At 42.6% G+C, this 57,671-nt stretch carries 45 protein-coding genes and 7 tRNA genes (1 of these 52 running past the window's edge); 18 read left to right on the top strand and 34 right to left on the bottom strand.

Features of this window, described 5'->3' with window-relative positions:
- The 5 genes from DFP77_RS12080 to yjjG all read left to right on the top strand — a co-directional run.
- Positions 1-247: the final stretch of a hypothetical protein gene (locus DFP77_RS12080; RefSeq protein WP_114412538.1), read on the top strand. Its footprint begins 518 nt before the window's first position; the window shows 247 of its 765 coding nt (coding positions 519-765); its start codon lies beyond the left edge, outside the window; its stop codon occupies positions 245-247.
- A 52-nt stretch (positions 248-299) separates the two neighbouring features.
- The gene (prmB, locus tag DFP77_RS12075) at positions 300-1,214 is read left to right on the top strand and encodes a 50S ribosomal protein L3 N(5)-glutamine methyltransferase (protein WP_114412537.1); all 915 of its coding nucleotides are present in this window, start codon (positions 300-302) and stop codon (positions 1,212-1,214) included.
- Positions 1,215-1,217: 3 nt separating this feature from the next.
- A complete protein-coding gene (aroC, locus tag DFP77_RS12070; protein ID WP_114412536.1) occupies positions 1,218-2,315 on the top strand; it encodes a chorismate synthase in 1,098 nt (365 codons plus the stop codon).
- 81 nt (positions 2,316-2,396) lie between these two features.
- Positions 2,397-2,963, top strand: a complete 567-nt coding sequence (yjjX, locus tag DFP77_RS12065; protein WP_114412535.1) for an inosine/xanthosine triphosphatase — start codon at positions 2,397-2,399, stop codon at positions 2,961-2,963.
- A 24-nt stretch (positions 2,964-2,987) separates the two neighbouring features.
- Positions 2,988-3,668, top strand: a complete 681-nt coding sequence (yjjG, locus tag DFP77_RS12060; protein ID WP_114412534.1) for a pyrimidine 5'-nucleotidase — start codon at positions 2,988-2,990, stop codon at positions 3,666-3,668.
- A gap of 86 nt (positions 3,669-3,754) precedes the next feature.
- On the opposite strand, the gene DFP77_RS12055 is transcribed toward yjjG, so the two are convergent.
- From DFP77_RS12055 to DFP77_RS11930, 25 genes are all read right to left on the bottom strand, one after another.
- On the bottom strand, positions 3,755-4,054 hold the full coding sequence (locus DFP77_RS12055) for a hypothetical protein (RefSeq protein ID WP_114412533.1): 300 nt from the start codon (positions 4,052-4,054) through the stop codon (positions 3,755-3,757).
- 247 nt (positions 4,055-4,301) lie between these two features.
- Positions 4,302-5,879, bottom strand: a complete 1,578-nt coding sequence (locus DFP77_RS12050; protein ID WP_114412532.1) for a sensor domain-containing diguanylate cyclase — start codon at positions 5,877-5,879, stop codon at positions 4,302-4,304.
- A 267-nt stretch (positions 5,880-6,146) separates the two neighbouring features.
- On the bottom strand, positions 6,147-7,331 hold the full coding sequence (locus DFP77_RS12045) for an MFS transporter (protein ID WP_114412550.1): 1,185 nt from the start codon (positions 7,329-7,331) through the stop codon (positions 6,147-6,149).
- A gap of 249 nt (positions 7,332-7,580) precedes the next feature.
- Complete coding sequence (locus tag DFP77_RS12040) at positions 7,581-10,184, bottom strand: heavy metal translocating P-type ATPase (protein WP_114412531.1); 2,604 nt, start codon at positions 10,182-10,184, stop codon at positions 7,581-7,583.
- Positions 10,185-10,218: 34 nt separating this feature from the next.
- Positions 10,219-10,629, bottom strand: coding sequence for a MerR family transcriptional regulator (locus DFP77_RS12035; RefSeq protein WP_114412530.1), 411 nt, complete (start codon positions 10,627-10,629; stop codon positions 10,219-10,221).
- A 163-nt stretch (positions 10,630-10,792) separates the two neighbouring features.
- Positions 10,793-12,082: an NAD(P)/FAD-dependent oxidoreductase gene (locus DFP77_RS12030; RefSeq protein WP_114412529.1), complete on the bottom strand. Its 1,290-nt coding sequence runs from the start codon at positions 12,080-12,082 to the stop codon at positions 10,793-10,795.
- A gap of 87 nt (positions 12,083-12,169) precedes the next feature.
- Entirely contained in the window at positions 12,170-12,619 is a 450-nt protein-coding gene (locus DFP77_RS12025; protein ID WP_114412528.1) for a YaiI/YqxD family protein, read from the bottom strand.
- Between the two features lie 116 nt (positions 12,620-12,735).
- Positions 12,736-14,385 carry an electron transfer flavoprotein-ubiquinone oxidoreductase gene (locus DFP77_RS12020; protein WP_114412527.1) on the bottom strand — a complete coding sequence of 550 codons (1,650 nt, stop codon included), beginning with the start codon at positions 14,383-14,385 and terminating at the stop codon, positions 12,736-12,738.
- A gap of 65 nt (positions 14,386-14,450) precedes the next feature.
- Positions 14,451-16,220, bottom strand: a complete 1,770-nt coding sequence (locus DFP77_RS12015) for an acyl-CoA dehydrogenase family protein (RefSeq protein ID WP_114412526.1) — start codon at positions 16,218-16,220, stop codon at positions 14,451-14,453.
- 140 nt (positions 16,221-16,360) lie between these two features.
- Positions 16,361-17,428: an AraC family transcriptional regulator gene (locus DFP77_RS12010; protein ID WP_181858547.1), complete on the bottom strand. Its 1,068-nt coding sequence runs from the start codon at positions 17,426-17,428 to the stop codon at positions 16,361-16,363.
- Positions 17,429-17,556: 128 nt separating this feature from the next.
- On the bottom strand, positions 17,557-17,910 hold the full coding sequence (locus DFP77_RS12005) for a hypothetical protein (RefSeq protein ID WP_114412524.1): 354 nt from the start codon (positions 17,908-17,910) through the stop codon (positions 17,557-17,559).
- Positions 17,911-17,971: 61 nt separating this feature from the next.
- Complete coding sequence (locus DFP77_RS12000) at positions 17,972-18,397, bottom strand: cytochrome b562 (RefSeq protein WP_114412523.1); 426 nt, start codon at positions 18,395-18,397, stop codon at positions 17,972-17,974.
- Between the two features lie 539 nt (positions 18,398-18,936).
- The gene (locus DFP77_RS11990; protein ID WP_114412521.1) at positions 18,937-21,405 is read right to left on the bottom strand and encodes a Lon protease family protein; all 2,469 of its coding nucleotides are present in this window, start codon (positions 21,403-21,405) and stop codon (positions 18,937-18,939) included.
- A 179-nt stretch (positions 21,406-21,584) separates the two neighbouring features.
- On the bottom strand, positions 21,585-22,394 hold the full coding sequence (locus DFP77_RS11985; RefSeq protein ID WP_114412520.1) for a TatD family hydrolase: 810 nt from the start codon (positions 22,392-22,394) through the stop codon (positions 21,585-21,587).
- A gap of 7 nt (positions 22,395-22,401) precedes the next feature.
- Complete coding sequence (holB, locus tag DFP77_RS11980; protein WP_114412519.1) at positions 22,402-23,340, bottom strand: DNA polymerase III subunit delta'; 939 nt, start codon at positions 23,338-23,340, stop codon at positions 22,402-22,404.
- Positions 23,341-23,979: a dTMP kinase gene (gene tmk, locus DFP77_RS11975; RefSeq protein ID WP_114412518.1), complete on the bottom strand. Its 639-nt coding sequence runs from the start codon at positions 23,977-23,979 to the stop codon at positions 23,341-23,343. It lies immediately after the preceding gene.
- A 12-nt stretch (positions 23,980-23,991) separates the two neighbouring features.
- On the bottom strand, positions 23,992-25,023 hold the full coding sequence (gene mltG, locus DFP77_RS11970; protein WP_114412517.1) for an endolytic transglycosylase MltG: 1,032 nt from the start codon (positions 25,021-25,023) through the stop codon (positions 23,992-23,994).
- Positions 25,010-25,837, bottom strand: a complete 828-nt coding sequence (gene pabC, locus DFP77_RS11965) for an aminodeoxychorismate lyase (protein ID WP_114412516.1) — start codon at positions 25,835-25,837, stop codon at positions 25,010-25,012. Before pabC ends, mltG begins: the two co-directional genes overlap by 14 nt.
- A 48-nt stretch (positions 25,838-25,885) precedes the next feature.
- Positions 25,886-25,961: transfer RNA gene (locus tag DFP77_RS11960), tRNA-Glu, on the bottom strand.
- Between the two features lie 29 nt (positions 25,962-25,990).
- A tRNA-Gly gene (locus tag DFP77_RS11955) sits at positions 25,991-26,065 on the bottom strand.
- A gap of 15 nt (positions 26,066-26,080) precedes the next feature.
- Positions 26,081-26,156, bottom strand: a tRNA-Glu gene (locus DFP77_RS11950).
- 47 nt (positions 26,157-26,203) lie between these two features.
- Positions 26,204-26,278: transfer RNA gene (locus DFP77_RS11945), tRNA-Gly, on the bottom strand.
- A gap of 99 nt (positions 26,279-26,377) precedes the next feature.
- Positions 26,378-26,453 (bottom strand) — tRNA-Glu (locus DFP77_RS11940).
- Between the two features lie 54 nt (positions 26,454-26,507).
- A tRNA-Gly gene (locus DFP77_RS11935) sits at positions 26,508-26,582 on the bottom strand.
- Positions 26,583-26,642: 60 nt separating this feature from the next.
- Positions 26,643-26,718, bottom strand: a tRNA-Glu gene (locus DFP77_RS11930).
- Between the two features lie 131 nt (positions 26,719-26,849).
- On the opposite strand from DFP77_RS11930, the gene DFP77_RS11925 reads away from it, so the two are divergent.
- The 3 genes from DFP77_RS11925 to htpX all read left to right on the top strand — a co-directional run bounded on the left by DFP77_RS11925 (position 26,850) and on the right by htpX (position 29,759).
- Entirely contained in the window at positions 26,850-27,419 is a 570-nt protein-coding gene (locus DFP77_RS11925; protein WP_114412515.1) for a YajG family lipoprotein, read from the top strand.
- 176 nt (positions 27,420-27,595) lie between these two features.
- Positions 27,596-28,813 carry a pyridoxal phosphate-dependent aminotransferase gene (locus DFP77_RS11920; RefSeq protein WP_114412514.1) on the top strand — a complete coding sequence of 406 codons (1,218 nt, stop codon included), beginning with the start codon at positions 27,596-27,598 and terminating at the stop codon, positions 28,811-28,813.
- A 67-nt stretch (positions 28,814-28,880) separates the two neighbouring features.
- On the top strand, positions 28,881-29,759 hold the full coding sequence (gene htpX, locus DFP77_RS11915) for a protease HtpX (protein WP_114412513.1): 879 nt from the start codon (positions 28,881-28,883) through the stop codon (positions 29,757-29,759).
- 54 nt (positions 29,760-29,813) lie between these two features.
- On the opposite strand, the gene DFP77_RS11910 is transcribed toward htpX, so the two are convergent.
- From DFP77_RS11910 to gcvT, 4 genes are all read right to left on the bottom strand, one after another.
- Positions 29,814-30,536, bottom strand: coding sequence for a flagellar brake protein (locus DFP77_RS11910; protein WP_114412512.1), 723 nt, complete (start codon positions 30,534-30,536; stop codon positions 29,814-29,816).
- Between the two features lie 22 nt (positions 30,537-30,558).
- Positions 30,559-31,695, bottom strand: coding sequence for a 4-phosphoerythronate dehydrogenase (locus tag DFP77_RS11905; RefSeq protein ID WP_114412511.1), 1,137 nt, complete (start codon positions 31,693-31,695; stop codon positions 30,559-30,561).
- Positions 31,676-32,215 carry an elongation factor P hydroxylase gene (locus tag DFP77_RS11900; protein ID WP_114412510.1) on the bottom strand — a complete coding sequence of 180 codons (540 nt, stop codon included), beginning with the start codon at positions 32,213-32,215 and terminating at the stop codon, positions 31,676-31,678. Before DFP77_RS11900 ends, DFP77_RS11905 begins: the two co-directional genes overlap by 20 nt.
- Before the next feature lie 132 nt (positions 32,216-32,347).
- Entirely contained in the window at positions 32,348-33,448 is a 1,101-nt protein-coding gene (gene gcvT / locus DFP77_RS11895; protein ID WP_114412509.1) for a glycine cleavage system aminomethyltransferase GcvT, read from the bottom strand.
- Positions 33,449-33,820: 372 nt separating this feature from the next.
- On the opposite strand from gcvT, the gene glyA reads away from it, so the two are divergent.
- From glyA to gcvP, 3 genes are all read left to right on the top strand, one after another.
- Positions 33,821-35,098 carry a serine hydroxymethyltransferase gene (gene glyA / locus DFP77_RS11890; RefSeq protein WP_114412508.1) on the top strand — a complete coding sequence of 426 codons (1,278 nt, stop codon included), beginning with the start codon at positions 33,821-33,823 and terminating at the stop codon, positions 35,096-35,098.
- A gap of 59 nt (positions 35,099-35,157) precedes the next feature.
- Positions 35,158-35,541 carry a glycine cleavage system protein GcvH gene (gene gcvH, locus DFP77_RS11885; protein ID WP_114412507.1) on the top strand — a complete coding sequence of 128 codons (384 nt, stop codon included), beginning with the start codon at positions 35,158-35,160 and terminating at the stop codon, positions 35,539-35,541.
- Positions 35,542-35,616: 75 nt separating this feature from the next.
- Entirely contained in the window at positions 35,617-38,481 is a 2,865-nt protein-coding gene (gene gcvP / locus DFP77_RS11880) for an aminomethyl-transferring glycine dehydrogenase (RefSeq protein ID WP_114412506.1), read from the top strand.
- A gap of 150 nt (positions 38,482-38,631) precedes the next feature.
- Here the strand turns inward: gcvP and DFP77_RS11875 are convergent, their stop codons facing one another.
- The 3 genes from DFP77_RS11875 to rluC all read right to left on the bottom strand — a co-directional run bounded on the left by DFP77_RS11875 (position 38,632) and on the right by rluC (position 41,203).
- The gene (locus DFP77_RS11875; protein WP_114412505.1) at positions 38,632-39,387 is read right to left on the bottom strand and encodes a CLCA_X family protein; all 756 of its coding nucleotides are present in this window, start codon (positions 39,385-39,387) and stop codon (positions 38,632-38,634) included.
- A gap of 46 nt (positions 39,388-39,433) precedes the next feature.
- Positions 39,434-39,892 (bottom strand): hypothetical protein, encoded by a 459-nt coding sequence (locus tag DFP77_RS11870; protein ID WP_114412504.1) that lies wholly within the window; start codon positions 39,890-39,892, stop codon positions 39,434-39,436.
- 339 nt (positions 39,893-40,231) lie between these two features.
- Positions 40,232-41,203: a 23S rRNA pseudouridine(955/2504/2580) synthase RluC gene (gene rluC, locus DFP77_RS11865; RefSeq protein ID WP_114412503.1), complete on the bottom strand. Its 972-nt coding sequence runs from the start codon at positions 41,201-41,203 to the stop codon at positions 40,232-40,234.
- Between the two features lie 470 nt (positions 41,204-41,673).
- Between rluC and rne the strand changes: the two genes are divergently transcribed.
- Positions 41,674-44,940, top strand: a complete 3,267-nt coding sequence (gene rne / locus DFP77_RS11860; protein ID WP_114412502.1) for a ribonuclease E — start codon at positions 41,674-41,676, stop codon at positions 44,938-44,940.
- A gap of 124 nt (positions 44,941-45,064) precedes the next feature.
- A complete protein-coding gene (locus tag DFP77_RS11855; RefSeq protein ID WP_114412501.1) occupies positions 45,065-46,717 on the top strand; it encodes a SulP family inorganic anion transporter in 1,653 nt (550 codons plus the stop codon).
- A gap of 85 nt (positions 46,718-46,802) precedes the next feature.
- Here the strand turns inward: DFP77_RS11855 and aceF are convergent, their stop codons facing one another.
- Both aceF and aceE read right to left on the bottom strand, forming a co-directional pair.
- Positions 46,803-48,725, bottom strand: a complete 1,923-nt coding sequence (gene aceF / locus DFP77_RS11850) for a dihydrolipoyllysine-residue acetyltransferase (RefSeq protein WP_114412500.1) — start codon at positions 48,723-48,725, stop codon at positions 46,803-46,805.
- Between the two features lie 96 nt (positions 48,726-48,821).
- A complete protein-coding gene (gene aceE / locus DFP77_RS11845; protein WP_114412499.1) occupies positions 48,822-51,488 on the bottom strand; it encodes a pyruvate dehydrogenase (acetyl-transferring), homodimeric type in 2,667 nt (888 codons plus the stop codon).
- 951 nt (positions 51,489-52,439) lie between these two features.
- Between aceE and nadC the strand changes: the two genes are divergently transcribed.
- From nadC to DFP77_RS11820, 5 genes are all read left to right on the top strand, one after another.
- Positions 52,440-53,288 (top strand): carboxylating nicotinate-nucleotide diphosphorylase, encoded by an 849-nt coding sequence (nadC, locus tag DFP77_RS11840; RefSeq protein ID WP_114412498.1) that lies wholly within the window; start codon positions 52,440-52,442, stop codon positions 53,286-53,288.
- A 2-nt stretch (positions 53,289-53,290) separates the two neighbouring features.
- Positions 53,291-54,481, top strand: a complete 1,191-nt coding sequence (locus DFP77_RS11835; protein WP_114412497.1) for an acetate/propionate family kinase — start codon at positions 53,291-53,293, stop codon at positions 54,479-54,481.
- A gap of 46 nt (positions 54,482-54,527) precedes the next feature.
- A complete protein-coding gene (gene pta, locus DFP77_RS11830; RefSeq protein ID WP_114412496.1) occupies positions 54,528-56,627 on the top strand; it encodes a phosphate acetyltransferase in 2,100 nt (699 codons plus the stop codon).
- A gap of 126 nt (positions 56,628-56,753) precedes the next feature.
- Positions 56,754-57,116, top strand: coding sequence for a hypothetical protein (locus tag DFP77_RS11825; protein WP_114412495.1), 363 nt, complete (start codon positions 56,754-56,756; stop codon positions 57,114-57,116).
- A gap of 69 nt (positions 57,117-57,185) precedes the next feature.
- Positions 57,186-57,590: a pilin gene (locus DFP77_RS11820; protein WP_114412494.1), complete on the top strand. Its 405-nt coding sequence runs from the start codon at positions 57,186-57,188 to the stop codon at positions 57,588-57,590.
- Positions 57,591-57,671: the final 81 nt, after the last annotated feature.

Raw genomic sequence — 57,671 nt, 5'->3', positions numbered from 1 at the left:
AGAGCAAAAAGAAAGTACAGAGTTCAGAATTAATCTTGCTCAAAAAGAAGTAGATCTCGCCAAGCAAGACAATCAGCTTATAAAGCTAACCGAAGAAAACGTAAAATTAACCGTATTGCTCGAAGAACATCAAAACGATAAGACAGCAGATGAAGCGAAAAAATGGCAAGAAATGACAAAAAAACTTGATGCATTAACCAGTTCAATGAAAACCACGCAACGCAAAGATAGAGGCCCAAAACAATAACCGCTATAATGCCTCATTCGCCGTATCCGTGCATTCAAATTAAGAAGAGAAGATGAGCTACAAACAAACAGCCGTTCGAGATTTAACCACCATCAAAGACTACATTCGTTGGACATTCAGCCGTTTTCAACAAACGAACTTGTTTTACGGTCATGGTACAGATAATCCATGGGACGAAGCGGTTCAACTCGTAATGGGCGCGTTAAAGCTTCCTCTCGATTTTGATCGTGATATGCTGGACTGCGCACTGACTTATGATGAAAAAAAGCACATTCTTAAACTTGTTCAGACACGTATCACCAAGCGCGAGCCATTACCGTACTTGTTAGGCGAAGCTTGGTTTATGGGGTTGCCATTTAAAGTCACCAAAGACACCTTAATTCCGCGCTCACCGATTATCTCGCTACTTGAAAGCGAATTTACCCCTTGGCTAAAAAACTACCCATTAAATATTTTAGATATGTGCACCGGCTCAGGCTGTTTAGGCATTGCCGCAGCCCTAGTGTTTGAAGATGCTGAAGTCGATATTTCAGACATCAGCGAAGCGGCACTTTTAGTGGCCAATGAGAATATTCAGCGCCATCAAGTGGAAGACAGAGTTCATGCCATTCACTCAGATATGTTTAAAGGCTTAGCAGGCAAACAATACGATCTTATTATTTGCAATCCACCTTATGTAGATGCCGAGGACTTTGAAAGCGCGCCAGCTGAGTTCCATAACGAGCCAGAATTGGCCTTAACATCCGGTGAAGATGGACTTAATTTTACCCACGAATTTTTAGCCCAAGTCGCGCATTATCTGCAAGATGACGGTATATTAGTATACGAAGTAGGAAACACCGAAGTAGCGTTACAAGCTGCTTACCCTCACATCCCCTTTATGTGGGTTGAATTAGAGCAGGGTGGTAATGGTGTTTTTATCCTAACGAAAGAACAACTTAGCGAACTATTACAAGAGCAGAAATAAACTATGTCTGGTAATACATTTGGAACACTTTTTAAAGTCACCACTTTTGGTGAAAGTCACGGTCTTGCGCTTGGCGCCATTGTAGATGGTTGCCCTCCAGGCATAGAGATTTGTGAAGCAGATTTGCAGCGCGACTTAGACCTGCGTAAACCTGGAACATCAAAACACACCACACAACGTCGCGAAGCGGACGAAGTTAAAATCATGTCAGGTGTGTTTGAAGGCAAAACCACGGGCACACCCATTGGCTTAATCATAGAAAACACCGATCAGCGCTCTAAAGACTACGGTAATATTGCAGATACTTTCCGTCCTGCTCACGCTGATTATACCTATGATCAAAAATACGGTTTTCGCGATTATCGTGGTGGCGGTCGTTCATCTGCTCGTGAAACTGCGATGCGTGTTGCCGCTGGCGCCATTGCCAAGAAATATTTGAAACAACAATTTGGTATCGAAATACAAGGCTTCCTATCGCAATTAGGCCCAATCAAGTTGGAGGTCAAAGATTTAAGCCAAGTTTATGAAAATAGCTTCTTCAGCCCAGATCCTGACGCTATTCCACAGCTTGAAGAATACATGACTGCACTACGTCGTGAAGGTGACTCTGTTGGTGCTAAGATTACAGTCATTGCAAAAAATCTTATGCCAGGTCTAGGCGAGCCAGTTTTTGATCGCTTAGATGCTGACATCGCCAAAGCCATTATGAGTATTAACGCAGTGAAAGGCGTGGAAATTGGTGACGGTTTTGATGTTGTTGAACAAAAAGGCAGCGAACATCGTGACGAGATGACGCCTGAAGGCTTTTTAAGCAATCATGCTGGCGGCGTGTTGGGTGGAATTTCATCAGGGCAAGATATTGTTGTTCACATGGCACTAAAACCAACATCAAGCATCACGATTCCTGGTAAAAGCATCGATCGTGCAGGCAACTCAATTGATGTTATTACAAAGGGTCGACATGATCCATGTGTTGGCATAAGAGCAACGCCTATCGCAGAAGCTATGTTAGCTTTGACCATTATGGATCATTTGCTAAGACACAGAGCCCAAAATGCCGATGTTGTTTGCCCAACGCCAATTATTAAAGGACAGGCTTAGATTTACAATAGTCTAAATACCAAGCCGCTATAACAATTATAGCGGCTTTTTTATTGTTACATTTTTAATTGAGGCAACTAAATGGCTAACAAACTAGGCTCCACCGTTATTCGAGTTTGTGTTGGATCAAGTAATCCAGTCAAAGTAAATGCTGCAAGACAGGCTTTTTCGCAAGCCTTTCCTAATCACATAATTCACTGCGAAGAAATGCATTCTCCTTCTGGTGTTGCTGAACAACCAATGAGCGAAGCAGAAACGCGTCTTGGCGCACAGAACCGCGCCCGCTATTGTTTTGAGAACCGCGCTAGTCACCAAGGAATGAACTTCTTTGTAGCAATGGAAGGTGGTGTCGATGAATTTGAGGAGGGCGCAGCTACCTTTGCTTACGTCGCCATTTTAAACAGTGAAGGGCATTTAATGACAGGACGTTCAGCTAATTTGCCTTTGCCGAATAAAGTTTATCAACGTTTACTAAACAATGATGAATTAGGCGACGTTATGGATGAGTTATTTAATACAGATAACATCCGACAAAAAGGCGGCGCCATAGGCTTGTTTACCAATCATGCAGCCACTAGAGAAAGCGTATACACCGAAGCTTTGGTGCTTGCTCTTGCTCCTGCGTTACACCCAGAACATTACATTTAAACACCTATATAAGTAGTAGATACGATGAAATATAAATGGATCTTATTCGATGCTGACGAAACGCTATTTCATTTCGATAATTTCGCCGGCCTAAAACACATGTTTGCGCAACATGGCGTTACTTTTGAAAAAGCAGAATACGATGAATACCAAGTTGTAAATAAGCAGCTCTGGGTGGAATATCAAAACAATCAGATTAATGCAGAGCAATTACAAACTAGGCGCTTCAAGCTATGGAGCGATAGACTGGCTATAAGCACTAAAGAGCTTAATAAGCAGTTTTTAGACTCTATGGCGGATATCTGTAAAACGTTACCAGGTGCTGTAGAACTCGTAACGCATTTACATGAAAATAACGTAAAAATGGGCATCATTACCAATGGTTTTGTCCAGCTACAACAGATCCGATTAGAACGAACTGGCTTTTTGCCATATTTCTCACCAGTGGTTATTTCTGAGCTCGTTGGCGTTGCGAAACCACACGCGAAGATCTTTGAATACGCTTTAGAACAAATGGGCTCACCATTCAAAGAGCACATACTTATGGTTGGTGATACCTTGGAGTCGGATATTCTAGGCGGAAACAACTTTGGAATTGATACGTGCTGGCTAAACCATCACAACAAAGAGCATCCAATGGAGATAACTCCAACTCTCCAGATTAATTCCTTGGTAGATTTACTGGTTTGGTTGAAATCAAAATAGGGCATCAGGGTCTATATAATCCAATACAAAAATCCCCCATACAAACTGAACATTATTTATATGGGGGACATTGGAAGAATATTTTATTACTTACTTTTTGTAGCGGACAGATACTTATCTAAGGTTTCTTGGCTTGCTGATTTAACTGTCATGCCGTTTGGTCCAGCACCAATATTTGTAAATTGTTTTGCAGGCTCACCATGTTCTTTAAAGAATTCTAACTCTTTGGAACCTTCTTCAAAGACCCAAAGACGACCGTCTTCAACTTTTGTTGTAAACCCATTGATGTCGTATTTGGACGCCATAGAATCTTCAGAAGACATTGAAGAACAAGCACTAAGGGAACCAGCAAGCAACGCAGCAATAATCAGTTTATTTTTCTTCATAAGATCACCTGTATAAATATATTTTTTAAAGTTAACAAAACTATAATGAAAGAGTTACGTTACAGAAAAATGACGAGAGATGATTTTTTACGCTGCATATGCATGATTTTGTGGCGCAAGAGTAAAAGGCTTTTTGGGGTTCACATAGAGCCGTATACAACCAAACTATTTCCGATAAATGTTATTATCGGAAATAGTGTTTAATTGGAAATAGCGGCCTTAAACCGCTAAATCTTTTGAAATCTATTCAAATATCTTTATCTGCAATAATGCTACGGTTACGACCCTGTCCTTTAGCTTCATACAATGCATGATCAGCAAGTGACAAAGTTTCTGCTACTGTTAATCCACTTTCTACAAACCAGGCAGCCACACCGATTGATACAGTAATATTTCCTACAACGTCAAAGGCTTCCTCTGAAATGGCAATCCGTAATCGTTCAGCTATCAAAAATGCATCATCCGCAGTCGTTTCTTTTAACAACAACACAAATTCTTCACCGCCTGTTCGAGCCACCATATCACCATCACGGCAAAAGCGGTTTAATATTTTAGTTTGTTGCTTTAGAACATCATCACCAACACTATGACCGTAGTTATCATTAATACGTTTAAAGTAATCAATGTCTAATGCTAAAACAGAAAACGGCATTTCCAGCAAAGTAAATTGTTTGAGCTTAAGCTGAAAAGCTCGGCGGTTATTCGCACCAGTTAATGGATCCGTTTCTGCATCTCGTTTTAGTTCGCCAATTTGATTTTGAACAAGCTTAACCCCGCTTAGCATGGCCTTTTTAAGTCCTAAGCTTTCTACATACCACGAATCAATACCTTCTATTTCTTCATTAACTGTAGGGCTATCAAGCGCCCCAGCTTTTTCAGCTAACTCCTGAAGAGGACGAGATATGGCTCGTGCAAATAACCAAATAAACAAGAAAACAGCTAAAGCCATGGGTAAAGTACGTAAAATCACCTTCTCCATAATGCCTATTAAAGGCGTCAACGTGGATTCCATTGGGCTCTGCGTGACAACGACCCAGCCGGTACTAGGAATAGTCGAATAACCAGCAAGCATTTTAACCCCTCTGCTATTTGTCAGTGACATCCCTCCTTCTTTCTGTTTCAGAATCTCATCAACACCATCATTTTCGGCGAGGAAAGAGCCGATTCTATTTTTCTCTGGATGGTATAGAATTTGTTTATCTTGGTCGATCACGTAGATGTAAGAGCCGTTTTTATAATGATGCTCACCCAATATTTCACTCAAAATATTAGGACTTTTTAGGTAGATAGAACCGCCAAGAAAGCCTAGATAGTTGCCGCTGAAATCAAAGACTGGTGCTGAAAGAAATACTATCAAGTTCTTTAAAGTAGAAAGGTATGGGTGGCTAACAAGTAGTTTTTTTTCCTCTATAGCCTCTAAACTACCGGCGGATTTAAGTTGCCTTCCAACTAAATCTAGCGTCTCTGGTGAAGCCGCTTGCGTTAACCCTGTTGCATCACTTATAACCACAGAATTAAAGCTGTCTGTTTGAAATTTCAATCTATTGGCTTCTGTTTGTAAATACTCTTCATCATCCATTTTGTCGAACAAAGAGCTAGCCGCATAAACCAGTTGTTGTTTGGATGACGCTATGAACACCTCTGTAGTATCAGCTAGCTTACTGGCGTAGGCTCTGTTTACCTCAATTGACTGCTTAATTAGCTGCTCCTTCTGCACTTCGTAGTTTGAATAAAAACTATTCGCAAAGGTTAAAACTGTCGCGGTCAGTGCCAAAAATAAAATGAGACGATTTAGCTTGAAAAACTTACTTCTTAACGTAGTCAAAACAGTACATCCGTTGCATTGGTTTAAGCATTATTTATTGGATATTGGCATAAAAGCCAACAGGCTGTTGTGCTTCAATTGATCGAGACCATTATCATTTAAAAAATATTTATCATTCAATCATGATACATACGATTAAACAATGTGCATTACCGGTACGTCATGTCTCAACTTATAAAATTCAACAGCAAAGTATGAAACGAGCTTGAAGAAGCATAAAAAAGAGCGCATTAAGCGCCCTTCTATTTAGCAAAAAGTTCAGTAACCTTAAGCCGCTTTTTCATGGCTTAAGTCTGCAGGTGCGGTCGCTTTTATACGACGATTTAGCCAAACCATAATTAGTGCGAGGAAAGACAAAACAGCAGCAGCACTTGGAACCCAGTCAAAACTAAAGCCAATACTTATCACTAATCCGCCTAAAGCAGCGCCTAATGCATTACCTAAATTAAATGCACCAATATTAATAGAAGATGCTAAGCCTGGTGCTTTGTCTGCAATTCTCATAACCTGCATTTGCAAAGGAGGCCCACTACCAAAAATGACCACGCCCCATAATAAAGTTGTCAATCCAGCACCAACGACCGTTGTTGAGGTAAAGCGAAACATCAATAGCACTAATATCTGTAAAGACAGAAAAGTAAACAACGCAAAATCTGGAGATTTATCGGTTACTTTTCCGCTAATGTAATTTCCTAAGGTAAAGCCTATACCAACAAGCATCAGCATAGTGGCGATGGCGTTATCAGATGCTTGCGCCAAAGTCTGCATAATAGGAGCGATATAGGTATAAAGCGTAAACATGGAACCCGCACATAAAACTGTAGTCGAGAATGCTCGCAATGCAGCAGGCTGCATGATCGCTTTAAGTTCATTTTTTACATCGGGTCGAACCGCTTTAGCCATAGCAGGTAAACTGCGAGTAATACCAACAATCGCCACAATACCTAATACAGCGGTTACTGCAAAAGAAATTCGCCAATCGAAAGTCTGGCCCAGCCAGGTAGTAATCGGAACACCAACTATATTTGCAATGGTTAAGCCCAAAAATATGGACGCTACTGCAGAGCCTTTTTTGTTAATAGGTGCAAGATTCATTGCCACAACGGCACCGATACCAAAAAAGGCACCGTGAGAAAGGCTAGTGATCACACGAGACACTAAGAATGTCTCATAGTTAATAGAAATAGCTGATAGCACATTACCGATAACGAAAACTACCATCAACGCAATCAAAGACGTTTTGTGACTGTATCGCGTCAAATACAAAGTAATTAAAGGAGCACCTATCATTACACCAACAGCATAAGCACTAATTAACAAACCAGCTGCCGGAATGGAGGCATTCACACCATCCGCTATAACCGGTAACAAGCCCATAGGCATGAACTCGGTTGTCCCTATTCCAAAAGTCCCTAATGCAATGGCGAAAATGCCCCACTGATAAGCAAGCATAAAAGCTCCCAAGTTTAATTCAAGATTTGTTAGTAGAAATAATGGCGTAGAGTTAAAAACAAAATAAGCCAAGAGCTTGCACTCTTAGCTTATTAATCCACGTAAATATTTTACAACACTTGCAGCATGATTGCTTATTGAAAAGTTTCCTTAATGATAGTTACTGGGCTTATTTATGATGGCGTGGCCACCAAAACCAGTAAACAACAAACATAATTAGCAAAAAACCTATCATATTAATGATCATGCTCATTTGTCCTCCTCAGCACTGTTTTGATTTGAACGAGAAATACGGAACAATCTAAGTCTATTAGCATTGGTGACGACAGTGACTGATGATAAAGCCATTGCGGCGCCAGCAATAACAGGACTTAATAACCATCCAGTAAACGGAAATAAAATCCCCGCAGCAATAGGAATACCTAAACTGTTATAGGTAAATGCCCCCCATAAGTTCTGCTTAATATTCCTTAATGTAGCTGAACTTATTTGAATAACATCAGCGACACCATTTAAGTCATTATGTATCAAAGTGATATCAGCGCTTTCCATAGCAACATCGGTTCCTGCCCCCATCGCAAAGCCCACATCGGCCTGAGCTAAAGCAGGAGCATCGTTGATGCCATCACCAATCATTCCAACCACTTCGCCTTGGGCTTGAAGCTTCTTAACCCAGTTCAACTTATCGTCTGGCATCAGTTGCGCATGATAATCTTCAATACCAACTGTATTGGCTACTGAAGCGGCTGTTTCTGGGTTATCCCCAGTCAACATAACGACTTTTAAACCCTGTTCTTTGAAGTTCGAAATAGCTGTTTTAACGCCTTGTTTAATGGAGTCTTCAACATAGAAAACAGCCAATAACGCAGTATCATCAGAAAGATAGACACGGGTTGCCGTATTGTATTGCCGATCAGGAGTATTTAAATCTAGAGAAACCCCCTTTTCTTTCATCAGACGCTCATTACCAAGATAATAAGTCTTTCCTTCAATACGCCCTTTCACACCTAAGCCAACCAATGATTCAAACTCATCCAGGGCAACGCTTTCTTTTTCTGCAGCATCCGCCTGACAATACTCCGATAAAGCATCCGCCAAAGGATGGTTGGCTCGCGCCTCTAAAGATGAAACTACCTGAGCCACAAAACCTTTATGAGCTTGCTCACTTAATGTTTCATTTACGACTTTTGGTTTGCCTTCTGTAATAGTGCCCGTCTTATCCAGCACCACAACAGTCAATTCACTTGCTCTTTGTAAGGCTTCACCGTTACGAATAAGGCCACCATATTCTGCAGCTTTACCTATCCCTATCATTGTAGAAATAGGTGTTGCTAACCCCAAAGCACATGGGCAAGCAATTATCAGTACTGAAATGGTTGTTACCAACATGTAGGAAAAGACAGAGTCATTGCCCACATCAAATATAGAAAGGTTAAACCAAGCAAGTGCTGTCATAATAGCGATAATGACCACGCTTGGCACAAAAATAGATGACACTTTGTCGGCTAACACACTAATCGGTGGTTTTGAGTTTTGCGCCTTTCCCACCATGGTTATAATCTGAGCCAGTAAGGTCTCAGATCCAACTCGGGTTGCTTTAAATAGTAAGCTGCCTTGTCCGTTTACGGTACCAGCGGATAACAAGCTCCCAGAACTCTTTTCTATTGGCGCTGCTTCACCTGTCAGCATGGATTCATTTACTGTCGAAAGACCCTCTATGACTTCGCCATCAACAGGAATTTTGTCACCAGAGCGAACCCGCAAAATGTCATTTACTTTGATATCTGACACATTTATAAGAGATTCGGTATCACCATCTACCAGAGTGGCCATTTTAGGACGTAAGTCTAAAAGCCGATGCAAGGCTTGGCTCGTTTTACGACGCGCTCTCAACTCTAATGCTTGACCAAGATTGATTAAACCAATGATCATAACTGCAGCTTCAAAATATAAGTGACGAGTGTTATCAGGCAACCAAGTCATAGGCGCAAGCACAACTAACATTGAGTATAACCAAGCACTACCAGTGCCTAACGCGATTAATAAATCCATATTAGCCTGATGGCTAATAAAGGCTTTCCAGGCGCCACGAAAATAATGCTTACCGGCACTTACCATAATCAACAGTGACGCAACACCAACAACAAACCAAACAACCCTATCAGTGAGCGAGCTCACCATCATACTTCCGCCCAACAAACCATATAGCATCAAGGGGACCCCTAGACCTAAACCCAGCGCCGATGATCTACGTTTATAGCGATACTCAGCAAGCTCCCTTTCGCCTCGCTCTTCTTCATTTTTTTCAGCATCAAGGATAAGGTTTGCGTGATAGCCTGAATTCTCCACTGCTTTGATTAATGCATCCGAAGAACCTTTAGTGACGACTTGTGCTGTATGGCTTGCGAAATTAACGTCTGCGGAAATAACGCCCTCAGAATTCAACAACGCCTTTTGTACTGTATTAACACAACCGGCACAGGTCATCCCACCAATAGAAAATTGATAGTTAACAGAGTCGTCTACTTTATCGGAGCTGCCCTGCTGTTTACCTATAAGCTCTTTGTCTGTGTCGACTCCTTTCCTGCTATTTGAATGAGCTAGCTCATCAAAACTAAACAACCCCACGGAATGATAACCAGCCTCCTGAACGATGGCTTCAATAGTTGCCAAATCTAAATCCGACGTAACAGCTAGTTTATGCTCTTTCGGCATACCTTCGATGATTGCTTCTGGGCTTTTCTCTTGGATAAGCTTGCGCACTTTCGATACGCAGCCTTGGCAAGACATTCCAGTAACCTTCAATGTAAGCACTGCATTTTGATCAGCTATTTTTGAATCTGTTTGTGTCATTTCAACCTTCCTCTTAGTAGCGCGCTTAATCGTCTTACTTGACATCTTCCCAATCTTCAATCAAACAGCAGATGGAATGACCATCAGGCGCACCATTTGGCATGTTCTCCCACGCAGCTAGAGCGTCCTCCATCTTGATTAAATGAGCCTGCAGCTGGGCTATTTTTGATTTGGTTTCTGGAACTTTCTTTTCCAACAAATCTCGAACCATTGGGCAAGGAGAGTCCCCACTATCGGAATGCTGAAAAATCTCTTCGATCTGCTTCAAGCTAAAACCCAATTCACTGGCTTGGCGAATAAAGTTCAATCGCTGCAAAGCCACTTTATCGAATATTTGATAACCATTATTTGGATCACGATCTGCACTAATCAGTCCAAGCCTAGTGTAGTGACGCACAGTCTCAGCCGTTACCTTGCTTTTTTTAGCCAGTTCACTCACTCGCATAGGGACTCCTTAGCCTTTATTTTTTGAAACAATAACCCCAGTGTAAAACCTATGGGTAGCACATAGGTCAACTTTATAATAATTTGCGTGCGAAAATGTTGAGCAAAAAAAAACCGAGCTCAAAAAAGGCTCGGTTTTTTTAACGGAAAAATTGTTAAATATATTAGTGTAGTTTCAGCTTAGGCTTAACGACTTTACCTATTTTTTGTGCAGCCATAATGACTGTTGCTTTAATCCAGCCATGTATTGCGATCAGGTGAAGTCTGTATAAAGAAACATAAACGAAACGAGCAAGGCGACCTTCAATAAACATTGAGCCGCCCATTAAATTCCCCATAAGACTTCCCACAGTACTGTAACTACTCAAGTTCACCAAAGACCCATAGTCCTTATAAGTATATTCTTTTAATGGTTCACTCAAAAAAGATGCCTTAATATTATTAAAAACCAACGCTGCCATTTGGTGAGCCGACTGCGCTCTAGGCGGCACAAAAGACCCATCGGGCTGCTTGCAGGCGCAGCAATCTCCAATCACATAAATGTTGTCAAAGTTTGTTGTTTGCAATGTCCCTTTAACCAATATTTGGTTGTTACGTGTCGTCTCAAAACCTTCTATATCGGCTACAAAATCTGGCGCCTTAACACCTGCAGCCCATATCATTAGATCAGCTTCAATACTTCCTTCATCGGCGGTTTGAAACCCACCGTCATAAGCACGCACTACTCGAGTGTTTTGACTAACCGTAACGCCAAGACGAACCAGCTCTTTAGTTGCTAATGACGCAATGCGATCAGGCAGAGCTGGAAGAATTCGTTGCCCAGCTTCAATTAATTGCACTTGAACCCGTTTACCAGACATTTCAGGCATACCATACGCTTTTAGCATATCCGCGACATGAAACAACTCCGCAGATAATTCAACACCTGTTGCCCCACCACCAACAATGGCGAGTTTGAGTTTAGCGTCTGAGCCTTCTTGATGAACACGCAAGAATTGATTCAATAAGGCTTGCTGGAAACGTTCAGCTTGTTTGTGAGAGTCGAGGAAGTAGCAATGATCAGAAACCCCTGGCGTGCCAAAATCATTACTGACACTGCCCACAGCCATAATCAGAACGTCATAAGAGATGGTACGTTCTGGTAGGACAACATGCCCCATGTCATCAGACAAAGAATCCAATCTTAGCGTTCTAGCTTCAGGGTCGACTCCCATCAAGGTACCTAACTGAAACTGGTAGTGATGCTTGGCCGCGTGCGCTCGATAATTTAAACCATCGCTATTTATATCTAATGATCCTGTCGCAACTTCATGCAAAAGAGGCTTCCAAATATGCGTCTGGCTTCGGTCAATGAGCACAACATCAGCTTGACGTTTTTTCCCAAAGGCATGCCCTAACTTGGTTACTAACTCCAAGCCACCAGCGCCACCACCAACAACTACGATTTTCTTCATACAAAATCACCTATAAACGTTAAATAATTTTGAAAGCAATCATCAAAACCCTTTCCAAATTATTCAATGAGACTTTCCAAGCAGTTTTTATTTCACTCTTTGGGCTAACAGCTTATCCAATGTATTTGCAAACGCCATTCTATCTTGTTGATTAAAGGTTGCTGGTCCGCCCATTTGCACACCAGATGAACGCATCTGCTCCATAAAATCTCGCATTCCTAAACGCTGCTTTATGTTTTCTTTGGTATAAAGTTCACCACGAGGATTTATGGCTAACGCACCCTTTTCAATAACTTCAGATGCCAAAGGAATATCTGCAGTGATCACTAAATCGTGAATATTGATATTGTCAACGATGTAATTATCGGCAACATCAAAGCCAGAACTAACTACGCGGCGTTCTATCCATTTTGATGGCGGAATGGATATGGCTTGATTAGCCACTAAGATACAAGGAATTTCAACTCGCTCAGCGGCACGGAAAAGAATGGTTTTAATAACATTAGGACAGGCGTCGGCGTCGACCCACAAGCGCATAGAATTCCCCTTTTTGTAGGGCACTATTATTGATCAGTCGAAATATGAAATCCAGTAGTGAATAAGAACAAACGGAGCACATATAAGTGATCCGTTTGCGCAAACCCTTTGAAATACTACATATTTGGGTAGTTCGGACCACCAGAACCCTCAGGTGTCACCCAAGTGATATTTTGTGCTGGGTCTTTAATATCACAGGTTTTACAATGAACGCAGTTCTGTGAGTTAATCTGGAAAATAGATTCACCATTAGACTCTACTACCTCATACACCCCTGCCGGACAATACCGTTGAGCGGGCTCACTATATTTAGGCAGGTTACTTTGTATTGGAATAGCAGCATCTTTTAATTTCAGGTGACATGGTTGATTTTCTTCATGGTTAGTATTCGACAAGAACACAGAAGATAATTTATCAAAGCTTAATAATCCATCTGGCTTTTTATACTCAGGTGCCACATGCTTCTCAGCTAGTTCCATACAAGCATAATCAGGAATCATATCCTTAAACGTAAGTGGCAACCCACCAGCAAAAATGTTTTGGTCCAACCAGTTATATGCGCCACCCCAGAAAGTGCCAAATTTATGCATCACAGGGACAAAGTTACGCGCTTGCTGTAACTCTTTTCCTAGCCAAGAGCTTTGCAGCACATCATTAAATTGCTCTAAATCTGCTGGTGGAGTTTCTAACTGCAATGCAACATAAACACTTTCTGCTGCTAGCATACCGCTCTTCATCGCAGTATGAGTACCTTTGATCTTCGCAGGATTTAACGTACCCGCATCACAACCAATAACTAAACCACCAGGGAAGCTCATCTTAGGTAAAGATGCCCAACCACCTTTGGCAATCGCCCTAGCACCATAAGAAACACGTTTTGCATCTTTTAAATGCTCTGCAATAACAGGGTGATGCTTATATTTTTGGAATTCATCGTAAGGACTTAGATAAGGGTTCTTGTAATTCAGATCGACAATTAATCCTACAACCACTTGATTGTTTTCAAGGTGATACAAAAAACCACCACCGCCAGCTTCATTACCTAACGGCCACCCAGCGGTATGAATTACAGTACCAGGTTTACTTTGACCTTCTGGAACATCCCATAACTCTTTAATACCAAGTCCATAATGCTGAGGTGCTTTGTCTTTATCTAAATCGAAGCGTTCAAGAAGCTCTTTGCCAAGATGCCCACGACAGCCTTCTGAAAAAATAGTGTACTTAGCTTTAAGTATCATTCCTGGCATATAGCCGTCTTTTTCTGAACCATCCTCTGCTAAGCCCATATCTCCGGTGATCACCCCTTCAACATTACCCTCATCATCGTAGGCAACCTGAGCGGCAGAGAAACCGGGGAAAACCTCAACACCTAATGATTCAGCTTGCTCAGCAAGCCAACGACAAAAGTTACCTAGGCTAATAATATAATTTCCGTCGTTATGAAGTGTTTTTGGAATCATCCAATTACCGAATTTTTTCGAGGCACTATCGGAACCAAGCCAATGTAATTCGTCCACACTAACTTTAGTATGTAGTGGCGCACCCATTTCTTGCCACTCGGGGAAAAGTTCGTTTAAGGCTTTTGGATCAACAACAGCACCTGATAAAATATGTGCTCCTATTTCAGAGCCTTTCTCAACCAAACAGACACTAATCTCTTTTTCTTCAGCTTGTGCTTTTTGCATAATTCGACAAGCAGCAGATAGCCCAGCAGGCCCACCACCAACGATCAAAACATCAAATTCCATTACTTCTCTATCTGACATGTTTTGTCTCCCTATACGGATACATTTTTATTTTTAGGGCATTCTTTATAAACATCAAATGCTTTTTATCGATTGAAAGCATTTCTGTTTAGTTTGTCAACTGTTGAAATTCCAAACATTATTGAGTGACTGCACCCAAAAGCGCGTGGCAATACATGATCACAGTAAAATGCAGCTGAATGCTCCCAAGAGTCTCTTTGCTCTTTATCAAGTTTGCTATCATTCTGTGCTGCATATAATGCTCTGACTTGCAGCCAAGCACCAATCAAATACCCCATGAGCATCATATAAGAATACGCTAAGCCGGTTCCTATAACAGGGTTCTTTTCCATTTCAGTCAAACAGGTTTGCGTAGCTGCTTTTGCTTGCTCTAATACGAGTCTGACCTTTTCAGCATAATCACTGACATTAGATTTTTGCCATTCAACCACTTCTGCTTCAATATCTGCCAACAAAGACATCATGGCAGCCCCTTTGTCGGAATGTAGTTTACGGCCAATCAAATCGATCGCCTGTATTCCATTCGTGCCTTCATAAATCGGTAAAATCCGAGCATCACGAGCGTGCTGAGCAACGCCTGTTTCTTCAATAAAACCCATACCTCCATGCACTTGAATTGCTAAGGAAGTAATTTCTTGAGCCTGTTCAGTAATCCACCCTTTAACAATCGGTGTATAAAGAGCCGTTCTTGCAATGGCGAGCTTCTGATCTTCTCCACTAGCAAAATGCGACATATCATTCTCAACCGCTGCTACATAAATAAGCGAACGCATCGCATCAATCTGCGACTTCATCGTCATTAACATACGAAGCACATCTGGGTGCTCAATGATAGCGACACGCTCTGTTCTATCCGCGTTCATTCCTTGTTTGCGCTCCAGAGCATAGGCTAATGCTTGTTGGTATGCTCGTTCAGATATGGCTAAGCCTTGTAAACCTACACCTTGTCTAGCGTTGTTCATCATGGTGAACATGGCTTTAATACCTTGATTCTCTTGCCCTACTAGATAGCCAACAGCACCTTCCTTATCACCAAAACTCATGACACAAGTTGGAGAAGCATGAATGCCCATTTTATGCTCTACAGAAACAACTTGAACATCATTGCGTTGACCAGGCTCACCCTGATCATCTAACAGGAATTTTGGCACAATGAATAAAGAAATACCTTTTACACCTTCAGGTGCATTTGGCAAACGAGCTAACACCAAATGAATGATGTTATCGGTCATTTGGTGGTCGCCCCAGGTTATAAATATTTTCTGACCTTTGATTCGAAATGCATCTCTGTCAGGTATAGCTTTACACGCGATAGCAGCAAGATCAGAACCTGCGTTAGGTTCGGTAAGGTTCATGGTACCGGCCCACTCGCCAGCCAACATTTTAGGAAGGTAAAGATCCTTTAACTCGTCACTCGCATGCAAGCTAATGGCTTCAATTGCACCAAGACTTAATAAAGGACACAAAGAAAAGGCTAGGTTAGCAGCTTGAACTCCTTCGTTGACAGCCGTTGCAACATAAGAAGGTAGGCCTTGGCCACCGTATTTAGGGTCACCAGACAACCCTATCCAACCTCCTTCTGAATAAGCCTTAAAAGCCTCTTTAAAGCCTTTTGCCTCGATAACCTCGCCATTCTCAACACGAGAGCCTTCTTTGTCTCCACTAGCATTTATAGGCGAAATAACTTGCTCCGCTAATTTACCAGCTTCACCAAGAATAGCGTCTAAAAGATCGCCATCAACAGCGTCATCTATATAAGGTGTAAGGCGGTCAGTTTTAGCAACGGAACGTAAGCTGAATAAGATGTCATTGATTGGGTATAGGTATTCGCTCATTTTTTATTCTCCGGTTAGTTATCCGAGCGGATTTATACCTATAGAATGAAAAAATAAAGCCAATCTCTCAATAACAATTCAGACCTATATTTCTAACAAAAACATTCATCAAGTAAATTTGATTGTGTTAACGGCCTATTTTATAGGCGTTTCATCGCTTTACCGAATTTCAGGTATTCCTCACTTTTTCGATATTCGCCCGGCGTCATACCAGTCCACTTTTTAAACGAACGGAAAAATGCACTTGGCTCATCAAATCCCATTAATGCAGCAATATCATTAATACTTAGCTGTGGCGCATTCATATAAGTGATCGCGGCTTCTTTTCGACAATCATCTTTGATGTTTTGGTAGGAAGTCTTTTCATCATTCAGACGTCGACGTAAAGTGGACACACTCATATTGAGCGCACTTGCCACTTCATCAGCACTTGGCATTTCGCGAGAAAAGTCTTTTCCCAACATCGCCATCACTTGTGATTTGAGACTGTTGTCATTTTCTACCATGACTAACAATTGATAGGGAGCTGTTTTTAAAAAGCCTCTCAAACTGTCTTCTGTTTGTACTATGGGCATATCAAGATAGCTGGCAGGAAAAACCAACGCATTAGCGTGTTGGTTAAACTTCACTTCAGACTGAAATAATGTTTTATAGTATTCAACATCATCTGGGCGCTCACTAGTAAAGTAAGCCGCCTTTAAATTTAATCGTCGCCCTATTAACCAACAAATAAAATGATGCCACATAGACAAGGTGGTTCTTAACTGCTCTTTTGATTCTGGTACGACCAGCTCATCGATATTGCCTTCAGATGAGTCCAAGGGCGCAAAAGTCACCATTGCAAAGCGACCTTTCTTAATCAGAACAGGCTTGACGGTTGGACCACGACAAATTTCATAAAAATCGCTACAGCGATATAAAGCATGAGCAAGACTTCGTGCATGTATAATGCAAAGACACATCATCCTAAAAGTGCCGTTCGGAACCTTACCGCCACTTAACATACCGAAAGACTCATCTTGCATGAGCCACATGATTTTCTGATATAACATGCCATATCGATATGCTGGAAAAGTGTCACTCTGCTCTATCTCATCTTGCGTTATTTCTAAGCTGTCTAGTACTGCTTGGCGATCTAACCCTTGACCTTCAACAGCCTTCAAAAGATAACGAACACTCGACATAGGAACAGAAGCTTTCACACACATCACCTTATTTCACAAATGAACTTAATAAATTTTTATTTTACGGTGTTTTTTTAACATAAAAAAAGGCTGCATCTGCAGCCTTTTTTATTTTACCTTCACATATTAATTTTTTGCTTCTCTTTATGAGCTTATTTTTTCTCATTAAAGGCTGATAGCAATTCGTCTAATGACAGATCTTCACTATCTGTATCGACATTAGCAGTCTGTTCCAATGCTTCTGCCTGCTCTGCTTTTTCATCAGCAGGCTTAACAAAAACAAAACGACGTGGACGTACAGGTGCCGCCCCAGTTTCTTTTTCTGGTAGCAAACCTAAACGATCAAGTTTTTTGTGCGCTTGTTCTTTGCGCTCCTTGGATTTCTTTGTTACATAACGGCGAGTTGAGGAAGACTTACGAGCTTTATTTTGCTCTTTCATCATCTCTTTTGAACCAGTTTTTCCAAGTTTCCCACGCATACTGCGCGATTTTTTAACACGAGCCATAATATCCTCTCTTTATCGCGCGCATTGTAACAGTGAATTCACGCTAGGTCATCCAACAGTATTAGCAATCTTTAAAAGAACTGTGGCCTAAGTTTCTTTGCTCTCCAATTGCACCAAATAATTCTCTAACCTTGGAGGAGTCACCAGATTGCAAAGCACCTTCTAGGTCTTTCAGTATGGTGATTGTACTATCAACGACTTTTTGGTACTCAGCAGTTTGAATCTTTAACTCTTCACCTTTCAAACCATCATGATTGAATTTATGAGGAACCTCGCTTCGTGATTTCTCAAAATATGTAATAAGGGCTTCAACATGCCCTACTGCAGATTGGCTGTCTCCCGCTTTTACATCAGATGACATTGCACGCATTTCATCTTTGATGTTTATCATGTAGCCATGTAATTCTGTATCACATGAACCATGAGCAAATACGGTAGACGAACAAACCATAGACATAATCGCAGCGGCAAAAAGACTTTTTTTCATAATTACACCCTTTAAAGTTCCTAATTTCTTAAGAAAATGACTTAGTTTAATTGGCTAAACACTGTATTTAAAATAACATGCTTGCTAAAAATAACATCCAAAATATTGTAAACAGCAACCTTCTTTTTTGATTGCACCTACATCGAATGGCACAAAAGCGTTTTGATGTGTATCGTTCAACAATTCGACACCAAATAGTATAGGAGTTCATTATTTTAAAGGTTAAATATCTATTGCTGATAATAGCAGCTTTCTCGATAAGCAGCTTTACTCTAGCAGAATGCAGTGACTTTGATGCGAAATTAGCGGCTGATAAACTGGCTCAGGATTACATTGATGGGAAAACCTTTAAACCCGCTTTGGTTTTAAAAAAACACTTACCCAGCAAAAGGAAAGAGGTCGCCAGCTATGTAAAAACGGACGACCTTTTTTATACAGTATATACTTTGGTTAACTCTAAATGCACAGCACAAGTCATAAAAAGAACCAACGGCAAACACTAATCTGCCGTTGGTTCAATAATTTCTTGTCCGCCTTACTTATTTCTTTTCTTTTTCTACGTCTTTCGTTTTATTTAATTTTTTATCGCCTGTAGATTCTTCCTCGGAGCCATCCTCCTCGTCGTCGTCCTCTTCTTCACCAAGCTTAGAAATTTCTTCAAGTCGCTCAATAACTTTGGCCGACACACTGCCTTCGGGGTACTCACCCTCCTCATTCGCGACACCAGGTTCAATTCCCGTCAGTAAATGCAAGGCTTCATCCGCTGTTGATACAGCATAAATATGGAACATCCCAGCCTTAACCGCGTCAACAATCTCATCGCTTAACATTAAGTTAATAGCGTTGGATTTTGGAATAATAACCCCTTGCGCACCCGTAAGCTCACGAGCCTTACAAACATTAAAAAAGCCTTCGATTTTTTCATTCACACCACCGATAGCTTGAATTTCACCATACTGGTTTAATGAGCCTGTTATAGCAAGATCTTGACGAAGCGGCACCTGAATCAGCGCAGATAACAAACAGCAAAGCTCCGCAGTAGAAGCACTGTCACCATCTATATAGCCATAACTCTGCTCCATCGCAATAGAAGCCGAAATATCCAGCGGGAAGCGCTGAGCGTATTTGTTGCCAAGATAACCAGATAATATCAACACACCTTTAGAGTGGATGTTTTGACCTAGGTTGGACTCTCTCTCAATATCAATGATTCCCTTTCCACCAGGATAAACCGTTGTAGAAATTCGAGCTGGCGCACCAAAACTGCTATCACCTATCTGCATTACTGTTAAGCCATTAATCTTACCAACCGCATACCCATCGCTTTCTAGCAATACAGTACCCTCAATGATCTCTTCAATAATTTTTTCACTAACTCGGCCTGTTCTGTGCTTTTTGGCTTTTAAAGCACGTGCGATGTGTTCAGCAGTAATCTCTGTGTCTTTGGCCATCTGACGAACAAAATCCGCTTCACCCAATAATTCAAATACATCGCCAATCTTTGCTGCCATCTCACGCTGATGCTCAGCCAAACGACTACTGTATTCGATTAAAGCGGCAACACCGTCTCTGGTTACATTAGCGTATTCTTCTTTGTCCACTCTGTCTTTCATGAGGCGAGCAAAAGACAGCTCAGATTCTTTAGAGCGTTTTAGCGTGTCATCAAAATCCACTAGAACACGAAACATTTCTTGAAAATCAGGGTCAGCATCTTGCAACAAGTAATAAATATCACGGGCGCCAATCAACACAACCTTCACCTGCAAAGGCAAATCCTGCGGAGACAAAGTCATGGTATTCATCAACCCCATATCAGCATAAGGGTGCTCAATCTTAATCGTTTTACTTTTAAGTGCGCGTTTTAAGGCTTCCCAAAGATAATGGTCCGTTAACAACTTTTCAGCGTCTAAGATTAAGTACCCGCCATTAGCAGCATGCAAACTACCAGAGCGAATCAAACGATAGTTCGTTACTAGCATACCTTGGTCGCTACTGTGTTCTACTTGACCAAATAGATTGCGGTAGGTTGGGTGCGGCTCATACACAACTGGCTGACCACCATTGGGTTTATGAGTCATCGCAATATTTGGTAAATACAGCTCCTCATAAAACTGACGACGACCAATTTCGTCTCGGTTTTCAGACGCTTTATCATCAGCCATTTGATCAATGATGGTTTTATCTAGATCCTCACGCAACGCATGGAGGTGTGCCGTAATATCTTCATTACTTTCATATTTTTCGAACAAGCCAGACATTAATGGATCCAGCGCTTCTTTGACAGTATCTAGATTTAACTGACGAATTTGTTCGTAGGTTGCACGTTTCCATTGTGGCAAACCCAATAGCTCTTCATTCAACAAACCTTCCAAAGTGGACACACCTTCCTGAAAGGCATCCCGCTCGTCATCAGTCAACGCTGCGAATTCATTTTCCTCTAGCGCTTTACCATCTTTCATAGGAGCAAAACTTACAGAGGACGCATCGCGAAACATGGCAACGCCTATCTTTCCGGAAATACGCTCAACTTTGTTAATAGCGGCTTCATATTGATCGTTAAATGCTCTATCAATAATGCTTTTCTGCTGTTGATAAGATGGGTTCTCAAAAGCGGCAGGGAAGGTAACCATGAGGCCGTCAATTAATGAACGAATCTCTTTTTCAAACTCAGACGCTTGACCAGGAGAAAATTCAAGTGCTTTTGGTCGATGACTTTCAGTAAAATTATTGATGTAGGCCCATTCATTAGGTGCTGGGCGGCGTTTAGCTTCACTTTTCAAGTAATTTAATACATACGAAGAGCGGCCTGTTCCAGAGTCCCCCATGGCAAAAATGTTGTAACCAGGACGTTGCATTGCGACACCAAACTGAATGGCTTCAACTGCACGCTCCTGACCTAAAATACCACTTAGAGGCTCAATATCATTTAACGTTTTAAAAGCGAGGTGATCATTTGGCACTTTCGCTGCAAGTGCTTGGTGAGGTAGAGAGGTAACCATACTGGACATCAATGGGTTTCCTTGTGTGTTACAAGCCCTATTAAGATAGGCTTGCGAAAGAAGAAGGCTCTTCTTTCGAATATGTTATGTAAATACAGTAGCTTGAGACTAACACTCTGATTCCACTTCGCCTATATGATGGAATAAAATATCCTTCTCACCTGCATCGTAATTAAAGCACTTTAAAACTAACGAGAACCAAGCTGAAGCTGGTTTTGAGGGGTTGCTTTTGAAAATACGCGATGAAAGTTTTGCGCTGTGGCTTCTAATAAAGCCTCGTATCTAATTCCTTTTAAATCGGCAACATATTGCGCCACTTCAGACACGTATTGAGGCTCATTTTTCCTACCTCGATAAGGAACTGGCGCAAGGTATGGCGAATCTGTTTCAATAATTAATGATTCTAAGGGCAACTTTCGTACAGTTTCTTTCAAGTCCTGGGCTGTTTTGAAAGTAACAATCCCAGATATGGAAATCAGGTAGTTCTCATCCAATGCGGCTTTCGCCATATCGTAATCTTCCGTGAAGCAATGCAGCACACCAGCGCTTTCACGATTGCCATATTGCCTTATCAAGGACAAGGTGTCCTCTTTCGCATTTCTGGTATGAACGATGACTGGAAGACCTAAATCACCTGCTGCTTTAAGGTGGTGCATAAAACTTATTTTCTGCGCTTCACGCGCCTCTGTTGAAGCTTCATAAAAATAATCTAGACCCGTTTCACCAATAGCAACGACTTTAGGGTCTGCAGCGTACTTACGCAAAAGCTCCTCATCTGTAACGAGGCCCTTATTCTGTAATGGATGAACTCCACAACTTGCATAAACCCCTTCTCGCTGGGTGAAACCAAGTACAGTATCCATTTTATTTAGGTCAACTGAAATAGTCAGCAGTTGCCTAACCCCCTTCTGGTACGCTGCATCGATGACAGAGTTTATGTCGTTGTTGTGTGGTGCCAGATCAAGCATATCAAGATGGCAATGGGTATCAATTAACATAGTTGGTTTACCACTGATTCAATTCGTGTGTGAGTTGCATAATGGGGTTTAAATTCGTCTTTTGAAGGTCTGACTTTAATTTTTGCAATGATTGATAACGTAACATAAGCGTTTGAATACCCAAGCGAGCAATGAGCGTGTCATATATTGCTTGTAATGCAGAATCAATCGGAGCGCCAGTCGAATGGCAAATACATTGATGTAGAATCGCAGCCAAGCCATTGCAGTAATCTTCAATATTACTATTATCCAACCCCTTCAATATTGCACTGACTGAGGCCGATCCGCGCAATAGATCAGTCAATTGATCTGGCAGCGAGGCGTATAATTGCGCTTTCCCTTGCTTCTGAACCGCCAGTAAACGAAAAGGCTGAGTCGTTAACCAGAATAATGAACTTAAAGCATCACCATCAGCTTGCTTCATCAACCATTGCCTTACCTCAGCCTCATTTGGGGTCGGCACATTCACTAAAAGGCAACGACTACGAATGGTAGGCAACAAACTGGTTGATTGTGAACTGGTAAGAACAAAGTAAGTTCGATCAGCTGGCTCTTCAAGTGCTTTAAGCACAGCGTTCGCCGCATTAATATTCATTGCCTGAGCATGAGTAATTAATACTACTTTATTTTGACCGACTTGAGGTTTTTGGCTAATTTGACGAACCAGTAATCGAACTTGATCGACTTTGATTGTTGCGGCCTGTCCATCCAAAACGCGAAAATCTGGATGAGTATCGGCACGCATCAGCTGACAAGAATGACAATGCCCGCATGCCGCCGCCTGATCACTTTCGCACATCAGATCTTTTACCATTTCATGAGCAAGCTCTTCTTGCCCAACACCATTAGCACCAGTAATTAATAAAGCATGAGAAAGGCTATTGGCCTGTCTCAATACTTGGACCTGTCTTAAACACGGCATCAACCAGTCAGCAATAGTGGACATTTAGGAATCACCAGCCCAAGAGCTATTAAGTTTAACAAGCTGCTCTTCTATTTGTTGCTTAACCGAGTCTAGTGATTGACTAGCATCGACGACTCTAACCCTTTCAGGATCAACTGTTGCTCGCTCAAGAAAACCGTCCCTAACTTTTTGATGGAAAGCTAAAGACTCTTTATCTAAGCGATCTTGATGCTGACGCTGAACAACGCGTTCTTGACCCAATTCGACAGGAACATCCAACAGCAAAGTAGCATCAGGTTTATTATTGCCTACAACCCACGACGCAAGTTGATCAAGCATAGCAACATCGCCACCTCGTGCTTTACCTTGATATACGTAGCTGGAATCCAAGAAACGATCACTGATCACCCAGGTACCATTTTCTAAAGCCGGCTGAATTTTTTCAGCTAAATGTTGAGCCCTTGCAGCAAAAACCAAAAGCAGCTCTGTAACATCGTTTACCGCTTCATCGCGAGGACTCAGTATAAGCTCGCGTATCTCTTCCGCAAGTGGTGTTCCGCCAGGCTCTCGAGTCATTGTATAAGGGATACAATTATCATCGAGCCATTGACGAATAAATTGGATTGCAGTGGTCTTACCACTACCTTCTCCCCCTTCTAGCGAAATAAACTTACCTCTCATGCACTACCCTCTCTATTTCGTAACTTCTGGGGTCGACCGATAATCTTCTCGGCGCTTATACTGATATTCCCTTACTGCGCGGTTATGCTCTCTTAATGTATTAGAAAAAGCATGCGTACCATCCCCTTTAGCCACAAAGTACAAAGCCTTTGTCTGCTCAGGATTAAGTGCCGCTTCAACCGCCTCTCTGCCAACATTCGCAATAGGTGATGGTGGTAAACCGTAAATTCGATACGTATTATAAGGAGATAAATCTTGTAAGCCTTTACGGGTTAAATTGCCTTTAAACTTGTCACCAAGGCCATAAATAACCGTCGGATCTGTTTGCAGTCGCATCCCCTTTTCAAGTCGACTTATAAAGACCTGAGCAATAAGTGGACGCTCATAAGGAACGCCTGTTTCTTTCTCAATAATAGATGCCATAATAAGAGCCTCATACGGCGTCTTATAGGGTAAATTTTCTGCTTTTTTCGCCCATAATTCAGCCAACGTCTGCGTCATTAATGTATGAGCGTGCCTCAGTATACTAACGTCTGTATCACCATCATGATAACGATATGTATTTGCAAAAAATTGCCCTTCAGGATGATCTACATTGAGGCCAAGCTTTTCAGCAATTTCTTCATCTGAAGCATCAAGCAATGTCATAGTAATATTGCCTTTTGCCTGCATCGCGAGCAAAAATTCTTTTGTCGTTTTACCTTCTAAAAGAGTAATCGAATAAAATATAGACTCGCCTGAATCGAACAATATCATGATATCAAGTAAATTCATGTCAGGCTTAATAGCGTACTTGCCTACTTTAGGCACCCATTCTGGATGAAGCTTAGCCACCACCCGTGTTAAATAAGGGTTAGCAATCAACCCCTTATCACTCAAGCTATTGCCCAGGCTGTAAGAAGAATCACCAGCCTGCACTACGAATATTTCGTCATCCTCTATCGTCACCGAATCAGTAATAGAATAATAAAGATAGCCAGCCAGAACAGCCAATAGAGTAATAGACAAAAAAGCAACGCGATAAAACCATTTAATGAGTGCCATGCATATCCTTAGCTTGCATTAAAATTTGTAATTTTCGGGTATGACACCCTATAGGAAAAGACATACCTGTTACACCAACAACAGGTACAATCCCCATCAAACTGTTAGTGATAAAAACTTCATCTGCTGCCATAAGATCACTCAGCAAATAGCGCCCGACTTGAACAATGTACTCAGCTTGCTGCTCAATAATGGCTTTTCGATAAGTACCTTGAACACCCGTTTTTTCAAGCGATGGCGTATATAAAACACCTTGTTTATACCAAAAAAGATTACTCTGAATGCACTCAACCAACTCTTTATCAGCATTCAACATTATGGCCTCAAAATCAAAGGGCATTAAAAACCGCTTCGCAATCACATTCTCAAGACGGTTTAAATGCTTAATCCCCGCCAAAAAACGGTTGGAGCTAACAGGTACGGGCGAAACAGAGAGTGATACCCCCTTTTCTTGATGAACTTTATAATTGGGCGCAGGTAGGATACCGATAACAATCGACTGAATACAATTTTCTGGTGCCAAATAACCTCGGCCACCTTCACCCCTGGTCACTATAATTTTCACCACAGACTCTTCATTAATTAAAGGCAGAACTTGAAAATTCAGAAAATTCTTCAGAGTGTTTTGTTGGTCGATGGAAAAAGGCATAGCAAGCTTGGATAGCCCACGAAAAAGGCGAGAAAGATGATCTTCAGTTTGTAGCAAACTGTGAGGGAGCGCGCGAATGGTTTCAAAAACACCATCACCGTAAGCCAAACCACGATCAGCAACAGAAACCGAATTGTCTAATCTGTAATTGACGAACCAAGTCATGGCTAAAAACTCAAAAATTAAGGTTAGCTATGATAGCGCAAAAAAGGATGGCGTCCCATAGGGGGTTCGAACCCCTGTTACCGCCGTGAAAGGGCGGTGTCCTAGGCCTCTAGACGAATGGGACATACAAATAAACTTTCTCTTTAAAGAAAGTGGAGCGGGAAACGAGGCTCGAACTCGCGACCCCAACCTTGGCAAGGTTGTGCTCTACCACTGAGCTATTCCCGCAGATACATAAAATAGTGGCGTCCCGTAGGGGGTTCGAACCCCTGTTACTGCCGTGAAAGGGCAGTGTCCTAGGCCTCTAGACGAACGGGACGCATTCTAGCTTTTATAGTGCTATAACTATATTCCCCCGAAAGGAAATGGAGCGGGAAACGAGGCTCGAACTCGCGACCCCAACCTTGGCAAGGTTGTGCTCTACCACTGAGCTATTCCCGCATTTCAACTACCCTACTCTCTATTCGCATAAAGCAGTGGGTAATTTAATCTATGATCCGCCTTAGCCAATCACATTACTATTCAACAATAGTAAAATAGTGGCGTCCCGTAGGGGGTTCGAACCCCTGTTACTGCCGTGAAAGGGCAGTGTCCTAGGCCTCTAGACGAACGGGACACAATTCAGTTTTAATAAACTGATAACACATCACGCTATCGCTAACGTCGATGCTGGAGCGGGAAACGAGGCTCGAACTCGCGACCCCAACCTTGGCAAGGTTGTGCTCTACCACTGAGCTATTCCCGCAAACACTTCTCAGCAAACAACAAAAACAAGTAGACTATATAGACAACCTTGTGAAAAGATTGGCGTCCCGTAGGGGGTTCGAACCCCTGTTACTGCCGTGAAAGGGCAGTGTCCTAGGCCTCTAGACGAACGGGACAACGTTATAATCTTGCTGTGTGAGCGGGTGCGTATATTACTGTTACCAATCTTAAAATCAACAGTTTTTTTCATTAATTTAAGCGACTTAGGTAAAAAGTCGCTTTAGAAATCAATCTGATCGGAGCTCTTATGCTGAATAAACACTTCTTTTTGACCTTATCCCTTTCAACAATTTTATTAGCTGGTTGCTCCACAACCCACTATATAAGCATAACGCCAGAAGCTGACGTACAAACTGCAAGCCTGACAAACGACCGTGTAATCAACGTTTCAACCAATACTCAACTTAACAATTCCATCGGCTCTATTAAAACAGGCATTAATGAACGAGCAGACATATTTACAACGAATGACATTAAGTTAAGTGTAAAAGAAAGCGTACTTAAAGGATTGCGTGAACTTGGCTTCACTCCTGACCAAGGCCTCATGCCAGCTGCAGATCTACAAATCGAAATCAGTAAGATGAGTTACACTACTGAGGTTGAGACCTTAAAAACCATTGCCACTCTAGAATTTGAACTAAAGGCCACCCTCGCAGCAAAGGGGCAGACCTATAAAGCAAATTATGGCTCCCAGAAAGTAAGAGAGTACGGCACAATGCCATATCAGCAGGCAGTACAAGATGATATGAATGCACTTGCCAGCCAAACTGTGAATCGACTATTAAGCGACCCCAACATTATCACCCTACTTAAATAAACCGCAAAATAACCAGCCTCCTTTTCTACTTATGAATTAGGTGGCTGGTTTTTCTAGCTCATTCCTCTCGACCCCTCATCATTTTATAATGAATTTTTTCTTTGCCTATCTTGATCACCTATAAGTTAGGTGTAAAGTGGACACACCTCCCACACAGCTTTAGTAAGGATAATGTGGTGCAAATTCGTAAATCCAACAAACTCGCTAATATATGCTATGAAATTCGCGGCCCAATTTTAAAAGAAGCCGTTCGAATGGAAGAAGAAGGTCAAAGGATTCTAAAGCTCAATATTGGCAACCCTGCCCCGTTCGGCTTTGAAGCTCCCGATGAAATTCTAGTCGACGTCATTCGTAACTTGCCAACATCGCAAGGCTACTGCGATTCAAAAGGTCTTTTTTCTGCCCGCAAAGCCGTTATGCAAAAATACCAAGCCATGGGCATCAAATCTGCTGATGTTAATCATGTATGGATGGGGAATGGCGTTAGTGAGCTAATTGTTCTCGCTATGCAAGGCCTCCTTAATGATGGAGATGAAATACTTATCCCTGCCCCCGACTACCCTCTTTGGACAGCCGCAGCAACGCTCTCAGGCGGCTACGTAAAACACTACCTATGCGATGAAGGTTCTGGATGGCAACCAGACGTTGATGACATTCGCTCTAAGATATCAAACAAGACCAAAGCGATTGTTATTATTAACCCAAATAACCCAACGGGTGCTGTCTACGAAAAAGGCATACTCGAATCCATAGTCAATCTTGCCGAAGAACACAATTTACTCATCTTCTCCGACGAAATTTATGACAAAATTCTTTATGACGAAGCCAAGCACATTCCAACAGCCACTCTCACAGAAGGGCGCGCACCCTGCATTACCTTTGGTGGACTTTCGAAAGTGTACCGCACCGCAGGCTTTCGTTCAGGCTGGATGGCTATAACCGGTGACAGGAGTGGCATTCAAGACTATATAGAAGGCTTAGATATACTCAGCTCTATGCGCTTATGCGCCAACGTTCCAGCCCAGCACGCCGTTCAGACAGCACTTGGAGGCTACCAAAGCATCAATGAGCTAATCATACCTGGCGGACGCCTATACGAACAACGCAAGGTGGCATGGGAAGCATTGGACTCAATTCCTGGGGTCCACTGCCACAAACCTGATGGGGCGTTATATCTATTCCCTCGTTTAGACCCGAAAGTCTACGATATTAAAAATGACATAGACCTGGTTTTGCAATTCTTACGCGAAGAAAAGGTGCTGATCGTTCAGGGCACAGGATTCAACTGGCCAACCCCCGACCATGTTAGGTTCGTATTTCTTCCACATGTTGAAGAACTAGCTCCCGCTATGGAAAGATTCGCTGCTTTTTTAGGCCGATTAAGAAAGCGCTAACTCCTCTCTTGAAATAATCCTATAAAACCCTACTATGCTCCTTAACAGTTTCTTAAGGAGCATAGTAATGCGCATTATTCTGTTTTTACTGACGAACTTAGCAGTCATGGTGGTTGCAGGGATCGTTCTGAGTCTTTTAGGCGTTAATGGTTACATGTCCAGTAATGGCCTAGATTTCACCTCGCTGCTTATTTTCTGCGGTGTGTTTGGCTTTGCCGGCAGTCTAGTGTCACTTCTTCTGTCAAAATTCATGGCAAAGCGAGGGTCTGGTGCTGTTGTTATTAAGCAACCAAGCAACCACAAAGAAGCATGGTTACTTGATACAGTAAAAGCACTTTCACACCAAGCAGGAATAAAAATGCCAGAAGTGGCAATATTCCCAACCCATGAAGCAAACGCGTTCGCAACAGGCTGGAACAAAAACGATGCCTTAGTCGCCGTATCAAGTGGCATGCTAGATAGATTCTCTCCTGATGAAATAAAAGCAGTACTTGGTCACGAGATTGGTCACGTGGCCAATGGCGACATGATTACTCTGTCTCTTATTCAGGGCGTTGTTAACACTTTCGTAATGTTTTTTGCTCGAATTGCAGCTTACGCTGTAGATCAATTCCTACGCAGAAACGACAACGAAGGCTCCGTGGGCTGGGGCTACTATATCGCCACTTTTGTATTTGAAATTATCTTTGGCGTTTTAGCCTCTATCATTGTTATGTGGTTCTCTCGTTACAGAGAGTTCAGAGCAGACGAAGCAGGCGCACGATTAGCAGGCAAAGGCGCTATGATTGCAGCCCTTGCTCGTTTGCAGCAAGAACACGAAGAAAGCCGCATGCCAGACTCCATGCTTGCCTTCGGCATACGCCGCGGCAAGAAACCAACAATGGGACAGCTATTTTCTAGCCACCCCCCTATTGAAGATCGTATTAAAGCACTACAAGCACTTTAATATTTAACAAAAAACGCCAGCAAAATGCTGGCGTTTTTTTCAAAGTATATAAATTCATTTAGATTTATTGCGCTGAGTCTCGAAAATAAACGCCATCAGCGGAATACCTACATCTTTCCCAGAATCAACAAATCGCACACCGTAAACATAAAAATATTCCACACCCATTCTTGCTAGAAAATCATTATCTACTAAGCTCGCTTGAACTTGCTCTAACATTTGAATTTCTTGAGAACGGATTTCACAATCTAGCTTTAAAAGGTGATTATATGGGCCCACTTTAATATTACAGTTAAGCTTCATTGTTTGATTAACAGAGCCAAAATCTTCTTTTGAGATCAGCTTAGCCCCACCAAGACTTAAATCAATAATCACAGCAGAGGATGAATCTGAAATAGACAACGAAGAACCGTTTGGCTCTAAATTAGAAATCAAACGAGTCTCTACACGAACCGCCTGACGCACTTCAGATGTTTCAACATATTCTGGGTAAGCAATATGGAGATGCGCTGCCGGCTCCAAATAGCTTTTTGCCACCTTACTAGAAAAGGCACAAACGTGAGTACTCAGCATTAGTCGAGCATTTACTACCTGACCATCTCTAACCAAAATATTTTTACCATTTATTTTAGGTGTAGAAAGTATCAATGATCTGCCCGGAATATTTCCAAGAACTTTCACCATATAACGACCAGGAGGAGAAATAAATTCTATTTGAACGTTTGTACCTATAGGTACATCAAGATCCCCCAAATCAACCTGCATAACTCCAGCCATTCTTTTACCTTAGCTTTATTATTTATTGTCTCGAGAAACCAACGGCATCTATTAAACTAGAGACTCCATTACTATTCGCACGCACAGTACAAGTATTTAATTCATCTCTTTCTACATAATGCTTTCTCAACCAATCAAAAACATTACTTTCTTTATTTTCTCGGTATTTAAAGCGCAACCGAACATCATCCCTAGCCACATCATAAATTGCTTGCACACTTCGAGCCAGCATTTCTTCTTGCGAGACACCGGCAGTAACATCAATAAAAGAAAGCCAACCTGAACTAATAGCGTCTTTTTTATTAATTACGTGTGAATTTAGCCCTAAATGGCGACACAAAGCCTGATAAACCATCCAGGTACCTTTTTCACGACCTTGCTTACTGTATCCCGCGATATGTGGTGTGGCAATATCGACAATAGAGACAAGATTCTGGTTAATTTCTGGCTCAGCATCCCAGACATCTATCACCAGATGAATATTACCGTCTAATTGCTTATAGCGTTCAAGCAGTGCATTTTCTTCAATAACACCACCTCGTCCAGCCGAAATAATAGTAACACCAGCGGACACCCTAGCAAGCTCCTCGCTACCGATCATCCCCATAGTTGGACAAGGGCCTGAGTTTGTTAAAGGCGCATGCAGAGAAATTACATCACAACAAAGAATTTCATCCAAAGAAACAAAGTTCGCTGAACCACCCTCTTTTTCCTTAATAGGATCATGAATGCATACATGACAGCCTAAATCAGCAAAACGGTCATATACAGCTTTACCAACATTACCATAGCCAATCACGCCGATTTTCTTACTCAACCAGCTAAGTTTTTTTGTCATATAAAGATGACTCAAACCACTAAACACATAATCCGCGACTGCTTCTGCGTTGCAACCGGGCGCACTACTAAATGCAATACCCACTTCAGCCAGATAATCTAGATCGATATGATCGACACCTATGGTAGCGCTGCCCACAAAACAAACAGAACTACCCTCAAGCAACTCCCGCGTCACTTTCGTCACAGAACGAACCAAAAGCACATCCGCGTCTTTTATTTGGTTGTTTGTTATTGTCCGGCCATTTACCAATTCCACATCACCCAAATGCGAAAAAAGAGCTTTCGCATTTGGCATATTCTCATCTGCAATAATTTTCATACTGTTGCTTTAAAAACTCACTAAAAACTAAATCTGGATGGCGTTGTGCCAATAAATAGGTTGAAAAAGCCTCAGCCCTTCTCGGCAAGCCAGTAACTATATAGCTACCTACCTGCTTCATTACAGCTTGTTCAAAGTGCTTAGCGTCATAATCAGGCATAGACAAATTATCAACACTTACACGAAATGGCAGCCCTGCCGACCAATGCAAAACACACTCAACAGCCTGAGGCTTAACCTCGACACACTCAAACTCTTGCTGGGTTTTCAAATCTCGCGTATCGGATTCATACCAATAACCATAATCCTCCAGCAAACGCCTTTCTGAGCCTGCAATACACCAATGGCTCACTTCATGTAGCGCACTTGAGCAGTAATCGAAGCGAAAATATATAGTCGCCGGAGCGCCAACCTCAGCAGGCAAATATAAGGGTTCATCTGCACCACCTACAAGGCGGGTATTAAAACTTGAGAGAAAACAGGCGCTAAAGGCTTCAACAAGCTGCGTTACACTTGCCAACGTATAGACTCCAAAAGCAAAGAATTATCACATAAGAAAGAAAAATGCGCCACGCAAAGAAAATAACTTCACGCAGCGCATTTTATGCAATCCCGCCAAACTCATGAGCGGGCTAAAAAATCACTCTAAACATTAGCCTCGATAATATCGAGAAGGTACAAACGGCATAGACGTCTGAGCCAAAGGAATACTCTTACCCCTAACGCTAGCAAATAAATCTTCGCCGCCATCAAGCGCCTGGACTGCCACATAAGCCATCACGATAGGCTTAGCAAGAGTTGGAGAGAAACCACCACTAGTCACAACACCTTTAACCTCACCAGAAGCATCCACTATCTCCACACCTTCACGAACCGGGGCACGACCATCAACTAGAAAACCAACACGCTTTCTTGCTGGTTTATTGACAAATTGCGGTAAAATAATATCAGCACCCGGAAAGCCACCAGCACGCGCCCCATCTAAACGACGCACTTTTTGTATCGCCCAATTAAGAGAAGCCTCCACTGGTGTTGTTGTCGCGTCAATATCATGACCATACAAGCACAAACCAGCCTCTAGGCGTAATGAGTCACGCGCACCAAGACCAATCCACTCCACCTCGTCAAACGCCAATAAAGCATTAGCAAAAACTTCAGCTTTGTCATTTGGCACAGAAACTTCGTAACCGTCTTCACCAGTATAACCAGAACAACTCACCCATAGCTCCACGCCCTGCCATTCTAGCTTCAAGCTTTGCATGAATGTCATACTGGAAGCATCAGGAACCATACGCGCAAACACTTCACGCGCTTTTGGCCCTTGAATTGCTAGCAATGACCTATCTTCTATAACGTCAACATCACAATCAACCAACGTAGCTTTTAAATAAGCAAAGTCTTGGTCTTTACAGCCAGCATTCACAACCATAAATACTTCATCGCCCCAATTGGCGAACATTAAGTCGTCCGTAATACCGCCCTTATCAGTCGTAAACATACCGTAACGCTGTGTACCTTCAGGCAATCCAATTACATCAACAGGCAAAATAGCTTCAAGCGCAGCTTTTACATTTTTACCTCGTAGCATTACCTGCCCCATGTGCGACACATCAAATAACCCCGCGTTTTCACGAGCCCATAAATGTTCTTTCATCACACCTAACGGATATTGAACTGGCATCTCATAACCAGCAAATTCAACCATCCTAGCGCCTGAAGCGACATGTAAATCACATAGAGCAGTACGTTTCATAACGAAAACCTTTAATTAAAGTAGTAACAATGTTTGTTTCCAATTGGAAACAGAGTATCCAAATTCAGCCAGACTTGACAAGCCCCAAGCAGCATTTAATCGAAGAACATCCAACCTAAACTCAATATTTTCAATGCAAAATATTAAACGAACGGTCAAGTATATTAATAAACAAACTTGAAAAATCCATCCCAATTACTGTTTCCAATTGGAAACTTTTTCATTATCATAGTCAAAAATGACGTAAACCGAACAATGACTGACGCTCCTAGAAAGATGATCTTTTTTCATCATCATAGACTGCCTTAGTGTTATTATACGCACGACTCATTGTCTTTTTGGCATACATGTTTATTTAAGAGGAATTTCCCCATGGCGAATACCGAAGCTTTTTTCAGCCAAACTTTAGCTGAGCGAGATCAAGAACTTTTTGCAACAATCGTTGAAGAGCAAGAACGCCAAGAAACCGGCATTGAATTGATTGCTTCTGAAAACATCACTTCAAAAGCGGTTTTAGAAGCTCAGGGCTCAGTACTAACCAACAAATATGCAGAAGGTTACCCACATCGTCGCTACTATGGTGGCTGTGAAGCAGTTGACGTAACGGAACAGCTTGCCATTGACCGTGCTAAAAAACTTTTCAACTGTGAGTTTGTAAACGTTCAGCCTCATTCTGGCGCACAAGCTAACGGTGCAGTAATGCTAGCACTGCTTCAGCCTGGCGACACTATCATGGGTATGTCATTGTCTTCTGGTGGTCACTTAACTCACGGCGCGGCACCAGCTCAATCTGGCAAATGGTTTAATGCTGTTCAGTACGAAGTTAGCCCAGAAACATTATTGATTGATTACGATGCTATCGAAGCACAAGCACTAGAGTGCAAGCCAAAGATGATTATCGCGGGTGGCTCAGCCATTCCACGTCAAATCGACTTCAAGCGCTTCCGTGAAATTGCAGACAAAGTTGGTGCTTACCTTTTCGTTGACATGGCTCACATTGCTGGACTTGTTGCGACGGGTGTTCACCCATCTCCACTTCCACATGCACACGTTGTTACAACAACAACACACAAAACACTTCGCGGCCCACGTGGTGGTATGATTCTTTCCAATGACCTAGATCTTGGCAAAAAAATCAACTCTGCGGTATTCCCTGGCTACCAAGGTGGTCCATTGATGCACGTTATTGCTGGTAAAGCAGTCGCTTTCGGCGAAGCATTGAAGCCAGAGTTTACTGATTACATTAAACAAGTCGTTGCTAACGCTAAAGCGCTTGCTGAAGTAATGGTTGAACGTGGTTGTGACATCGTTACTGGTGGTACCGATACACACCTAATGCTAGTTGACCTTCGTCCAAAAGGACTAAAAGGTAACGCAGCAGATGCCGCCCTTGAACGCGCTGGCATTACCTGTAACAAAAATGGCATTCCATTCGACACAGAAAAACCGATGGTAACTTCTGGTATCCGCCTAGGTACACCGGCAGCAACATCTCGTGGATTTGGTATTGAAGAATTCCAAAAAGTGGGTCATCTTATCAGCGATGTACTTGATGGCTTGGTAGCAATGCCAGAAGGAAACCCAGAAGTAGAGGCTCGCGTACTTGCAGAAGTTAAAGAGCTTTGCAAACGCTTCCCACTTTACCGCTAAGATCACGTACCCAATGGGGCAACCCTCCTTGGGTATTTTTTTAAAGAGGCATAAATACTATGAGCACTATCCCAGAAAACCTAAAATACGCTGACTCCCATGAATGGGTGTTGGATAACGGCGATGGAACAGTTACTGTTGGCATTACCGATCACGCACAAGACCTACTAGGCGATGTAGTTTACGTTGAACTACCTGAAGTTGGCGCCGACGTAACTGCTACAGAGCAATTTTCTTTAGTTGAGTCTGTGAAAGCGGCTTCTGATATTTATGCCCCTGTTAATGGCGAAGTAATTGAAGTTAATGAAGCTCTAAATGACTCACCAGAGCTAATCAATGAAGCACCTTTTAAAGACGCATGGATTGCTAAAATCAAGCTCAGCGACCCTGCTGATCTTGACAAACTACTTGATGCTGCAGGCTATTCAGCCACAATCGAATAACCTCAAATCTAGGCTCTCCCTCTATCCGTATTGAGAGCCTAACTCCTCGATCTAATCTTAATAGGTAATTAAACCATGACCTCGTGCATTCGCGATTTGTTAAACAGTGATGAATTTATTGCTCGCCACATTGGCCCTGACGCATCAGAGCAGGCAAAAATGCTATCTACAATTGGCATCAACAGCCTTCCAGAACTAATCGAAAAAACAGTCCCGGAAGCCATTCGTCAAGCAAATCTAGATCTTTCAGCTAACCCTGTTAGTGAAAACGAAGCACTTGTTCAACTAAAGACCATCGCCAATCAAAACAAAGTTGCGCGCTCTTTTATCGGCATGGGTTACCACGACACACATGTGCCCTCTCCGATTCTGCGCAACCTACTAGAAAACCCAGGCTGGTATACGGCTTACACGCCTTACCAACCAGAAATATCTCAAGGTCGCTTGGAAGCACTATTAAACTTCCAACAAGTCATTATCGACCTAACTGGCATGGAAATTTCCAACGCCTCTTTATTAGATGAAGCGACGGCCGCAGCCGAAGCGATGACACTAATGAAACGCTCCAACCGCAAGAAGAGCGATAAATTATTCGTTGCAAGCCACTGCTTGCCACAAACAATAGACGTCGTTAAAACTCGAGCAGAACTACTTGAAATTGAAGTCATCGTTGATGATATCGCAAATTTCGCAAAACACGATGTATTCGGCGCCATTATTCAATACCCAGGCATTGATGGCACAGTGACTGATTTAACCCCTGTTATTGCCCAAGCACATGAGCAAGGCGCACTTGTCAGCATTGCCGTCGACCTACTGTCTCTTGTTCTATTGAAATCACCAGGTGATATGGGTGCAGACATCGTGTTCGGCTCCGCTCAGCGCTTTGGTGTGCCAATGGGTTTTGGTGGCCCACACGCTGCATTCTTAGCAACCAAAGATGCATTCAAACGTTCTATGCCAGGTCGTGTTATCGGCGTATCGAAAGACAGTCATGGCAAACCAGCATTACGCATGGCAATGCAAACACGTGAACAACATATTCGCCGTGAAAAAGCGACATCGAACATTTGTACCGCTCAAGCACTACTAGCAATGATGGCTGGCTTCTACGCAGTTTATCACGGCCCTGCTGGCCTTAAAAAGATAGCGAACCGCGTTGCGGCGCTTACCAACTGCTTTGCCAATACCATCCAATCAAAAGGCTTCACCACTAACTCAAGTTACTTTGATACCGTTATCGTTAACACTGGTGAGCAAACTGATAGCATCATGGCAAAAGGTGCTGAGAAGTTAATGAACTTCCACAAAGCGTCTGACAGCCAAGTGTCTATCGCACTAAACGAAACAATCACCCCGAATGATCTTATCGACTTGGCTGAATGCTTCGGCGCAGAACTATCACTAGAAGACATCACAAACACGGAAAGCGCTTATGGCTTTGATGATGCCCTATTGCGTCAAGATGACATACTGACTCACCCAGTATTTAATAGTCATCACAGTGAAACTGAATTGATGCGCTACATGCACCAATTGGAAGTAAAAGACATTGCACTCAACCAAAGCATGATCCCTCTTGGCTCTTGTACAATGAAGTTAAATGCAGCATCTGAAATGATCCCTGTTACTTGGGCTGAATTTGGTCGCATCCATCCATTTGCACCAAGCACTCAAGTTGCTGGCTATCATGCATTATTGCAAGAACTTATCGACATGCTTTCTAAAGCAACGGGATATGACACTGTTTCTTTGCAACCAAACTCTGGCGCACAAGGTGAGTACGCTGGTCTTATCGCTATCGATAAGTACCACAAATCTCGTGGCGACCATGATCGTGATGTTTGCTTAATCCCAAGTTCAGCTCATGGAACGAACCCTGCTTCTGCTGCTCTAGCAGGCATGAAAGTTGTCATCGTGAAATGCGACGAAGACGGCAACATTGATTTAATTGACCTTGCAGAAAAAGCGGAAAAACATGCCGCTCAACTTAGTTGCATCATGGCGACCTACCCATCCACTCACGGTGTATTTGAAGAACACATTCGCGAAGTATGCGACATTGTTCATAAGTTTGGTGGCCAAGTGTACATTGATGGCGCCAACCTAAACGCTCTAGTGGGTGTTGCACCTCCAGGCTCATTTGGTGGTGACGTTTCGCACCTTAACTTACACAAAACATTCTGCATTCCACATGGCGGCGGCGGCCCAGGCATGGGCCCAATCGGTGTTAAATCTCACCTTGCGCCTTTCTTACCTGGTCACGCAGTCTCTCCTGTGATGGGTATGCTTGAGCAACACGGCGCGGTTTCAGCTGCACCATACGGTAGTGCAAGTATTCTTGTGATCACTTGGATGTACATCAAAATGATGGGCGACAAAGGCTTGCGCGATGCCACCTTCAACGCAATCTTGAATGCCAACTACATTGCTAAGCGCTTAGGCGAACATTACCCAGTTCTTTACACAGGTAAAAACGGCACAGTGGCACACGAGTGCATTATCGACATTCGTCCACTAAAAGCAGAATCAGGCATCAGTGAAGAAGACATCGCTAAGCGTTTGATGGACTTTGGCTTCCATGCACCAACCATGTCTTTCCCTGTTGCTGGAACACTAATGATCGAGCCAACAGAATCAGAAAACCTAGAAGAGCTAGACCGCTTCTGTGATTCAATGATTCAAATTCGCAAAGAAATCAGCAAGGTGCAAGCCGGCGAATGGCCTCTAGAAGACAACCCGCTAGTCAATGCACCACACACAGCAGACAGCCTTTTAGATATGGAGTGGAACCACGCTTACTCACGCAAAGAAGGCGCCTATCCTTTAAATTGGATCAAAGCACGTAAATACTGGCCACCCGTTGGTCGTATTGACAATGTCTACGGTGACCGCAACCTATTCTGCGAATGCCCACCAATAGACAGCTACGAAGACTAATATTCGAAGCTACTAAAAAGTACTAGAACCAAAAAAGGCGAATCAGCAATGATTCGCCTTTTTTTGTTTCATTGATCTCTGATCCTTTACAGCATCGAACCCATAGGATAATTAAAATATAAATGGTATTTTATTTATTAAATATAAGTATTACGCTTTACTTAACGCGTGACCAAGCAAACTAAAATAATTCTGAAAGGCTTGATTAATACGAAGTCGCTGCTCACCTTGAGGGTAAAGGCCCATTTTGGCCTCTTCAGAATGGCGACTTCCTTTTACTAAGAAGGTGCTGGTAGGTTTTGTGTCCTCAACGAACGCCTCGAAAGCGCGTGCTGCCATCTCTTCTGGTTTAGCGTAATAGATGACTTTTAACTTTTGATCTGTAAGGCGGGATATTTGACACATGTCGCTTGGCTCATCACCTTGCTCGTTCAGCATAATGGCTTTGAAACACTCGGCTAATAATAAGCTCAATGGATGAGGTTGCTTGTTACGAGACAGTTGTAATTGGGCACTGTTTAGCCAGCATGCAGAAGCAAAATGAGAAGTCGATACATGCTGGAACATTTTTTCACCCATGTAATGGTCGAAGGCATGAAACCATTCGTGAGCGAGACTACCAGCTCCCGCATTTTTTGCTAATGATAGCTGCCGCGTTGCAGGCACATAGTGAGCGGCTACGCCTGGTCTTCCGCCCTTTCCATATTGAAGCCCAAGAGTACCTCGCAATGATATTAATAGCTCCGGCCCTTGCAATACGAACATTAAATCCTCTAATGCTCGATAGAAGTTCACCGCGGCTCGATCTCTTTCTTCTGGCGTTACCCAACGCCCCATTTCAATACCTCGAAAATCAAATTGTCGACGTATCATGACAAAGTTTATTGGGGCTTGACTGAAAGACATGCAAACTCTCTAATTAACTAGACGAAACTTAATGCAATAGTGAGTTCTACGTAATACCAAATTGCCGATCAAACTCTGCGATTTTTGTACCACGCATAACCTTTAAATCCTGCAGTTGCTCTTTAACTCTATTCTTTGCTGTCATTCTACCGTTTGCATCAGTGACATTTTCCAATTCGAGCTCATACTGATCCAATAAAGTATCATAATCATCTTGATACGCCTCCTCCACCAAAGCTAAAGCGACTTGATGCTGATAAGTCGCTGCTTTTTTTGAGTGTTTTTGTATATAGGTCAGTGAGTTGTCAAAATATAGCTGCTTTAATGTATCTTTCTGATAATGAACACTCTTAAGCGCATTTCTTTTGTCATCAACCAACACCCTAGCTTGCAGTACCTCTGCCTCATAGCTAATGTTGCTCGCTTGCGCAAAACTAACAGGAACAGTGTTCAATACAAGAATCGCAGTGAGAGACTGCAGTTTTTTCAGTAAAACTTTCTTCATGCGTACCTTCTTGCTCAATGTAGATGCAATGAAACTAATACTTGATTCTATTGAGGCAAAACAACAAGAACAACACTCCAAGAGCACATGCACATTTTAATCTTATCTTTTCGCTTTCAAGCACTACAGGTGTGACGCTCTATTTCCTTTCAAAAAAGCCTAATTTAAATCCATTATTGGTGGCTATTTTTTACATAATAAATCTGAACCCAATCGCCAATACCGTAAAGTCCGCGTCACCCATAAGGAAAGCAAAGGCCGTACCTACTAACAATAAGCCAAAAAAAAGACCTGCCTCAGCAAGTCTTTTGAACTAACGATTCAAAAACGACAATATAGTTACGAGAAAATCCCGGTCAATTTTTCATTCATCAAGTTTTGCCACTCTTTATCCAGTGGCGCTTCAAATAACATACGCTCTCCATTCAACATAATGTCTAGTCGTGTTGCATGGAGACATAAGCGCTTAAAGCCCAGGGCTTTTGTTTCTTTTAAAGATTCCATTGGCGCGTATTTGTCATCACCAACAATTGGATAGCCCGCATGAAGCGTATGAACGCGAATCTGATGCGTACGCCCTGTTACTGGCTCACACTGAACCAAACTATATCCCTCAAACTGACGAACTAACTTAAAGCGAGTTAAACTTTCTTTCCCATCTGTATGAACCTTCACCACGCGCTCGCCAGATTTCAGCTCATTCTTTAACAAAGGCGCATTAACTTGTAATTTCCGCTTAGGCCAGCTGCCATAGACCAAAGCCAGATACGTTTTTTGTACGCCTTCTTTTTCACGTAACGCAGTATGCAGTTCTTTTAACACTGCACGTTTTTTTGCGATCATGATAAGACCCGAAGTATCACGGTCGAGTCGATGAACAAGCTCAACAAACTTCTCTAACGGCCGCATTTGGCGGATCACCTCAACCAAACCAAAACTCAAGCCACTGCCACCATGAACAGCTAGGCCTGACGGTTTATTAACAACGATCAACCCTTTGTCCTCATAGACAATGCGTGATTCTATCTCGCTTTTTAAACGATCAGACAAGACAGGCTTGTCTGATTCTGGCGCAATCACAATCGGCGCAATACGCACAACATCTTCATTCTGAAGACGGTAATCAGGCTTAGTTCGCTTCTTATTAACGCGTATTTCACCTTTCCTAAGTAAGTTGTAAATCTTGCCTTTCGGAACACCCTTTAAAAAGGTAACCAAAAAATTATCGATTCGCTGCCCCGTATTATTGTCGTCAATCGTGACGTAACGAACCGCGGGACGCTCTGTTGAATTTAGTTCTGAGTCCGACATAAGCTAAGATTGGTTTCCTTTATAATTGAAGCACTTAGTTTTTACTGTTATATTCACATTCGCAAAGGGTAAGAGGCAACAAAACACCTCGAAGATAAGATGCAAGAATTGAATGACAATTGCCGAAGCGACACTTTGGCCCCCTATCTTACCTCTGTAACAGTTAATCTTAAATAATAAACCGCATGATTCGGAAAAATCCGCTTCAGTGGAAGGAACTCTCATTAAATTGCTAGGCCACGCGTTCGCGTTGTTTCGTAAAAGCAAAGAAACGAGACCGGTTAAAGAGACTATTTGGTATTGATCACGGCAGCGACCGCATAAAAGCGTTTAACATAAATAAACGAATCGCGTACTCCTCTCGCCAGAGAACACTGAATGACTTGCTCTAATTCTGAGTCAGATTTATTAATGGTTACCCTATCACTGTTGTGACTCTTTCGTATCAGCCCACAGAGTTCACACATATAATGATTAGAATGCTTATTAATGCAACTCAACAAGAAGAGTTGCGCGTCGCCCTAGTAGACGGACAACGTCTATATGATCTAGACATCGAATCCGGTTCTCGCGAACAGAAGAAGTCAAATATATATAAAGGTCGCATCACTCGCATTGAGCCGAGTCTAGAAGCAGCTTTTGTTGACTTCGGAGCAGATCGCCACGGCTTCCTACCTCTAAAAGAAATCTCCAAGACCTATTTTTCCAAAAAATCGAACCACGAAGGCCGAATTAACATCAAAGATGTGTTAAGCGAAGGTCAAGAAGTGATTGTTCAAGTGGACAAAGAGGAACGTGGTAATAAAGGTGCGGCCTTGACTACCTTCGTTAGTTTAGCGGGTCGTTATTTGGTTTTGATGCCAAACAATCCTCGCGCTGGTGGTATTTCTCGTCGCATCGACGGTGATGATAGATCACACCTTAAAGAAGCTATGTCAGGCCTGAACACACCAGAAAACGGCGGCCTTATTGTTCGTACCGCTGGCGTTGGTCGTTCAACTGAAGAGTTGCAGTGGGATTTGGATTACCTTGATACTTTATGGTCATCCATCACCAAAGCAGCATCTGAAAAACCTGCCCCTTTCTTAATCTATCAAGAAAGCAACATCGTCATCCGTGCCATTCGCGATTATCTACGCGAAGACATTGGCGAAGTGTTGATTGATGAGAAAAGCGCTTACCAAGACGCTATAAACTTCGTTATGCAAGTAATGCCGCACTTTAAGTCGCGCATTAAAATGTATACTGACTCCACACCACTGTTTAACCGTTTCCAGATCGAAACTCAGATCGAAACGGCTTTCCAGCGTGAAGTTCGCCTACCTTCTGGCGGTTCAATTGTTATTGACCCAACAGAAGCACTAGTGTCTATCGATATCAACTCAGCCCGCGCGACGAAAGGCGGAGATATCGAAGAAACAGCACTACAAACCAACTTAGAAGCGGCTGATGAAATAGCTCGTCAATTACGTCTTCGCGACATCGGTGGGTTGGTTGTTATCGATTTCATCGATATGACACCAGTACGCAACCAAAAAGAAGTTGAAAACCGCATGAAAAACGCTCTAGAGGCGGATCGTGCTCGCGTTCAACTTGGTCGTATTTCTCGCTTCGGTCTATTAGAAATGTCACGTCAACGTTTGCGCCCTTCTCTTGGCGAAACCAGCGGCATCGTTTGCCCTCGCTGTAATGGCCAAGGCTTTATCCGTGACGTTGAGTCTCTAGCGCTTTCTGTACTTCGCCTTATCGAAGAAGAATGCTCTAAAGAACGCACAGCCCAAATTCGAGCAGTTTTACCTGTTTCAGTTGCGACCTTTTTGCTAAACGAGAAGCGCACCAATATTGCTAAAATTGAAAAGCGTAACAGCGTTCACATCATCCTTGTGCCAAATCCTCATATGGAAACACCGCACTTTGAAGTAGAACGTATTCGTGATGACAGCACAGTCGTTACACAAAACGAAAACAGTTACTCACTTGTAAAAACACCAGAGCAGCCTCCTTACGAGCCACGCAAAGCAAATGAAAATGTTCGCCCACAAGCGGCAGTAACAAGCATTGCACCAAAGGCACCAGCACCTGAGCACACCGCACCAACAAGCACCCCTAAAGCCGCTAAAAAGTCGCCGAGCAAACCAAGTTTGTTGAAACGCATAATGACAGCGCTATTTGGTGAACCACAAACTAATGCAAAACCAAAGAGCACAAGTAAAGCACCAACAAATACGAACACGCAGAGCAACAGAAATACATCCAGCAAAAACACAAACAGTCGCCCAAATAGAAATAACAAGCGTAATGTTAAACATCAGAACTCAGATAAAGATGACAGCACTGCAGAAAACGCACGCTCAACTCGTCAGTCTCGTCGTGAACAAGCTGAAGCTGGCAGCAAAAATAACGGTCGTCGTAATAACCGCAATAACAAGCAAGAAACTCAAGATACTCGAGTTGAAAAGCAAGAAGCGGTGGTAAAAGCACCTCGTCAGCAACCGAAGGCCAAAGACGTTCCTGAAGTGAAAGAGCGCAAACGCGACCGTAACGACAATCGCCGTCGCAACGGAAAACTAAAGGATGAAGCGTTAGAAGCAAGCAAACTACAAGAGCAAGAAGATGCAGCTTTAGTAGAGGCAGCTCAAAATGCGGTAACAGAGAAAAGTGAAAATGGTGATGAGCCTCAGCGCCGCTCTCGTCGCTCTCGTCGCTCTCGTCGCCCTCAGAAAGAAGAAAACAATGAACAGCAGGAAAGCAATGAATCTAGCATCACCGATGAAGCTCAAGCAGCTGAGACCTTAGAAAATACTGAAGCTCAAAAGCCTGCAACACAAAAAGAAAGCAAGGCTAAAGAAGCAAAACAAGACAGAGCGGAAGCTGTAGTTTCTAAAGACACAACTGAAGAGGTATCTAAGGAAACGACTGAAGTTGACACAAATAACGACGTGACTGAAGAAGCTCCTAAAGAAACGACTGAAGTTGACACAAATAACGACGTGACTGAAGAAGCTCCTAAAGAAACGACTGAAGTTGACACAACTAACGACGTGACTGAAGAAACTCCTAAAGAAACGACTGAAGTTGACACAACTAACGACGTGACTGAAGAGGCCCCTAAAGAAACAACTGAAGCAACTACTGCTAAAGACGTAACTGAAGAGGCCCCTAAAGAAACAACTGAAGCAACTACTGCTAAAGGCGTAACGGAAGAAGCTCCTAAAGAAAAAACTGAAGAAACCTCTAAGGAAGCATCTGAAAATGAAGTTGATACTAAACCTACGAAGCCTAAGATGTCAGTAAAAGCTCAAATGAGAAAAATTGAGCAAGAAAATTATGACAATGCCTTAGTAGTGACAGAGCCAACTGAAAGCACGCTAGCAAAAGAAGATACTCAACCTGAAGCAGTTATCGAGTCGACTCCTCCAGAAGCCGAAACAGTGCAGATTACCACCGAAGAAGAGACAACAGAAGAGAAGCCTGACAATATAGGCCGCTCGACTCGAACTCCTCGTCGTGGGCGTGGTAAGCCAGTAGCGAAAGCGGCCAACACTGAAGTCAAAGCACCGGTAGAATTACCAGCCGCTATTTTAGCTCAGCAAGAAAAGCTTCGTTTAGAGCAAGAAGAAAAGCGTAACGCTGCAACATCGCGCCGTCGCGCTTCTTCTGGTCGGGTAAAAAATGACCCAAGAGTCTCACGAGAAGAAACAAGCCCTGAGCCTGCCTCAGAGACTAATGCAGAGTAAAAACTGCATGAAATTTTCGTGAAATAACAAAGAGCCCGCATTATGCGGGCTCTTTTGCAACAAGAGCAATATGGATTATTTCAAAGGATTGATTTGAACATGAATAACGGACAGGTAAAAAACAATGATCATTGATTTTTCTCGCTTTAAAGATTGGACTCTTGTAGGCGATTTATTTGGTGGCGCAACGACTGCCATTGTTTCGCTACCACTCGCACTAGCATTTGGAGTAGCATCAGGAGCTGGTGCAGAAGCCGGTCTATGGGGAGCAATACTCGTTGGGCTTTTTGCTGCACTATTTGGCGGCTCAACCAGCTTAATCTCAGAACCAACCGGCCCAATGACAGTTATCATGACAGCTGTTCTTACCAGCATGCTTGCCAGCAGCCCAGAAGGAGGGGTTGCCATGGCATTTACTGTTGTCATGATCGCCGGCCTATTCCAAATTACATTAGGCTATCTGAAACTCGGTAAATACATCACCCTTATGCCATATAGCGTAATATCAGGCTTTATGTCTGGTATTGGCATTATTTTAATTATCTTACAAATAGCACCCTTCTTGGGACATTCATCACCATCAGGCGGTGTGATCGGTACACTAAGCGCCCTCCCCAACCTAATTGTTAACCTTAAGTTTTCTGAATTATTTTTGGGCTTACTAACGCTGGGCGTATTGTTTTATCTCCCTAAACACTGGCGCCGGTACGTTCCTCCTCAACTGGTTGCTTTGGTCGCAATCACGCTTATTTCCATTCTATTATTTAACGATTCAGATGTGCGCCGAATAGGTATTATCCCGTCTGGTCTACCATCCATTCATTGGCCCACCTTTGAACAGTCTGTGTTTATAGAAATGATCATTAACGGCCTTGTACTGGGGACTTTGGGCTGCATAGACACCTTACTTACAGCAGTTATTGCAGACAGTCTTACGCGTAAAGAACATGACTCAAACCGAGAACTTATTGGGCAAGGCACCGCTAATTTTTTCTCCGGCCTTCTTGGTGGACTTCCTGGCGCTGGCGCAACCATGGGAACCGTCGTTAATATACAATCTGGCGGCAAATCACCGCTTGCAGGCATAACAAGAGCGTTAATTCTTTTATTGGTTGTACTTGGTGCATCTGACTTAATTAGCCCAATTCCAATGGCTGTACTGGCTGGTATTGCCTTGTATGTGGGGATCAACATACTCGACTGGAGCTTCTTAAAACGTGCACACAAAGTCGCCCTTTCCCCTACCATTATAATGTACGGAGTGATGGCGCTAACTGTATTTGTTGACCTAATGGTTGCGGTTGGAATTGGAGTGTTTATAGCCAATATCATGACAATAGAAAAACTCAGCCGATTACAGTCAGGGAATGTAAAAGCCATCAGTGATGCTGACGACGATATTCCACTATCAGAAGAGGAAAAATCATTACTAGACCAGGCTGATGGAAACGTATTGCTTTTCTATCTATCTGGCCCAATGATTTTTGGTGCAAGTAAAGCCATCGCAAAGCATCACAACCGCATACACAACTACAAAGCTGTGGTATTAGATCTGAGCGCCGTTCCTATGATGGACCTCACCATAGGGCTTGCACTAGAAAACGCCATAAAAGACGCGATAGAAGCTAACTGTGCCGTTTATATCTTTAGCCCTAATGGACAAACTACAGAACGACTTGAAAAGCTGGGCGTATCAAATAGACTGCCGCATAATGCGTTTTGTGATTCTCGTAAATCCGCTTTGCAGCAAGCTGTTAAAAACTTACCCACTTCGTAATAAAGCAATGCAAAAACATTAGATCAAAAAAAGCCGCTTAGAAAAGCGGCTTTTTATTTGCTTAGTTGTTAATCAAAGAATCTGATTAAAGAGACAAGCGACGTACATCACTCAGCAAGGAGTTCAAGAAAGTCATAAAACGACCTGCATCACCACCATTCACCGCTCTGTGATCGTAAGACAAGCACAATGGCAACATTGTACGAGGCTCAAACTCTTTACCATTCCAGCGTGGCTCAACGTCCGCTTTAGAAACACCCAAAATACCCACTTCAGGACAGTTAACGATAGGAGTAAATCCTGTTCCGCCAATTGCACCCAAACTAGAAATAGTGAAACAACCACCCTGCATGTCAGCCGGCTTAAGTTGTTTATCTAGTGCTTTCTTAATTAGCTCTCCCGCTTCTTTTGCAATTTGGACGACAGATTTCTTATCTGCGTCACGCAAAACAGGAACAACCAAACCAGCAGGTGAATCCACAGCAATACCAATGTGTACATAATGCTTTTGAACGTAGCTTTCGCCATCGGCCATTAGCGACACATTAAAGCTTGGATTAGCAACCATTGCTTGCGCAACTGCTTTAATCAGGAATGGAAGCGGCGTTAATTTAACACCTTGTTTCTCCATTTCGCCTTTTAAGCCTTTACGGAATGCTTCAAGATCAGAAATATCAGCTTTATCAAACTGAGTAACTTGAGGCACAACAAGCGCGTTGCGAACCATGTTCTGAGCAGTTAGACGCTGGATCTTGCTCATCTTAACAACGTCAACTTCACCAAACTTGCTAAAGTCTTGATCTGGCACAGTTGGCAGACCGGAACCTGTTGCAACACCACCAGCCGGAGCAGAAGCCACCTTTTGCACAGCTGCTTTCACATAAGCATGCAAATCTTCTTTCGTAATACGACCACGAGGGCCAGTAGGACGAACAAGAGACAGATCAACACCTAACTCGCGAGCGAGCATACGAACAGCTGGACCAGCATGAACTTTCTTAGAAGGTTCAGACAGTACAGCAGATTGATCTACTGCAGGAGCTGACTTTTCGGCACTTGCTTTAGGCTTTTCAGTTGGTGCAGAAGTCGCTTTTTCAGCAGCCGGCGCAGGCGCAGGCACTTCAGAACCACCTTCTACTTCAAGCTCAAGAACAAGATCGCCTTCAGAAACCTTATCACCAACCTTAATAGAAACAGACTTCACTGTTCCTGATTTCGGCGCAGGAATTTCCATAGAGGCCTTATCAGTCTCAAGAACAATGATAGAATCACCTTCTTGAACTTTATCTCCGGCTGCAACAGCAACCTCGATAACTTCAACGCCTTCAGCACCGCCAATGTCAGGCACTTTAACCGACTCAACACCACCAGAAGCTGGTGCTGCAGCAGGAGCAGATGATTTTGGCTCTTCAGCTTTTTCTTCTTTAGCAGCAGGCGCCACTGAAGATGACTCAGTTGTCAGCACAAGAATATCAGCACCTTCGGATACAGTGTCACCAACTTTAATAGAAATCTTGGCGATCTTACCTGTAAATGGTGAAGGTATGTCCATAGAAGCCTTATCAGTTTCAAGAACGATAATTGAATCACCCTCTTCAACCATATCACCTTCAGCAACACAAACCTCTATAACTTCAACGTCAGTTGCACCACCAATATCTGGCACTGAAACTTTTTCTTCGCTGGAAGATGAAGAAGCTGGAGCTTTCTCAGCGGACTTCTCTGGTGCAGAATCTTCTACAGGTGCCTCAGGAGCAGACTCTTCCGCACCTTCAACCTCAATAATAAGAATCTCATCACCTTCAGAAACTTTTTCGCCTTCTTTCACAGAAATACTTTTTACTTTACCTGCCATGGAAGATGGAACATCCATAGAAGCTTTATCTGTTTCTAAAACAATAATTGATTGATCCACTTCAATTGTGTCACCAACCGCAATACTGATCTCGATAATTTCGACATCAGTCGCACCACCAATATCCGGTACTCGAATGATTTCAGTACTCACAGAAATCTCCTTTGTCTTATAGACGCATCAAACTTAAAAACTTATCTGACTTAGTTAAAAACATACACTAAGCCAGATACCTAGCTTGTCAGGTAATTAGCACATTACAGGGTTTGGCTTCTCAGGATCTAGACCAAACTTAGCAATTGCCTCACTAACTACAGATGCATCAATTACACCGTCTTTTGCCAGTGCACTTAAAGCAGAAACCACTACCCAATAACGGTTAACTTCAAAGAAGTGACGCAATTGAGCGCGAGTATCACTGCGGCCAAAACCATCAGTACCAAGTACATTGTAAGTACCTTTTACGAATGGACGAATTTGATCTGCGAACAATTTAATATGGTCGGTAGATGCAATCACAGGGCCATTGTCATTCAGGCAAGACTCTACGTAAGAAGGGCGTGCTTCTGATTCAGGGTGAAGCATGTTCCAGCGACTTGCATCAAGACCTTCACGACGCAATTCATTGAAAGACGTTACACTCCATATATCAGAGTTAACACCGAAATCATTAAATAGAATCTCTGCAGCGGCTTCCACTTCACGCAGAATAACGCCAGAACCAAGCAATTGAACTTGTTTCTTATTGGCTTTCTTAGCATGAGACTTAAGCTTATACATCCCCTTGATAATGCCTTCTTCAACACCTTCAGGCATATCTTCGTGCGTATAGTTTTCATTCATTACAGTTAAGTAATAGAAAACACTTTCTTTCTCTTTATACATACGACGTAAGCCATCTTGCATGATAACAGCGACTTCGTATGAATAAGTAGGGTCATAAGACACACAGTTAGGGATTAGACCTGCTTGAATATGGGAATGACCATCTTCGTGCTGCAAACCTTCACCATTTAGCGTAGTACGACCTGCAGTAGCACCAATCAAGAATCCACGAGCCTGAGAATCACCTGCCGCCCAAGCTAAGTCACCAATACGCTGGAAACCAAACATTGAGTAATAAATGTAAACAGGAATCATTGGAAGAGCGCTGTTTGCATAAGATGTAGCCAATGCTAACCAAGCAGAGAATGCCCCTGGCTCATTGATGCCTTCTTGAAGGATTTGACCATCAGCAGATTCTTTGTAATACATAATCTGCGTATGGTCATGAGGCGTATAACGCTGACCTTCAGATGAGTAAATACCTAGCTGGCGGAACATACCTTCCATACCAAAGGTACGAGCTTCATCGGCAACAATTGGCACAACACGTTTGCCAATTTCTTTATCTTTAACCATAACGTTTAGTGCACGCACAAACGCCATAGTCGTAGAGATTTCACGACCATTCGTTCCCGCGATTTGAGACTTAAACGCTTCCAAAGAAGGCACTTCAAGCGCTTCGCAATCATGGTTACGGATAGGGAAAGCACCATGCAATTCTTTACGACGAGAGCGCATGTATTGCATTTCTGGGCTATCTTCAGCCGGTTTGTAATACGGTAAATCTTTTAGCTCTTCATCGCTAATTGGGATACCAAATTTATCACGAAACTGAGCAAGAGACTCTTCGTCCAGCTTCTTCGTTTGGTGCGCTGTGTTTTGCGCTTCAGCCGCTTTAAACATGCCGTAACCTTTAACGGTTTGCGCCAAGATAACAGTCGGTTGACCTTTATGAGAAGTTGCTTCGGAGTACGCCGCGTAAACTTTGTAAGGATCATGTCCGCCACGATTTAGATTCATAATCTCATCGTCAGTCATGTCTTTAACCATTTCTAGCAATTCTGGATATTTGCCGAAGAAATGTTCACGAGTATAAGCACCACCATTTGCTTTGTAGTTCTGTAGTTCGCCATCGCAAACTTCATTCATACGTTTAACTAGCAAACCGTTGTGATCTTTCGCAAAAAGAGGATCCCAATGACGACCCCATAGGCACTTAATGACATTCCAGCCAGCACCACGGAAGACACCTTCAAGTTCCTGAACAATTTTACTGTTACCACGAACAGGACCATCAAGGCGCTGTAGGTTACAGTTGATAACAAAAATAAGGTTATCTAGATTTTCGCGACCAGCAAGAGCAATAGCTCCTAAAGATTCTGGCTCATCACACTCACCATCACCTAGGAAAGCCCACACCTTACGATCACCTTGATCAATAAGACCACGGCTATGCTGATACTTCATTACGTGTGCTTGGTAAATCGCTTGCAAAGGCCCAAGACCCATAGACACTGTTGGGAACTGCCAGTAATCAGGCATCAACCAAGGGTGCGGGTAAGAAGAAATACCTTTGCCATCGACTTCACGGCGGAAGTTATCTAGCTGCTCGTCTGTCAAGCGCCCTTCAATGTATGAACGAGCGTAAATACCTGGGGATATATGACCTTGGAAAAAGACCATATCCGCTTGTTGTTTACCGTCATTACCACGGAAAAAGTGGTTAAAGCCGATATCATAAAGCGTTGCTGCAGAAGAAAAGCTTGTAATGTGGCCACCAAGTGTTGAATCAACACGGTTTGCCTTCATTACCATAGCCAATGCATTCCAACGAATTATAGAGCGTATACGACGCTCCATAAATACATCACCCGGCAATGGCTTCTCATTTTCAGGAGCAATTGTATTCCGGTATGCCGTCGTAATGGATGACGGTAATGACGTACCAGCTTTTGAAGCCTCATTCGTCAAACGATTTAAAATGTATTGCGCGCGATCAGGACCTTCCTCGCGAAGGACAGACTCAAGCGCATCGACCCACTCTTTAGTTTCAATTGGATCGATGTCTTCGAGAATATGCTGCTCAGTCATCGTGTTAATAACTCCCGCTATTAGAACAGATACTAACCTACCAAGGACATTATGTGTATTTAAGCCTTGGAGGCTACTTAAACGAACCGTCGGAACTTATATGAATAGCCACAAAGTTCCAGCCGACCTAGGATAAAACGACACACTGTTTAATAAGCTTTAAAACGCGTCGTTTTTATCCGTTCCAATGGTAATTATTATTGTTTTAATTTTATTTCCATTGCATCGACCACTAAAAATCTAGTCAGTTCGCTTCCAATTTGGGTTTGGTTCATCAAACCCAACATTAAATTTCCACATGCATATAGCCTTACTAATGCATGTAAAAAATCAAAGCTATTTACTTAGAAACCGCATAGATAGACTGTTTCTAAGGATTTTGCATTCTAGGTATTTTACTAAACCCTTACATTAAACAGGGCTTTTTTAAATATCAGAAGCATCTAATTTGGGCGTTAGATTAACACCTAATCAAGAGATCGCCTAGCCACCCACATGAAGATTGAGACACTCACAGAACTTTTGAAGCTTTTAAATACCCTAAAATTAATTTAAAAGTAGTCGAAAAGCCTAAGACAAAAGCGTTAAAGAGTCAGTCGGCACCACCAAAATTCACAGCATACATGAGACGTATAAGCACCGTGAATCCATAGCCACACTTCAATCCATAAAGAATACACAGCATCTGCTCCAAAGTACCATTCAAAAATCGATGATTAGTATCATTTTATTCGCTTATCAAAATTCAAATGATACAGCTATCAAAAATAATCAACGACTGTAAGTCAATCTAACGTGGAAGGCTGATCGTGTGTGCTAAAAAGCAAAACTGTCGCACTTTTTCATATAGAAAGATCATGCAAATCAATGAATATAAAAAAATCAACACTGACGCACTACCAATATAGCGCTACAATATCCGTAATTTATTTAGCAAGATTAGGATAGTACATGACTCTTTTGAACGCTCTATTAACTGAGCACATTCAATCGCAAGTGGCGTTTGCATTAAAAGAAGATATTGGATCAGGAGACATAACCGCTCAACTTATTCCTGATGATCAAGAAATAACAGCCACCGTAATTAGTCGGGAACCTGCAGTCTTATGCGGTCAAGCTTGGGTAAACGAAGTATTCTCTCAATTAGGCAATCAAGTTACGCTCTCATGGCACAACAATGAAGGTGATATGCTGGAAAGCAACAAGCCTTTTTTAACGATCAATGGCCATGCAAGAACAATATTAACGGGGGAGCGTACTGCCCTAAATTTTTTACAATCCCTTTCTTATACTGCGACTGTAACTAATCAATACAGTCAAATTGTAGCGAACACACAACTCACCATTTTGGACACTAGAAAAACCATACCAGGTATGCGCCGTGCGCAGAAATATGCGGTGGCTATTGGTGGAGGAAAGAACCACAGGATGGGGTTATACGATGCGTTTCTAATCAAAGAAAATCACATCATGGCGGCAGGGTCGATTGCTAATGCTGTAAGCATGGCGAAAAATATTGCCCCTGGAAAAACCATTGAAGTTGAAACAGAAAACTTAGAAGAAGTTTCCATGGCTGTTGCTGCAGGTGCCGACATTATCATGTTAGATAATTTCTCTTACGAAGACATGAGCAAAGCGGTTACTGATTTTAAAGGTCAGGTCAAGTTTGAAGCATCTGGAAACATGGACAAAGACCGTTTGTTACTAGTGGCTGAAACTGGCGTTGATTACGTCTCCATCGGCGCCCTAACAAAACATATTCAGGCAATTGACCTTTCTTTGCGAGTATCTCAGGAATAACTATGAAAGATAGTATTTTAGTCATCAACTGTGGAAGCTCTTCGTTGAAGTTTGCGATTCTTGCTAATGCTGGGCAAGAAACCTTAGTAGAAGGTATTGCAGATAGATTAGGGACAGATGAAAGTAGTATCACGTTTAAATTTGAAGGCAAAAAAAACGAAATACAATTAGACATTGGTAGCCATAAAAATGCTGTGGATCAGATCAAAAGCTGGCTTAACAGCCACCCTACCATTGAGCATTCACTAGCAGGTATTGGTCACCGAGTGGTTCACGGTGGTGAAACCTTCAGCAAATCCGTCTTGATTAATCAAGATGTTGTTACTGGGATTAAAAAGTGTTCTCAATTTGCACCATTGCATAACCCTGCACATGTTAAAGGTATAGAAGTGGCTTTTGAGCTTTTCCCAGGGCTTCCACAAGTTGCTGTATTTGATACCGCGTTTCATCAGACACTGGCACCAGAACAGTATCTTTACCCGATTCCAATGCACTTTTATCGAGAGCATCATTTTCGCAAGTATGGTTTCCATGGCACAAGTTATCGATATATAAGTCAGCGCTTAGCACAAATAGCGAACGGTAGCGATCAACAGGGCGTGCTTGTCGCTCACCTTGGTAACGGAGCAAGTACCTGCGCCATTAATAAAGGCAAGTCTTCCGATACTAGTATGGGCATCACGCCATTAGAAGGCTTAATGATGGGCACCCGCTCTGGCAGCCTTGACCCAAGCCTACTGTCATTTATTAGCCAAGCTGAAAATATCTCTTTTGAATCCACACTTGATATTCTGAACAAACAAAGTGGTTTGCTTGGTGTATCAGAAATTTCAAATGACTGCCGAACATTAGAAGAGGCAATGGAATCAGGCGACCTGAGAGCTAAACTGGCTTTAGACATGTTTGCAGCCCGAACAGCGAAGCACTTAGCAAGTGTAGCAACCACTTTAGAAAGTATTGATCATTTGGTATTTACCGGTGGCATCGGTGAAAATTCAAGCTATTTACGTCAAGCTATCTGCAATCATTTGAAAGCACTGAATATCCGTATAGACTCAGATATAAATGATAATGCTCCTCGTGGTGAGACTTTAAACATTAGTGCAAAAGACAGTAATACTAATGTTTGGGTTATACCTACTAATGAAGAGTTGATGATTGCACTGGATACAATAAGTTTAATTCAGCATTAATCGAAACCATGCACCCCATAATGGACTAATTTAGGATTCATCAGATATGTCAATAAATGTACTTATGACCGTTCCCACAGGCCCTGGTGTAGGACTAACATCTGTTTCTGTCGGTCTTGTCCGTGCGCTTGAGCAGCAAGGTTTAAAGGCCAGTTTTTTCAAGCCAATCGCCCAGCCTCAACCGGGTGACAAGGGACCTGACAAGTCAACTGCCATGGTTGCACAAGGCTCAACCCTTACACCAGCTGAGCCTATTCCGCTCCATGAAGCTGAGCGTTATTTGTATAACGACAATATTGATGAACTGATGGAAGAAATTGTTGGTCGATTCCAAGCCAGCGTAGAGCCAGATTCAACGGTTATCGTGGAAGGTCTTGCTCAAATTGCAGGCCACCCGTACGCAACAAGACTAAACAAAGCCATTGCTCGTACACTTGATGCTGGTTTAGTGTTGGTGACAGCACCGAACAACATGCGAGTTAACGAGCTTGAACACCATGTTGAAATTGCGGCAGGCTCTTATGGTGGCATTAAAGCCAACGATGTTATTGGCTGTATTTTAAACAAGACCACACCTGGGTCATTAGGCGTTAAATCCTATGGGGATTTGTTTGCTCAACGTGGCATTTTTAAACGCAATTTTAGCCTGCTTGGTCAAATACCAAAAGCCGATGAACTCACTTACCCTCGAGTAAAAGATGTTGCTGATTTCCTTGGTGCTCGCATCATTAATGCAGGCGACATCGAATCTCGTCGCGTACAGTCTTACACTCTTTGTGCTCGTGGTGTCGAGAATATGCTTGAAGCCTTGCGACCCGGCGTGTTGGTTTTCACTCCAGGCGATCGTACCGACATCATCATGGCGACAGCTATTGCTGCACTGAACGATATCAAGATCGCAGCCTTGGTTGTAACTGGCGGTTACCAACCAAGCGAAGCTTTAATGGGTCTTTGCGGCAAAGCAATGGCCAAAGGCTTACCCGTTCTCTCTGTAGAGTCGAACAGCTGGGAGACAGTCATTAATATGCAATCTTTTAACCAAGAAATACCGCTTGACGATAAAGAACGCGTATTGATGGTAAAAGAGCACATCGCCCGTTGTATCGATCACGACTGGATAAACTCTTTCGCCTTAAACCAAGAAGAGAGAAAACTCTCTCCACCAGCCTTCCGATTCCGTTTAATTGAGCTTGCTCGCTCTCTGAACAAACGAATCATTCTTCCTGAAGGCGAAGAAATTCGTACTATTCAAGCCGCTTCAATTTGTGCCGAACGCGGTATCGCCCGCTGCACATTGCTGGGCAACGAAACTGAAATTTTGAGAATCGCACAAAACAATGGCATTGAATTAAGCCATGGTGTTGAAATACTCGACCCTAGCAGCATTCGTGAACGCTATGTTGCGCCAATGGTAGAGCTAAGAAAAAGTCGAGGGCTAACTGACATCGTTGCTCGCGAGCAACTAGAAGACAATGTTGTGCTAGGCACTATGATGCTGCAAGTTGGTGATGTGGATGGTCTGGTTTCTGGCGCTGTACATACAACGGCTAACACCATTCGGCCGGCTCTGCAGTTAATCAAAACATCCGCGAACGCGAGCCTTGTATCTTCAGTCTTCTTCATGTGCTTACCTGACCAAGTGCTGGTCTATGGTGATTGCGCGATTAATCCGGATCCGACTGCTGTGCAACTTGCAGAAATTGCGATTCAAAGTGCGGACTCTGCAACAGCATTTGGCATCACTCCTAAAGTCGCCATGATCAGTTACAGCACTGGTGGCTCTGGCACAGGTAACGATGTAGATAAAGTCAGAGAAGCTACAGCAATTGCGCAAAAGCTACGTCCAGACCTTCTGATTGACGGCCCTTTACAATACGACGCCGCCATCATGGAAAAAGTTGCCAAGCAAAAAGCGCCTAATAGCAAAGTAGCCGGCAAAGCCACCGTGTTTATTTTCCCGGACTTAAATACTGGCAACACCACTTACAAAGCAGTTCAAAGAAGCGCAGACGTAGTCAGCATAGGACCTATGCTACAAGGAATTCGTAAACCTGTTAACGATCTGTCTCGTGGCGCTTTAGTTGATGACATTGTCTATACTATTGCAATTACAGCAATTCAAGCTGGTGACCCGAAAGACCTTTAAATTAATGCCACTTTCTAGGCAGTTCAACTGCCCTAGCACCTTTTTATTGCGACTATTGTCTAGAAAGTGGACATATTTAAAATTGCCGATTAATATTTGTTTATACTTTTTTAGCTGGTGGTTGTTATGTCTGGTAGCCTTCCTCACTCGATAGCCTTATCTGGCCAAGTGCCAAATAATACGACTACGCCCGGCTACACAACATTTGATATAAGGTCAGACGAAGATAAAAACTTAGCGGCTCTGAATGCGCGTAATGCGAAAGCATCAAGTGACCTAGTTGTCACCATTTCTGAAGAAGGTCAGGCGTTATCCCAGCATAATAAAAAAACAGCCGATGAAATTGATGCAAAAAAACAAAATGATATGCTTAGAGAGTTAGAAGAAGAGTTTGGTGAAGATGACCTTGTGCCCTTAGCTCAGAATCAGTCAACCGAAGGCTATGAAGAAAAATCGAATACCGGAGATTTCCTCGACCAGATTGTATAATCAAAAAAACATTAACATAAAACACTATTAGCAAGGACGCTAATATCAAAAATCTTCAAGGAGTGAAGAATGTTACTTTCTCGCCAATTAATGCGCGGATTTACCCTATTGGAACTTATGGTTGTTATCGCCATAATTTCCATCTTAGCAAGCCTTTCTGTACCAACGTTTACTCGGCAAATCGCAAAAGCGAAATTAATTGAAGCGCAAAACCTTGCCACACAACACCAATCAGTCATTGAAGAATTTATTCTTCTACATGGCTCATTTCCAAACAAAGCAGAATTCAACCTCATCAAAAATTCACTAGCAGACAAGTCTATCGCTAAGTCCATTACCGTTGATAGCGCTAATAAAATGACTGGAAGCCTAATCCTCACGCTTAATAGCAATACTGGCATTGATGAAAACCAGTACCTTAGATACTCCCGTGATAGTAGTAGGAACTGGACGTGCCTTTTGAATCGCCACTAGTTCAGTAGACACTTCTCAATCATCTTTTCGAACAGTTTTTCATACTCAACAGGTGACAGCATATCATTGGCACTGTGGCGT

Source organism: Marinomonas foliarum (genome assembly GCF_003337275.1).
Taxonomy (GTDB): domain Bacteria; phylum Pseudomonadota; class Gammaproteobacteria; order Pseudomonadales; family Marinomonadaceae; genus Marinomonas; species Marinomonas foliarum.
This window is presented reverse-complemented; position numbering and strand designations above follow the sequence as displayed.

What these genes read in the sequence shown, in the direction of transcription:
- rne (WP_114412502.1), top strand. Translation starts at nt 41,674, where the DNA reads ATGATTAGAATGCTTATTAATGCAACTCAACAAGAAGAGTTGCGCGTC.
- DFP77_RS11905 (WP_114412511.1), bottom strand. Translation starts at nt 31,695, where the DNA reads ATGAAAATTATTGCAGATGAGAATATGCCAAATGCGAAAGCTCTTTTT.
- DFP77_RS12045 (WP_114412550.1), bottom strand. Translation starts at nt 7,331, where the DNA reads ATGCTTGCTTATCAGTGGGGCATTTTCGCCATTGCATTAGGGACTTTT.
- DFP77_RS12030 (WP_114412529.1), bottom strand. Translation starts at nt 12,082, where the DNA reads ATGAAGAAAATCGTAGTTGTTGGTGGTGGCGCTGGTGGCTTGGAGTTA.
- DFP77_RS12055 (WP_114412533.1), bottom strand. Translation starts at nt 4,054, where the DNA reads ATGAAGAAAAATAAACTGATTATTGCTGCGTTGCTTGCTGGTTCCCTT.
- DFP77_RS12025 (WP_114412528.1), bottom strand. Translation starts at nt 12,619, where the DNA reads ATGCGCTTGTGGGTCGACGCCGACGCCTGTCCTAATGTTATTAAAACC.
- DFP77_RS12040 (WP_114412531.1), bottom strand. Translation starts at nt 10,184, where the DNA reads ATGACACAAACAGATTCAAAAATAGCTGATCAAAATGCAGTGCTTACA.
- DFP77_RS12005 (WP_114412524.1), bottom strand. Translation starts at nt 17,910, where the DNA reads ATGGCTCGTGTTAAAAAATCGCGCAGTATGCGTGGGAAACTTGGAAAA.
- nadC (WP_114412498.1), top strand. Translation starts at nt 52,440, where the DNA reads ATGACTCTTTTGAACGCTCTATTAACTGAGCACATTCAATCGCAAGTG.
- gcvT (WP_114412509.1), bottom strand. Translation starts at nt 33,448, where the DNA reads ATGAAACGTACTGCTCTATGTGATTTACATGTCGCTTCAGGCGCTAGG.
- holB (WP_114412519.1), bottom strand. Translation starts at nt 23,340, where the DNA reads ATGTCCACTATTGCTGACTGGTTGATGCCGTGTTTAAGACAGGTCCAA.
- mltG (WP_114412517.1), bottom strand. Translation starts at nt 25,023, where the DNA reads ATGGCACTCATTAAATGGTTTTATCGCGTTGCTTTTTTGTCTATTACT.
- aceE (WP_114412499.1), bottom strand. Translation starts at nt 51,488, where the DNA reads ATGACTGAGCAGCATATTCTCGAAGACATCGATCCAATTGAAACTAAA.
- DFP77_RS12035 (WP_114412530.1), bottom strand. Translation starts at nt 10,629, where the DNA reads ATGCGAGTGAGTGAACTGGCTAAAAAAAGCAAGGTAACGGCTGAGACT.
- DFP77_RS11820 (WP_114412494.1), top strand. Translation starts at nt 57,186, where the DNA reads ATGTTACTTTCTCGCCAATTAATGCGCGGATTTACCCTATTGGAACTT.
- DFP77_RS12000 (WP_114412523.1), bottom strand. Translation starts at nt 18,397, where the DNA reads ATGAAAAAAAGTCTTTTTGCCGCTGCGATTATGTCTATGGTTTGTTCG.
- gcvP (WP_114412506.1), top strand. Translation starts at nt 35,617, where the DNA reads ATGACCTCGTGCATTCGCGATTTGTTAAACAGTGATGAATTTATTGCT.
- DFP77_RS11925 (WP_114412515.1), top strand. Translation starts at nt 26,850, where the DNA reads ATGCTGAATAAACACTTCTTTTTGACCTTATCCCTTTCAACAATTTTA.
- yjjG (WP_114412534.1), top strand. Translation starts at nt 2,988, where the DNA reads ATGAAATATAAATGGATCTTATTCGATGCTGACGAAACGCTATTTCAT.
- pabC (WP_114412516.1), bottom strand. Translation starts at nt 25,837, where the DNA reads ATGACTTGGTTCGTCAATTACAGATTAGACAATTCGGTTTCTGTTGCT.
- htpX (WP_114412513.1), top strand. Translation starts at nt 28,881, where the DNA reads ATGCGCATTATTCTGTTTTTACTGACGAACTTAGCAGTCATGGTGGTT.
- prmB (WP_114412537.1), top strand. Translation starts at nt 300, where the DNA reads ATGAGCTACAAACAAACAGCCGTTCGAGATTTAACCACCATCAAAGAC.
- DFP77_RS11910 (WP_114412512.1), bottom strand. Translation starts at nt 30,536, where the DNA reads ATGGCTGGAGTTATGCAGGTTGATTTGGGGGATCTTGATGTACCTATA.
- rluC (WP_114412503.1), bottom strand. Translation starts at nt 41,203, where the DNA reads ATGTCGGACTCAGAACTAAATTCAACAGAGCGTCCCGCGGTTCGTTAC.
- DFP77_RS11875 (WP_114412505.1), bottom strand. Translation starts at nt 39,387, where the DNA reads ATGTCTTTCAGTCAAGCCCCAATAAACTTTGTCATGATACGTCGACAA.
- pta (WP_114412496.1), top strand. Translation starts at nt 54,528, where the DNA reads ATGTCAATAAATGTACTTATGACCGTTCCCACAGGCCCTGGTGTAGGA.
- DFP77_RS11990 (WP_114412521.1), bottom strand. Translation starts at nt 21,405, where the DNA reads ATGTCCAGTATGGTTACCTCTCTACCTCACCAAGCACTTGCAGCGAAA.
- glyA (WP_114412508.1), top strand. Translation starts at nt 33,821, where the DNA reads ATGGCGAATACCGAAGCTTTTTTCAGCCAAACTTTAGCTGAGCGAGAT.
- aroC (WP_114412536.1), top strand. Translation starts at nt 1,218, where the DNA reads ATGTCTGGTAATACATTTGGAACACTTTTTAAAGTCACCACTTTTGGT.
- DFP77_RS11855 (WP_114412501.1), top strand. Translation starts at nt 45,065, where the DNA reads ATGATCATTGATTTTTCTCGCTTTAAAGATTGGACTCTTGTAGGCGAT.
- DFP77_RS11825 (WP_114412495.1), top strand. Translation starts at nt 56,754, where the DNA reads ATGTCTGGTAGCCTTCCTCACTCGATAGCCTTATCTGGCCAAGTGCCA.
- DFP77_RS11835 (WP_114412497.1), top strand. Translation starts at nt 53,291, where the DNA reads ATGAAAGATAGTATTTTAGTCATCAACTGTGGAAGCTCTTCGTTGAAG.
- DFP77_RS12020 (WP_114412527.1), bottom strand. Translation starts at nt 14,385, where the DNA reads ATGTCAGATAGAGAAGTAATGGAATTTGATGTTTTGATCGTTGGTGGT.
- tmk (WP_114412518.1), bottom strand. Translation starts at nt 23,979, where the DNA reads ATGAGAGGTAAGTTTATTTCGCTAGAAGGGGGAGAAGGTAGTGGTAAG.
- DFP77_RS12010 (WP_181858547.1), bottom strand. Translation starts at nt 17,428, where the DNA reads ATGTGTGTGAAAGCTTCTGTTCCTATGTCGAGTGTTCGTTATCTTTTG.
- DFP77_RS12015 (WP_114412526.1), bottom strand. Translation starts at nt 16,220, where the DNA reads ATGAGCGAATACCTATACCCAATCAATGACATCTTATTCAGCTTACGT.
- DFP77_RS11985 (WP_114412520.1), bottom strand. Translation starts at nt 22,394, where the DNA reads ATGTTAATTGATACCCATTGCCATCTTGATATGCTTGATCTGGCACCA.
- gcvH (WP_114412507.1), top strand. Translation starts at nt 35,158, where the DNA reads ATGAGCACTATCCCAGAAAACCTAAAATACGCTGACTCCCATGAATGG.
- yjjX (WP_114412535.1), top strand. Translation starts at nt 2,397, where the DNA reads ATGGCTAACAAACTAGGCTCCACCGTTATTCGAGTTTGTGTTGGATCA.
- DFP77_RS11870 (WP_114412504.1), bottom strand. Translation starts at nt 39,892, where the DNA reads ATGAAGAAAGTTTTACTGAAAAAACTGCAGTCTCTCACTGCGATTCTT.